This is a genomic window from Pseudomonas sp. ANT_J28, from assembly GCF_008370005.1.
GTDB classification, from domain to species: Bacteria; Pseudomonadota; Gammaproteobacteria; order Pseudomonadales; family Pseudomonadaceae; genus Aquipseudomonas; species Aquipseudomonas frigoris.
In genome coordinates, this window is the sequence record NZ_VOBM01000011.1 from 56,715 (window position 1) to 112,573 (window position 55,859).

Genomic DNA, 55,859 nt, shown 5'->3' on the forward strand with positions numbered 1-55,859 from the left:
TTTGGCAGGCTGGACGGGTCAATCCGACCGTCCGGCGCTGCAAAGGCCACCGGTAGCCAGAGACCGGCAGATTCAAGCGGATCTGATTCCACCGTTGGCCACAGCCCAACCTGTATTCGACCTCGATCATCCAGCGCCGCCGGCTGCCCGGCAGGGCCCAGCACCCGGGCGGGTTGATAACCCGGGATGCTCGGCCTGGTCTGTCTGAGCGCCGGTCTGAAGACCGTTGACCAAGGAATGGCGGTGAACTGATTGCGGTAATGGCGGACAGTGACGGGTTTGTCGGTGGCAAGAATCGAAGGTTGTTGCCCCTGATGGCGGGTTTCGGTGAGCAGCCATTGATCGTTGAAATTCGGCAGTGGATGTTCCGACACTTGCACAATCCGTGCGCTGCGCAGTGCGCTCTGGTTGCTTCGACCGTGAATCTGCAGGTGCTGGCAACGCAGACGTTCCAGTTGTCGTCGGCTCAACTGATCGTGATGGATGTGCTCGGCCGCGACACGTGCCATCACCGGCAATGGTTGGCTGAACGCGTGGTTGGCGGCTCCCTCGTCGGGGTTTTGCGAGCCACGGTTCCGGGCCTCCAGTCGTGAGGGAAAGGGCGGCGAGTCATGGCGCTGGAACAACTCACTGATCACCGGCACGTCACTGTCTTCGGGCGCGTTGCCCTGGAAAGGCGTCAGGAGCGGTTCCTGGGGGAAACTCAGGCTGTCATCGGCCAGGACCAGCACATGCCCGTCGCGCTGATGTTCGAAGTGATAGTGAATGCCTTCTTCTTCACACAGCCGTTGCAGCAATGCCAGATCGGTCTCCTCGTACTGAATGCAAAAAGGCCGGACGGGATAGTGTCCGTTGGATAATTCGAAGCGATAGCTCCCCTCGGGCACATCATGTTCCTCCAGCAATTGGCGCAGGATCATCGGTACGCTGAGGTGATGAAAGACGCGGCGTGAACGCTGCCGGTCGAGCCATTGAAGGTAGGGCACCAGCACCAGTTTGTAGCCTATCCGGTGTGGGCCGCGATGCTCGCGACTGGCACTGTGAAGGACACCATGAATACCCTGGCCCTCCATCAGGCTGAGGAACACCGGCTGTTGCAGCAATCGCTCGAGGTTCATGGCCGGTGCGAGGCCGATGACTTCGATGTCGAATCGATAGGGCTGGTTGAGGGCTTCTCGGCCACTGAACTGCAACACCTGCAAACTCAAATCGCCGTCGAGGAGTGTCAGGGTGAAAGGACTTTCCTTGTCGTTGTGCATCGAACGCGCTTCTGCCATGGAATTCGGGCGCAGAGGGTACGAAACCACAGCCCTTTATGGTCACCGCAAATCGAAGTTTCAGAATCGCCCTACAACCTCAGGTGAAGATGTCGATTCATGTGGGTGAACAGGGTGGAATTTTTGGTCGATTGCCAACTTTAGGGCGTATAAACTTGCGCCATGCGTCGGCCAATAGATGTCTCGGCGCCACAGATCAAGAGAGTGAGTAATGGGCGCACAGTGGAAGGTTAAACACAAAGAAGCGGCATCTAACGCCAAGGGCAAGATCTTCGGCAAACTGGTAAAAGAAATTACCATCGCTGCCCGTAACGGTGCCGATGTCACTACCAACGCACACCTGCGTCTGGTGGTTGAACAGGCTAAAAAAGCTTCGATGCCCAAGGAAACCCTGGATCGCGCGATCAAGAAAGGCGCGGGCCTGTTGGGCGAAACCGTGCAATACCATCGCGTGACCTATGAAGGCTTCGCACCGCATCAGGTGCCGCTGATCGTTGAATGCGTGACCGACAACATCAACCGCACCGTTGCTGAAATCCGCGTCGCGTTCCGCAAGGGCCAATTGGGCGCTTCCGGTTCGGTCGCGTGGGACTTCAACCATGTCGGCATGATCGAGGCGTCCCCGGACAGCCCGGACGCCGATCCGGAAATGGCCGCCATCGAAGCCGGAGCTCAGGATTTCGAGCCGGGTGAAGAAGAGGGCACGACCCTGTTCCTGACCGAGCCTGCGGACCTGGACGCCGTGCAGAAAGCCCTGCCCGAGCAAGGGTTCACCGTGTTGTCGGCCAAGCTGGGCTATCAGCCGAAAAACCCGGTCAGCGGTCTGAGCGATGAACAGATGGCTGAAGTCGAAGCCTTCCTCGAAGGCCTCGATAACCACGATGACGTGCAGGACATGTTTGTCGGGTTGGCGGGTTAAACCGTTACTTCGGTGACCGCAAAGCGGTCACCGATTCTCCAAGGCTCGCACAATCTCGCTGAACCCCGGTCGCGCCAGCACCTGCGACTGACAGCAGCGCTGCTGCAATGCCTCCAGTTGCACACGACTCTCATCGCTCAACCCTGAGTCGATCCGCTCCAACAATTCCCCCAGCAAAATACCAAACGCCCGCACCTCGATCCGTTGCAGCGCACGGCTTTCAAGGCTGTCCGAGGTGGCATGGAAAGACGCCGCGCCAAAATCCCCCAGCAGGCAATCACCGTGCTCGTTCCACAGAATGTTGTGGCCGTAGAGGTCGCCGTGGGTGATGCCATGCTGGTGCAAATGCTCGGCTGCCGAGGCGATGCCACAGGCGATGCGCAAGGCCACGCCAGCGCTGAACCGGGTGTCGTTGGCGTAAACGTCGCGGGTACATGACGCCAGGCTCGGCAGCCCGGCCAGATTGCGATAGCTCGGATCGATCAATTGCATCACCAGCCCGGCCTGGGCTTCCGGATGCCCGACGACTCGCCCTTCAACCCGGATCAGGTTGGGGTGACTACCGGCGGTAATGCAGGCGTTCATTTCGTGCAACGGCGAACCATCGCTGGTCATTTCGCCTTTGTAGAGTTTGACCGCGACCTGTGTGGCCGGTTGGCTCAGCCGATCCCAATTAGCCCGATGAATCACCCCCGACGCGCCTTCGCCCAGTTGCTGCTCCAGGCGCAGTTCAGACCAGGGAATGCGGGGCGTGGCTTCGAGGGCGGCCGCATCGGCTTCGGTCTCCAGCGGGTTGCCGGCGTACGCCAGCCAGGCCAGGCTCGGCAGGGACAGCAGCCACTCGGGCAACTCGCTCAACTGGTTGGCGGCGATGCGAATCAGTTCGAGTCGATGGCAATGACGCAAGCTCTCCGGCAAACGTTGCAAGCGGTTGCCGGCGAGCATGAGTTTTTGCAGGTGCGGGCGTTCACCCAGCTCGGCCGGCAACTCAGTGATGCAGTTATCGGTCAGGATCAGCCAGCGAAGCAACGGTGGCAGGGCCGCGCCTGGCACGCGCTCAATGCGGTTGGCCTTGAAGCCGACCATCGTCAGTGCGGCGCATTGGCCCAGGCAGTCGGGCAGTTCGGTGAACAGATTGTCCGAGCAGAACAACACGCGCAAACGGGTCAGGCGGTGCAAGTCGTCCGGCAGACTGCTCAAGGCATTGCCGCTGAGGTTGAGGACTTCCAGCGAGTCCGCCAGGTTGAAGATTTCTCGCGGAAACTCCGTTAGGCCGCCGGTGAGGTCCAGGCGGGTGATGCCCGACAGTTGGCCGGCGCGTAGTTGGGCAAGGGTATCCATGAACAGATTCACTATTGATCAAAGGGAAGGCGCGGGGCCTGGAAATGGGCGACATGATACTGGCAAAGGTGTGGTGTCTGTCATACCGCTATCGCGACAAGCTCGCTCCCACAGTTGATCGCATTCCAATGTGGGAGCAACTGTCATGTTGGTTTCTATTTTGGAGACTTTTCAAAAGACAGCCGGGTATTCACAGTTTCAACCCGTGTGATTTCCAACAACCGCAGCCTGTTTAGGCTGCGTGTCCCGACGGGCAGTTGAATGGCCGGCGCGTCGCGTTCGGGCAGGTTCAACGACTGACGCTGCGTTGCGGTAGCGGGCCAGACGTACTGTCCCTGGGTAAACGCAGCCTCGCAGGCTCGGCAGCTGCTACATAGATAGCGCTATGCCGGAAGTTAGCGCTCGATACTACGATTCCACCGCGCATTCCATGCCGGGCGCTGTTCGTTGACCTGATCCCAATCGATTGCAATGGCCGTGGTCAGGTACTGCTTCATCGCCTCGACCTGGCCGCGAGTCTTGTCGGTGGTCGGGGTATTGGGGTTGGACGGGATCTGGTCGCCGTCTTCAAGCGCGGCGGCCTGCGCTTCAGGCGTCAGCAAGAAGGCGGCAAGTTTCTGCGCCAGTTCCGGCTGAGTGTTGTTGGCGATGGCACATTCGGCCACGTTGAGCACCACGGCGCCTTCCTTCGGTTGCGCGTACTCCACGGGCATGCCCTTGAGTTTCAGGGCGGTGACCTGGGTCGGCGTCAGCGGGAACAGCGCGGCTTCGTCCGTCTGAAGCATTTCGGAAATCTTCGCCGAACTCGGGATGTACTCCAGCACGTTGCGCCCGACGGTGTTCGGCCACGCCTTGAAGCCAGGCTCGACGTCGGTTTCGCTGCCGCCCTGAATCCGGTTGAACATCAGGAAGCCATGCAGGCCAAAGGTCGAGGAGGCCATCGACTGGAACACCAGTTTGTCCTTGAAGCGCGGGTCGGCCATGTCCATCCACGAGGTCGGCGCGGTCCAGCCTTTCTCCTTGAACAGACGCGTGTTGTACGCCAGCCCGGTCACGCCGAGGCTGACCGCCACCGCTTGATTCTTGATCCGGCCCTTGGCCGGAATTTGCGCCAGCGGTGCGCTGTCTTCGAGTTTGTCGCACAGCCCCATGGCGATGGCGCGGTACATGATGCCGTCGTCGAGGAACATCACGTGCATCTGCGGGTTGCCTTTGCTGGCCTGGACCTTGGCCAGAATATCGGCGGAGGTGCCAGGCACAATCACCACTTTGACGTTATTGGCCTTCTCGAAAACCGGCAGCACCTTATCGGCATAGAGCCGCTCCATGGTCCCGCCGTTCATGCCCAGGTAAAGCGTCGGCTCGGCCTGGGCCTGGGTGACCGGGAGCAGGGCGGTCAGACAGGAGAAACCGAGCAGTGCACTGCGTTTGACGTTATTCATTGGCGCGACCTTCGTCTATCAAGCAACGGAGATGGAGTGAAACCGGGTGATGGAAAACGCATCCAGCGACGTTTTTGAAGCGCCGCTGCAGATGATTTCGGTGAGGGCCTGGCCCACCGCGGGGCCGATCTGAAAGCCCGCACCGGCAAAGCCGAACGCGTGCAACAGACCGGGTTGAGTGCCACTATGGCCAATCAGCGGTTGGCGATCGGGCAGGTAACCTTCGGTGCCGCTCCAGGTGCGAATCGCCTGGGCGCCTTCAAGAAACGGATAAAGCTCGACGGCCTGACGCAGGATCTCGATCACCGCGTGCTGACCGGGCCGGGCGCGGGCGTCGTCGAGGGCAAAACCCTGGCCACCACCCAGCACGCAATTGCCACGCGCGACCTGGCGGGCATAGATGCCGCCGCCCTCGACCCCGGTGCTGGCATTCATCACCAACGGCAAGGGCTCGGTGACCAGCATCGCCGGGTGCCCGGCGTGCATCGGCACGCCCTCACCGAATTGTTCTGCCAGGCTGCCAGCCCAGGCTCCGGCGCAATTCAGCAGCCAGGGCGCCTGTAGCTTCAGACCGGTTTGCGTGCTGACGCGAAAGCGCTGGCCGTCGTGTTCCACCGCCGTCACCGGGCATTGTTCATGGACCTGCGCGCCATGTCTCTGCGCCGCCCGGGCAAACGCCGGGGAGACCAGTCGCGGGTTGGCGTGACCGTCATCGGGGCAAAACGAGGCACCGACCGCCACCTCACCGACCCACGGAAAACGTGCGCGTAATTCACAGCGCTCGAGTACCTGCAAATCGAGGCCAAAGCCCCGACTGCTGGCGGCATAGTCTTGCAAGGCGTGCAGGTCGCTGAGGCTGCGGGCCAGTTTCAAATGGCCGCTGCGCTGATACTCACCGTCGATGCCAATCAGCTGCGGCAGTTGCCCCCAGATGTCGTGGGCCCGTTGCGACAGCGGCAGTTGCGACAGCGGTCGGCCCTGACGACGCACGCCGCCGTAGTTCACGCCGCTGGAATGCGAGCCACAGAAGTCCCGCTCCAGCAGCGCCACGCGACGCCCGGCCTTGCTCAGAAACAGCGCGGCGGAGGCACCGACAATTCCGCCGCCAATGATGACGGCATCGACTTCAATCATGACTCGACCTCCAGACCAAACGGCAGGGGTTTGATGGGGGCCTGAGCCCGAAGCCTGCCGATGTCGGACACGCAGCGCTGACTTTCGCAGGCAATGATTTCCGCGGCGGCGGCGCCACACATCCGGCCCTGGCAGCGACCCATGCCGACCCGGCAATGCGCCTTGACCCGATTGATCTCCCAATGTCCCTCGCGTACCACTTGGCGGATGTCGCCGGCCCGCACTTCTTCGCAGCGGCAGATCATCACGTCATTCGGGGCATCGGCGGCCCAATTCTCAGGAAAGATGAAGGCCCGTTCCAGACCTTGGCGGAAGGTGTCGATCCGTCCCAGCGCCTGCTCCAATTGCGCCCCACGTTGCGGCGGGATCAGGTAACCGATGTCTTCGAGCAACGCCAGGGCCGCGCGTTCGCCGGCCATTTCGGCCGCGTCGGCGCCCATGATGCCGGCACCGTCACCGGCCAGGTAAACCTCGGCGACACTGCTGCGACCGGCGCTGTCACGTTGCGGCAGCCAGGCGCGGTTGAGCGGGTTCCAGGCGAATTCACAGCCAAGCAGGTCGGCGAGTTGGGTTTCACTGCGCAGGCCGTGGGCGAAGGCGACGGCGTCGCACTCCAGATGCTGATTGCCCTTCGCGTTGCGCCAGGTCAGCGATTGCACACGCTGTTCGCCGTTGATGTCTGTGAGGCTGGCACCCTGATGCACCGGGATGCCGTGGGCGGTCAGCCAGCTGCGGTAATAGATGCCTTTGGCCAGGGTGACCGGTTGCGAGAGCAGGCCGGGCAGGGCGCGGGCCTGAGCGCTGAAGGGCGAACTGTCGAGCACCGCGACCACCTTGGCGCCGGCCTTGGCGTATTGATACGCCACCAGGTACAGCAGCGGCCCGCTGCCGGCGAACACCACGCGTTCACCGATGGCGCAGCCTTGAAACTTGAGGGCAATCTGCGCTGCGCCGAGGCTGTAAACCCCAGGAAGGGTCCAACCCGGTACCGGCAGAATCCGGTCGGTGGCGCCCGTGGCGACGATCACGCGGGAGAACGCCAACCGCGCGGCGCGGCCTTCATGCAAGGTGTCTAGCGCACCGTCCTCGGCGTTCCATACCAGGGTTTCAGGACGGTAATCGAGTTGCTCGCGCAGCGCGTCGATCGTCTGATGCAACGCGTTGGCCTTCCCGGCTTCGAAGCCATACAGCTTGACTGGCGAACGCTTGAAGTTTGCCGGTTGGTGACGATAAATCTGCCCGCCACCGCGTGCTGCCTCGTCCAGCAGGACCGGGCGAACGCCATGGGTGACCAGGGTTTGTGCGGCACGAATGCCGGCCGGACCGGCGCCGATGATGACCACCGAGGGTGTGCTCATAAGTGTCGCCCCGGTTCGCGGCTGATCTGCTGCCCGGCTTCGAGCAACGTCGAGCAGGCGCGCACGCGCCGGCCGTCGCCCAGTCGAACCCAGCAGTCCTGGCAGGCACCCATCATGCAAAAACCGGCGCGGGGTTCGGCGCTGAAGTCGCTGCCGCGCAAGTGTTCGCTGCAGGTCAGCACCGCCGTCAGCAAGGTGTCGCCGAGCAGGCCGGTGGCAGGTGTGCCGTCGAGGGTAAAGTCCAAGGCCGGGCGGTCGCCTTCGGCCAGTCGTTTCAGCAGAGCCATGGCGCCCTCATTGTTTGCCCACCAGAACCCGATCGAGGCCGTAGACCCGGTCGAGCAAAATCATTGTCAGCGCGGTCAGCGCAATCACCAGTGCCGACACCGCCGCCATCATCGGATCGATGGATTCGGTGGCGTACACGTACATTCGCACCGGCAGGGTTTGCGTGGCCGGCGAGGTGACGAAAATCGATAGCGTGACCTCATCAAAACTGTTGATGAATGCCAGCAGCCAGCCACCGGCGACCCCCGGCAGAATCATCGGCAAAGTAATTTCCCTGAACAGCGTGAAACGCCCGGCACCGAGCGATTGCGCGGCGTGTTCGGCGCTGCGATCCAGGCCGATGGCCGACGCCAGCACCAGCCGCAGCACGTACGGTGTGATCACCAGCACGTGGGCGAAGATCAGCCAGGCGAAGCTGCCGTTGACGCCCATCAGCGCAAACAAGCGCAGCAACGCAACACCCAGCACCAAGTGCGGAATGATGATCGGCGACAGGAACAGACCGTTGAAAAAGTCCCGTCCGGGGAACTCGAAGCGCGTGATCGCCAGCGCTGCCGGCACCGCTATCAGCGTCGCCAGACTGGCCGCGCAGAACGCGAGGATCAGGCTGTTGTAGAACGCATCGACAAAGTCAGCACGCTCGAACACCGCGCGGAACCAGCGCAGGGAAAACTCGGTGGTCGGCAGGCTCAGGGTGTTTTCCGGGGTAAAGGCCACGAGGCAAACCACCACCAGGGGCGCCAGCATGAACAGCACCACGAAGGTATGGAACAGCAGGGCGAAAGGACCGTTCTTGGACATGACGAGTTATCCCAATGACTTCTTGTAGCGGCCTTCGATCATCCGGTTCCACGACAGCATGATCAGCAGGTTGAGCAACAGCAGGGCCACGGCGATGGCCGCACCCATCGGCCAGTTGAGCTCCGACAGGTACTGGTCGTAGATCAGCGTGGCGACCATTTTCAGTCGGCGTCCGCCGAGGAGGCCGGGGATGGCAAACGAACTGGCGGCGAGACCGAACACGATCAAGGTGCCGGAGAGCACACCGGGCATGATTTGCGGCAGCACCACTTGGCGCATCATGGTGAAGTGGCTGGCACCGAGGGACATCGCGGCCTGCTCGGCGGCCGGGTCGAGTTTTTGCAACGAGGTCCAGACCGGAATGATCATGAACGGCAGCATCACGTGGACCAGCGCGATCACCACCGCGAACGGCGTGTACAGCAGTTTCATTGGCGAGCCACCGAAGGCTTGCAGGGTCTGGTTGACCAAGCCGTCGGCACCCAGCAACAGGCTCCAGCCGAAGGCGCGCACCACCACCGAAATCAGCAACGGGGTGAGGATCAGAATCAGGAAAATCGAGCGCCACGGTGCGCCCATGCGGCTGAGGATGTAGGCCTCGGGCACGCCGATCACCACGCAGAGCAGGGTGGTCAGGGCGCTGATCCACATCGTGCGCAGAAAGATTTCGTAGAAGTACGGGTCACCCAGCAGGCTGCTGTAGTGGTCGAGGGTGTAGGCGTCGCCGTTGATCCCCGAGCTGTAGTCGAAGACGTTGAACGACAGCACCAAGGTCAGCAGCAGCGGAATAACCAGCAGGCCGAGGTATAAGGCCAGGGCCGGTGTCGACAGCCAGTAACCCTGGCGTCCCTGGCGAATGGCGACAAGCGTGCTCATGCCGGCACCTCGTCGACACTCAGCACCCGCAGCAACGTTGCGTCCCAATCGAGCCCGACCGCCGTGCCTTCGGTCAGCGGTGCCGAACCGTCGTTGCGGCGCACCACGCTGAGTTCGCCCAGGGTCGTCGACACGCCGTACAGCCATTGGCTGCCAAGAAAGAAGCGACTGACGATGTTGCCTTGCAGGCGACCCTGACCTTTATCCCGCAGATCGATTTTTTCCGGACGCAGGCTCAAGGTCAGTTCGCCGTCGCCACGGCTGCACACCTGAACAACACCGGCGCTATCACGCTCGCCCGGCAGCAGGTTGGCCTTGCCGACGAACCCGGAAATGAACTCGGTGCGCGGGTGTTCGTAGAGGGTGTAAGGCGCGTCGATCTGGGTAATGCGCCCGGCCTGCATCACCACCACCCGGTCGCTGATGGACAGCGCTTCGGACTGGTCATGGGTGACCATCAACGTGGTGATCCCGACTTCGCGCTGGATGCGGCGGATTTCGAATTGCATCTCTTCGCGCAGGTTGGCGTCGAGGTTGGACAGCGGCTCATCGAGCAGCAGCACCGGCGGCTCGATCACCAGGGCCCGAGCGAGGGCAACGCGTTGACGCTGGCCGCCGGAGAGCTCCCGGGGATAACGCTCGGCATGCTGGTTGAGGCGTACCAGTTTCAGCACCCGGTCCACTCGCTGCTGCAACTCGCCGTTGGCCACTTTGCGCATGCGCAGGCCGAAGGCGACGTTGTCTTTCACGGTCATGTGCGGGAACAGTGCGTAACTCTGGAACACCACGCCCAGACCACGGCTGGCGGGTTTGGCGTGGGTGATGTCGCGACCGTCCAGCAGGATGCGACCGCTCGTGACTTCAACGAAGCCGGCGATCATTTGCAGGGTGGTGGTTTTGCCGCATCCGGAGGGGCCGAGCAGCGAGACGAACTCGCCTTTCTCGACCGAGAGGTTGGTGGCAACGACGGCGTCGATCTCACCGTAACGTTTGCCGAGTCCTTCAAGTTGCACAAAAGCCATAACTGCGCTCCACCTGAGATTGTTATGCGTCGCCCGAAGGCGCGCTTTTTTGTATGGGCAGATACGAAAAGGTCTTGCTGGGTGCGTTGGCGCTCGACTTCAGTCGGCTGCCGCTGTTGTTCGAATCGCCCCTGTCTGGACGCAGAGTAGGACGAAGAATAGGATGGGCTCAATGATCTATTTCACTGAAGCAATGCCTATTTTCAATTTCATTCGGTGAGTAAATTAATACTCGAGAAAATCCATGACAGATTCCATTGAGCGGAATGAAAGCAAAAATGAAGTCGGTGTTGGCGCCGTCTCCAGACTGTTTGCCGTGCTGCGCAGTCTGGGTGACACCGTCGAGGGCGGGGAGCGGGTGACGCAACTGGCTCAGCGCATCGGGTTGTCGCAACCGACCACGCACCGATTGCTGCGCAGTTTGATGGATGAGGGCATGGTCGAGCAGGATGCGCGCAGCAAACGCTATCGCTTGAGTCTGGAATTTTTCGCCCTGGCAGCCCGCGCCGGGAACACCGGAAACCTGCGCGAACTGGTGCGTCCGGCGTTGCTGCGGCTGTCGGCGTCGTTGGGGGATTCGTTGTTCTTGCTGGCGCGCAGTGGTTTTGATGCGATCTGCCTGGATCGCAGTGAAGGGCCGTTTCCGATCCGCACGTTTACCGGAGACATCGGCGGGCGGGTGGCACTGGGTGTGGGGCAGGGTAGCCTGGCGATTCTGGCGTTTTTGCCGGAAGAAGAGCGCGACACGGTGATTCACTACAACTTGCCACGGCTCAAGGATTTTCACCTGTACGACGAGGTATTCCTGCGCTCGGAAGTCGAGAACGTGCGCAAGCTCGGTTATGCCGGACGCAACACCGGCGTGTTGCAGGGCATGGCCGGGGTGGCGGTGCCGATTCTGGATCGTGAAGGGCGGGCCGTGGCGGCGTTGAGTGTGGCCACCGTGAGTGATCGGCTCGGGCCGGATCGCTTGCCGACGGTGGTCGAAATGCTCAAGCGCGAAGCAGCGCTGATCGGGCCGCGGATCAATCCGTTCGACCCGTTACTGCGTAGGCCTTCGCAAGTGTTCGGGCAGGGCTGAAACCTGGACAAATCCAAGCGGGCTTGGTGGTGTGTTCAGAACTGGACGGTCTGCTTGAGCATCTGCGCCGCCGGCGTATCGGTCGGGCTGACCATCGCGTAGTTATACCCGCCCCCCGACCAGTACTCGGCCTGCAATTCGCCATCGCTGCGACTGCCCCTGGGCAACAGGTAGTTTTTCGGACCCGGTGGGCGGACGTAGAAGCTGACCTTATGGCCGCTTTGATCCTCGTAGACCACCATCGCCGCTGGCCCTTGCTCGGTGCTCAGCAAGCGTCCGCTGACCGGTTTGAAACCGGCGCCCGAGAGGTCAGGCAAGCGATTGGCTTGAGTGAAATAGCGGTCAAGCCAACCCTGCATATCACCGTCGTCGCTGACTTTGTAATCGGCCGGCAGGATGCCTTGCTGGGCAATCAGGCGATAGGCCTGCAGGGCATCGGTCATCGGCGGTGTGGCACTGATGAGCGTCATCTCCCGAGCTTGCCAACCGCTGAACCCGCCGACGCTGACCGCGATCAGCAACACGGCAGCGCTGGTCAGGTGACGGCGAGATTGTCGTTTGAGGCGTTGGCGAATCAGCGCCGGGTCGAGGTCTGGATTGGCCGGTTGCTGCAGGGCACCGCTTAATGCCGCGCGCAGTTGCTGGGCGTCCTGCTGCCAGGCACGCACTTTGGCAGCCACTTCAGCGTTGCTGGCCAGAAAAGTCTCCACCAGACGTCGGTCGGCATCGCTGAGTTGCTGGTCGACATAGGCGTGCAGGTCACGCTCGCTTGGGGGCAGGTTGATCATTTGAGTAGTCTGGGAATGATTTCTCTCAGTCGTTCGTCGATATCGTTCATGAAGTTCTGGCTAGTCACTACGCTGTGGACTAGAGAGACGCCCGGCATGCGAGGTTATTCCACGCCTGAAAAAATAAATACCGCGTGACGGAATAAACCGCCGTGGGGTTCGTCTGCTTGATCCTTCTCACTTGTGGCCGATGGCCCTGGAGTCTTTCATGGTAGATCGCTCATCACCGCCAACCCGGCCACCCTTGAGTGCCGCGAGCCTGACGTTACGTCTGGCCGGTATCGCTGTGGTGGTTGCCGCCCTGGCCGGGGCTTTTGCCTACGTCAACGGCACCTTTGACCCACAGCGCCTGACGCCGAAAAAGCTGATCAATGTGCTGGAGACCAACAACGGCGTGCACCCGGGTTTCCGGCGTAACCACTCCAAAGGCGTGTGCGTGATTGGACATTTCGAAAGCAGCGGTGAGGCGCGCAGCTATTCCAGCGCGCAGGTGTTCAATGTTGCGCGGACCCCGGTGGTCGGGCGTTTCGCATTACCGGCCGGTAATCCTTATGCGCCAGACAACAGCGTGCCGATCCGCAGTCTGGCCCTGCGCTTCACCCAGGCCAACGGCCAGCAGTGGCGCACCGGGATGAACAGCATGCCGGTGTTCCCGGTGGGTACGCCTGAAGCGTTCTATCAATTTCAGCAGGCCCAGTCGCCGGACCCGGCCACCGGCAAGCCGAACCCCACCGCGGTGCCGGCGTTCTTCGGCTCGCATCCGGAAGCTGCACCGTTCCTGGCCTGGATCAAAACCGCCAAGCCGTCGGCCAGTTACGTGACGGAAACCTACAACAGCGTCAATGCGTTTTACTTGGTGAATGCTGCGGGACAACGGCAGGCGGTGCGCTGGAGCATGGTGCCCGTCGCTCAGGATGCAGCGGGTGCTACGGCGCCTGAAGGGGGTGAATTCCTGGAGAAAGACCTGGATCAGCGTATTTCCGCAGGGCCGCTGCGTTGGCAGCTGAACATCACCCTGGCCAACCCCGGTGATCCGGTCAATGACGCCAGCAAAGCCTGGCCCGAGGGTCGCAAAGTGTTGAACGCCGGCACTCTGGTGCTCGAAAGCACTCAACCTCAACTCAATGGCGAATGCCGTGACATCAACTACGACCCGCTGGTACTGCCCGCCGGCATAGAAGGTTCCGACGACCCATTGCTCGCCGCTCGTTCAGCGGGGTACGCCACTTCCTACTTGCGTCGTACCAGCGAAGTCAGCCAGTTGCCCGCCGCTAATAAACAGGAGTCTCGTCAATGAGCGCTCAACCGAACCACTTCGCGCCTTTAGCGCGATTGCTGCACTGGCTGATGGCGCTGATGATCATTGCCATGCTGTTTATCGGCGCGGGCATGGCCGCTTCGGTGTCCGAGCGTTATGAGTGGCTGATTCATCTGCACAAACCCTTGGGCGTCGCGATTCTGCTGTTGGTGATCGTGCGCCTGGCCGTGCGCTTTTCCACTCAACAGCCACCGCTGCCGGCGGATCTGCCGGGTTGGCAAGCGCTGGCGGCCAGGGCTTCACATGTTTTGCTGTACGCGTTGATGCTGATTCTGCCGCTACTGGGCTGGGCGATGATTTCGGCGGCGGGGGATCCGGTGATGCTCAGCAGCTCATTGCAGTTGCCATCGATCCTGCCGGCCAATGCGCAGGTGTTTGCTTTCCTGCGCAAGGCTCACGGGTATTTGGCATATTTGTTGTTCCTGACGGTGCTGCTGCATTTGGCGGCGGCGCTGTTTCATGGTTGGGTGCGCCGCGATGACGTGCTGGACAGCATGTTGCGGGGCAAGGATCGCGGCTGATCTGATCTTCCAAAATCTATTGTGGCGAGCGTTCGCCACCAATAGATCAACGCCACAGCATTGATGCCTGCGCCCAGCAGGCATACGCCGAGCCACCCGGCCCACGCGTACATCGCCGTCGAACCGATCGACCCCAAGGCGCTGCCAATTGAATAGAACAGCATGTAGCCGGCGGTGAGTCGGCTTTGGGCTTCGGGCCGCACGCTGTAGATCATGCTCTGGCTGGTGACGTGCACGGCCTGCAAACCCAGATCCAACGTAATCACGCCAAGCAGCAATGCCCACAATGAGGACTGGGTGAAGGCGATCGGCAGCCAGGAAACCAGCATCAGCAAGAGCGACAAACCGCTGGTCCATTGCCCCAAACCGCGATCAGCCAGATGCCCGGCGCGAGCGGCGGCCAATGCACCGGCGGCACCTGCCAGTCCGAATAATCCGATTTGTGTGTGGGACAACGACAGCGGCGGGGCGCCCAGCGGCAGCACCATGGGCGTCCACAACACCATGGCGCTGGCGAAGGTCAGTAGCGCGAGCACCGCCCGCTGGCGCAGCACCGGTTCTTCCTTGAACAGCGTGAATACCGAGCCCAGTAAGGCGCCGTAGGAACTGGCGGGTTGCGCAACTTCATGTTTGGGCAACACACGAAACAGCAGCAACGCCATCACCAGCGTCAAAACCGCCGACAACAGATAAATCGAACGCCAGCCGGCGAGGTCAGCCATGCCGCCGGCCACTGTCCGGGCGAGCAGAATACCGACGACGATGCCGCTGGTGACCTCACCGACCACACGCCCTCGCTGTTCCGGGATGGCCAATGTCGCGGCGTAGGCCACCAACACTTGTGTCACGACAGCCAATAACCCGGTCAATGTCATGCCGACCAGCAGCCAGATGTTGTCAGGCGCCAGTGCGATCGTGAGCAAGGCCAGCGCCGACAGCACAGTTTGCGTAACGATCAGGCGCCGGCGATTGAGCAGATCACCCAGCGGCACCAGCAACACCAAGCCTGCGCCGTAACCGACTTGCGTCAGCGTGACGACGATGCCGATGGTTGCGGGGTCCATGGCGAAGGCCTCGGCCATGGCATCGAGCAGCGGTTGTGCGTAGTAAACATTGCCGACGGCCAGGCCGCAGGCGATGGCAAACAGCAGCACCACGGCGCCGCTCAATGGATGATCAGGTTTCATGACGGGCTTCCTTGTGTGGTTTCAAAGTGAAACCAGTTGTACGGTAAGGAAGCTGGTTTTATATTGCAACTACATTTGGATTGATGTGAGCGCGCTCATGGCTAAACGTACAAGCATGGAAAACGCCGAATGTCCGGTTGCCCGTTCCCTGGATGCCATTGGTGATTGGTGGTCGTTGCTGATCGTGCGCGATGCATTTGACGGCATACGCCGGTTCGGGGAGTTTCAGCGCAATTTGGGCATGGCCAAGAATATTTTGTCTGCGCGGCTGCGCACCTTGGTGGTCCATGGCATTTTCGACCTGGTGCCGGCATCGGACGGCAGTGTGTATCAGGAATATGTGCTGACCGAAAAAGGCAAAGGCCTGTTCCCGTTGATCATCGGATTGCGCCAATGGGGCGAGGCGTTTTTCTATGAGGCAGGGGAGGCGCACTCGCGGGTTGTTGACCGAGAGAACGGCCGACCGGTGCAGACGCTGGAACTACGTGCCGAGGATGGGCGCTTGCTGGGACCTGAGGATTGCGTGCGGATCGCTGCCGAGTGAGGCATGGCTGCATGCCGGACATGCAGCCATCGAGCGTGATCAGCGCAATGTATCGACCATGTCCGCCACAGTCGTCAGCACGTCCTTGCCCAATTGCTTCGAGCGTTTGCCAGACCAGCCGGTCAGCGCATTCGGCGCATCGTTGTTGTCCTTGAAGGGCATTTCGAGGGTTAGCGACAGGCAGTCGAATTTCTCGCCAACGCTGTTGCACGCCAGGGTCATGTTGGCTTTGCCCGGTTCGTCGCGGGTGTAGCCGTGCTTGGTCTGGAAGTCCTTGGTCAGGTGCTTCAGATGACTGCGGAAATGCTCTTCAAGTTTTTCGATTCGTGGCGTGTAGCCCGGGTTACCTTCGCAACCGGCGGTGAACACGTAGGGGATTTCTTCATCGCCATGGATGTCGAGGAACAGGTCCACGCCGTACTTTTCCATCTGCTGCTGAACGAACAGCACTTCCGGGCTGATTTCCTGGTTGGCGCTCTGCCAGGCGCGGTTCAGGTCCTGGCCCATGGCGTTGGTGCGCAGGTGACCGTGGAAAGCGCCGTCCGGGTTCATGTTCGGAACCAAATATAGATCGGCGCTAGTCAGCAGTTTGTTCAATATCGGGTCGTCGTGTTTTTCGAGACGTTCGATCACGCCTTCCATGAACCACTCGGCCATGTGTTCACCGGGATGTTGCTGGGCGATGATCCAGACCTTGCGTTGACCTTCGGCGCCCGTGCCTTTACGCAGCAACTGGATGTCTCGACCTTCGACGCTCTTGCCGGTGGCCAGCAGTTCGGTGCCAGCCTTGGTCAGCGCTTGCTCGATCAGCCAGTCGTGACGGCCACGGCTGTAGGGTTCGAAGTAAGCAAACCAGGCGTGGGTGGCGGTGGCCTCAAGGCTGAAGCGCAGGCAGTCACCTTCGAAAATGGTCGGCACCCGGAACCAGTTGACGTGGTCGTAGGACGCTACCGCCTGATAACCATCCCAGGCCTTGTTGTAGGAGGACTTGCTGGCATTGTTCAGACGAAACCAGTGTTCCTGACCGACGTGCAGGCCGCTGGCCTTGAAGTGGAACCACTGAAAGTGCTGGCTGCGGGTGTCTGGCTTGATGGCCAGCAGGGCTTGCAACGGATTGCTGATGTCCAGCACTTCAATGTTGCCACTGTCGAAGTTGGCACTGATGTCGAAAGAGGATTTAGCCACGGTCATAGTCGATTCCTGAATATGATTTTATGGCTGCTACTTTACACGCTGGGAAGGGAAAAACCGGGGGAAATTCTGCGCTGAAGCGGGGGGCGTCCTCCCTGACGCCGACGCAGCTTAGAGACTGTACGATTGATTCTCAAGCGCTATTTTTTGATTGGTTTTGGCCAATGATGCCGGGCTTCTCTTGCCAACGGATATTCTTTTGATATCATCCGCGCCATCGAATTTGCAGCACCTAAAGACTTCATTAGCCTGAAGGTAAAGCCAGAATAACTGGCAAAAAAAGACCCGGCAAAAGCCGGGTCGAAAACCGTGATTAGCCTGATGAGGAGATAGTCCAGGAGACCGACCTAAGGTCACTTGGACAATCGACTGATCTCGCGACCAGCTGCATGCAATAATAATCATTATCATTTACAAGTCAAATGTTTTTATTTGCGCGATTGGAAAGCTCTTTCCCGTCCTCCTCGACAGTACCCTCGTCTCACCCGTTCTGATCGCCCTCCAGGGATCGATCCACCATCGCCTTGGCCATGTCGATCATGTGTACCGCCGAAAACGCCAGGTCCCGACTTGCGCCCTGCAAATTGCTGGCTGACTCGTACGCGATGGCGGCGGCACAACGCAGCAAATCCGTGGCATGGACCAGCGCCTCTTCGCAGCTGATGTTGCGGTTTACGTCAAAGAAACGTTCTTCGACCACTTCCTCTGAAACAGTTGGTTTCAAGTAATAGTCCAGTGCTCGTTGCGCGGCGGCAGAGCCTTTGGGCGAGGTGAGGGAAGTGTCGATTTGCATGTCGGGCAGGTCGTTGCAGGGGATGGACATGGTGATGGCAAGCTCCGTGATAGGTTCAGATCCGTGAACCAATCCTAGTACTAACTGTATTTATGACGAAAGTTTAAATACTACAATTTGTGTTTTGATGGCCGGAGGCGCCCACGTATCGTGCTGCACATGGATAAATGGATTGAGTTGGTCAAGGCCAAGATGAGTGAGCTCAAAGTCACTCAAGAAGAACTCGCAGATCGCCTCGGGATGTCCCAGGGCGGCGTCGGCCACTGGCTGAATAAACGCCGCGACCCTGGCGTCGTCAACATGAACCGTGTGTTGAAGGCGCTGGGCATGGACTTTCTCGAAGTGGCGCTGGTGATCCGCGAACCACTCATCTTGGAAGAGGAGGAGATGCCTCTGGCGCTGAAGTACAACCCGTACTTCCGCTACCCGGTCAGTGACTGGAAGGAGCCGGCGCAGCTGCGCGATGGTGAGCTGACGGTGTATCGCAAGGAGGAACGCTTCGAGCTGACCGACTACCACGCCCAGGGCCCGGCCTTCTGGCTGAGTGTGGTGGGCGATGCGATGACCGCGCCCACGGGTATCAGCATTGCCGAGGGCATGATGATCCTGGTGGACCCGGCCATCGTGCCGGAACCCGGAAAACTGGTGATCGCCCAGTGGCCGGACAGCGCGGAGGCGACCTTTCGCAAGCTGATCGAAGAGGGCGGGCAGCGTTACCTGGTCCCGCTCAATCCGACCTATCCGAAGGCTATCTTCACCGACGAGTGCCGAATTATCGGCGTAGTGGTTCAGGCAACCGCCAAATTCTAATCAGATCGGTCCTCGCAAGACGTAGGACCGATCTTCATTTCATGCTTCCTCAAACTCGACCAATGCACTGCCTTCACTGACCATCTCGCCTTCCTGGCAATACAGCGCCTTGATCACTCCGGCGTGTGGTGCACGAATGCTGTGCTCCATTTTCATCGCCTCGAGCACCACCAACTGCGCCCCGGCTTCGACTGTCTGCCCGGCTTCCACCAATACCCGCACGATGCTGCCATTCATGGGAGCGCTCAGCCCGCCGTGATGGCTGTGACTGGCCTCGACGGCACTGATCGGGTCGTAGGCCTCGATGCGGCGCAATTCACCTTCCCATTGCAGATACAGAACGTCGCCTCGGCGGATTGCCCGATGCTGGCGGCGCAGGCCGTTGTGCTCGGTCAGCAGTTGCTCGCTCCTGAGTTGAGCTGTGTGGGCATCAGCGTCGCCCAACGTCAGCGCGCGATCCTGGCCTTCACAACTCAAATGCAGGGTGATTTCTGTCGGCAGTCCGGCGCGGAAACCATTGCTGTTGGCCCAAGGCGAAACCGGGTCATCGGCACGGGTCGTCCTCGGCTGGCTTTGGGCAAACGCCTGGGCGGCGGCTTGCCAGAATTCGTCACTGAGGTCCGAGGCAACTGGCAGCAGTTCTTCCTGATAACGCGGAATAAACCCGGTATCCAGCTCTGCCGCAGCAAATGCCGGATGAGCGACGATCCGGCGCAGGAAGTTGATGTTGGTCTTGAGCCCGCCAATGGCAAATTCATCGAGCATGCTCAGCAGCCGCAGTCGCGCCTGTTCACGATCCTCGCCCCAGGCAATCAGTTTGCCGAGCATCGGGTCGTAGAACGGTGAAATCTCATCGCCTTCTTCGACGCCACTGTCCACCCGCCGTCCCGGACCTTGCGCGGATTCACGATACAGCTCCAGTCGACCGGTCGCCGGCAGGAAATCATTGCCCGGATCTTCGGCATACAACCGTACTTCGATGGCATGGCCGATCAGCGGAACCTCGGCTTGAGTCATCGGCAGCGCTTCGCCGCGAGCCACACGAATCTGCCAGGCCACCAGATCGAGGCCGGTGATGGCTTCGGTGACCGGGTGTTCGACTTGCAGACGGGTGTTCATCTCCATGAAGAAGAACTCACCGCGAGAATCCAGCAGAAACTCCACGGTGCCGGCGCCGACGTAACCGATGGCCTGTGCCGAACGCACTGCGGCTTCACCCATGGCGCGACGCAGTTCCGGGCTCAAGCCTGGAGCGGGTGCTTCTTCAACGACTTTTTGGTGCCGACGCTGGATCGAGCAATCACGTTCGTTGAGGTACAGGCAGTTGCCATGCTGGTCGGCGAAGACCTGGATTTCCACGTGGCGCGGTTTGAGCAGGTACTTCTCCACCAGCATCCGCGAATCGCCGAACGAGGATTTCGCTTCACGTTGGGCCGAGGCCAGGGCTTCGGCCAACTGGCTGACGTCCTCGACCACTTTCATGCCTTTGCCGCCACCGCCCGCGGTGGCCTTGAGCAACACCGGATAACCGATGCGTTCGCAGGCGTCGCGGAAGGTGTCGAGGTCCTGAGCCTCACCGTGATAGCCAGGCACCAGCGGCACGCCGGCGGTTTCCATCAAGGCTTTGGCCGCGGATTTGCTGCCCATCGCATCGATGGCCGAGGCGGGCGGGCCGAGGAAAATCAGGCCGGCTTCTTCGATCGCGCGGGCGAACCCGGCGTTCTCGGAAAGAAAGCCATAACCCGGATGAATCGCCTGAGCGCCACTAGCCTTGGCCGCGGCGATCAGTTTGTCGATTTGCAGGTAACTGTCGGCGGCTTTGCTGCCACCGAGGTCGACGCGGATATCCGCTTCGCGGCTGTGCCGGGCTTCACGGTCGGTGGCGCTGTGCACGGCCACGGTGGTCAGGCCCAGGGCCTTGGCGGTGCGCATCACCCGGCAAGCGATTTCGCCGCGGTTGGCCACCAGCAGGGTGGTGAGAACAGGTGCGCTCATCAACGCGGCTCCTTGGTGGTGGTTTCGGCTTGCCAGCTCGGCGGACGCTTTTGCAGAAAGGCCCGCAGGCCTTCCTGACCTTCGGGGCTGACGCGGATGCGGGCGATGGCGTTTTCGGTGTAGCGGCGTAGTGCCGGGGTCAGCGCGCCGTGGCCGACTTCGCGCAGCAATTCCTTGCTGGCGCGCATGGCGGCCGGGCTGTTGAGCAACAGGTTGTCGATCCATTGCTCGACTTTCTGTTCAAGTTCAGCGATCGGATAACTCTCCGATAACAAGCCGATTTCCCGCGCTCGTTGTCCGCCGAAACGCTCGGCAGTCAGCGCATAGCGACGTGCCGCGCGTTCGCCGATGGCTTGAACCACGAACGGACTGATCACCGCCGGGGCCAGGCCGATGCGCACTTCCGACAGGCAGAACTGCGCGTCGTCGGCGCCAATCGCCATGTCGCAGCAACTGATCAGGCCCAGCGCACCACCGAATGCAGCGCCTTGCACCACCGCCAGCGTCGGGACTTTCAGCTTGGCGAGGTTGTACATCAACTCCGCCAGTTCCCGGGCGTCGTCGAGGTTGGTGTGGTAATCGAGTTCGGCCGATTGCTGCATCCAGGCCAAGTCTGCGCCGGCGCTGAAATGCTTGCCGCGTCCGCGCACCAGCAGAAACCGCAGGCTGGTGTCGCTCGACACTTTGTCCAGTGCGAGGATCAGTTCGCGGATCATTTCGGCGTTGAAGGCGTTGTTCTTTTCTTCACGGCTGAGCCACAGGGTCGCGAAACCACGCGGGTCGGTCAGCAGTTCGAGGGTGTTGAAGTCGCTCATGATTTTCTCCCGATCACATCCGGAACACGCCGAAGCGGCTCTGTTCGACAGGCGCATTCAGCGACGCCGACAAGGCCAGGGCCAATACATCGCGGGTTTGCGCCGGGTCGATGACGCCGTCGTCCCACAACCGGGCGCTGGAGTAGTAGGGATGACCCTGTTCTTCATACTGGTCGAGGATCGGTTGCTTGATCTCGGCTTCCTGCTCGGCGCTGAAACCGTGACCACTGCGCTCGGCCTGCTCGCGTTTAACCTGCACCAAAACACCCGCAGCCTGCTCGGCGCCCATCACGCCGATCCGCGCATTCGGCCACATCCACAGGAAGCGTGGATCGTAAGCCCGGCCGCACATGCCGTAGTTACCGGCACCGAAACTGCCCCCGATGATCACGGTGAATTTCGGCACCTTGGCGCACGCCACGGCGGTCACCAGTTTTGCGCCATGCTTGGCGATGCCGCCGGCCTCGTATTTCTGGCCGACCATGAAACCGGTGATGTTTTGCAGGAACAACAATGGAATGCCGCGCTGACAGGCCAGCTCGATGAAGTGCGCTCCTTTCTGCGCGGCTTCGGCGAACAGAATGCCGTTGTTGGCGAGGATGGCGATCGGGTAACCGTGCAAGTGGGCAAAGCCGCACACCAGGGTCGTCCCGAACAGCGCTTTGAATTCGTCGAACACCGAACCGTCCACCAACCGCGCGATCACTTCGCGCACGTCGAACGGCTGCTTGGCATCCGCCGACACCACGCCGTACAACTCGTCGCTGTTGTAGAGCGGGGCGATGGGCGTGCGTTGTTGCACTTCACCGAGTTTGCGCCAGTTGAGGTTGGCGATGCTGCGTCGCGCAATGGCCAAGGCGTGTTCGTCGCTCTCGGCGTAATGGTCGGCCACCCCGGAAATCTTGCAGTGCACATCGGCCCCACCGAGGTCTTCGGCGCTGACCACTTCACCGGTCGCGGCTTTTACCAGTGGCGGGCCGGCGAGGAAAATCGTCGCTTGCTCGCGCACCATGATCGCTTCGTCGGCCATGGCCGGTACGTACGCGCCACCGGCGGTGCAGGAACCCATGACCACCGCGATTTGCGGGATGCCCATGGCGCTCATGTTGGCCTGATTGAAGAAGATCCGTCCGAAGTGCTCACGGTCCGGGAACACTTCATCCTGACGTGGCAGGTTGGCGCCGCCAGAGTCCACCAGGTAAATGCACGGCAAGCGGTTTTGCTGGGCGATGGTTTGGGCGCGCAGGTGTTTTTTCACGGTCAGCGGGTAATACGAGCCACCTTTTACGGTGGCGTCGTTGGCGACGATCATGCATTCGACGCCTTCCACACGGCCGATCCCGGCAATCACGCCAGCGGCCGGAACATCTTCGCCATAAACCTCGTAGGCCGCCAATTGGCTGATCTCGAGAAACGGCGAACCCGGATCGAGTAGACGATTGATCCGTTCACGAGGCAGCAGTTTGCCCCGCGAGGTATGGCGCTCTTGCGCCTTCGGGCCGCCACCTTGCTGCACTTTAGCGAGCAGGGTGTGCAGGTCGTCGACCTGTTTGAGCATCGCCGCGCTGTTGGCCGCGAACTCCGCCGAACGGGGGTTGAGCTGGGTATGCAGGATAGCCATGGACAGCTCCGTTTAGCGGGTTTCGTTGAACAGTTCGCGACCGATCAGCATGCGACGGATCTCACTGGTGCCGGCACCGATTTCGTACAGCTTGGCGTCACGCAGCAGACGACCGGCCGGGAATTCGTTGATGTAGCCATTGCCACCGAGAATCTGGATCGCGTCGAGGGCCATTCGGGTCGCGCATTCGGCGCTGTAGAGGATTACTCCGGCGGCGTCCTTGCGCGCGGTTTCGCCGCGTTCGCACGCTTGCGCTACCGCATAGAGGTAGGCGCGGCTGGCGTTGAGTTGGGTGTACATGTCGGCGACCTTGCCCTGGATCAGCTGGAATTCGCCGATGCTTTGGCCGAACTGTTTGCGGTCGTGGATGTACGGCACGATCAAGTCCATGCAGGCTTGCATGATCCCGGTCGGGCCGCCGGACAGGACAACGCGTTCGTAATCGAGGCCGCTCATCAGCACTTTCACGCCACCGTTGAGCACGCCGAGGATGTTTTCTTCCGGCACTTCGACGTCGTCGAAGAACAGCTCGCAGGTGTTGGAACCGCGCATGCCGAGTTTGTCGAATTTGTTGCTGCGGCTGAAGCCTTTGGAATCACGTTCTACGATGAACGCGGTGATGCCGTGGGGGCCTTTTTCCAGGTCGGTCTTGGCGTAGATCACATAGGTGTTGGCGTCCGGGCCGTTGGTGATCCAGGTCTTGCTGCCGTTGAGGACGTAGTGATCGCCGCGTTTATCGGCACGCAATTTCATCGATACCACGTCAGAACCGGCATTCGGCTCGCTCATGGCCAGGGCGCCAATGTGCTCGCCGCTGATCAGTTTCGGCAGGTATTTGGTTTTCTGTTCGTGATTGCCGTTGCGGTTGATCTGGTTGACGCAGAGGTTGGAGTGCGCGCCGTAGGACAGGGCGACCGAGGCCGAACCGCGGCTGATTTCTTCCATGATTACCACGTGAGCCAGGTAACCCAGGCCAGCGCCGCCGTACTCTTCCGGGACGGTCACGCCCAGCAGGCCCATGTCGCCGAATTTGCGCCACAAGTCGGCGGGGAACAGGTTGTCAATGTCGATCTGAGCGGCGCGTGGTGCGATCTCTTTGGCGACGAAGGACTGAACCTGATCGCGCAGCATGTCGATGGTTTCACCGAGGGCAAAGTTCAGGGATGGGTAGCTCATGGGTCACCTTTTGGCTTTTTTGTAGGGTAGGGAGGGCAGTGATGTGGCTCTCACCTTTACGTTAACGTAAGCCTGTGACGAATGGCTGTCAATCACCCTTTACGTTAACGTCAACTTGAGCGAGAGTAGAGCCAGTTCTGAATGATCGGGGCTAGCCATATGCCTCGTTCCAACAACCCACTAATAAAGACAATAGGGGTCGTCATGGATCAACCCAGTGCAAGCCCGCAGCGCAGTTACACCCGTGGTTCCCAGGACAAAGCTTTGCTGGCGATGACCATCGGCCAGGCGTTCGATAACACCGTCGCGCAGTACCCGACCGGGGAGGCGCTGGTCGTGCGCCATCAACAGTTGCGTTACACCTGGCAGCAACTGGCCGAAGCCGTGGATCTACATGCCAAGGCGCTGTTGGCGCTGGGCTTGCAGGTCGGTGACCGTCTCGGCATTTGGGCACCGAACTGCGCCCAATGGTGTATCAGTCAGTTCGCCAGCGCGAAAATCGGCGTGATTCTGGTCAACATCAACCCGGCCTACCGCAGCTCCGAACTCGAATATGTGTTGAAGCAATCCGGTTGCCAATGGCTGGTCTGCGCAGGTGCCTTCAAGACCTCCGACTATCACGGAATGCTGCAAGGCCTCGTTCCCGAACTGGTTGAGCACTCCATCGGAAAGTTGCAGAGCGAACGACTGCCGGAGCTGCGCGGTGTCATCAGCCTTGATGCTCAGCCGCCATCGGGCTTCCTGCCTTGGTCGCAATTGACCGATCTCGCGGGGAGCGTGTCGGCCGAGCTGTTGAGTGAACGTCAACACAGCCTGCATTTCGACCAGGCAGTAAACATCCAGTACACCTCCGGCACCACCGGTTTCCCGAAAGGCGCGACCCTCAGTCACTACAACATTCTGAACAACGGTTACATGGTCGGCGAAAGCCTTGGCCTGACCGCGAGTGATCGTCTGGTCATCCCGGTGCCGCTGTATCACTGCTTCGGCATGGTCATGGGCAATCTCGGCTGCGTCACCCACGCCAGCACCATGATTTACCCCAACGACGCCTTCGATCCATTGCAGACTCTGAGCACCGTCGCCGAAGAAAAAGCCACCGCGCTTTACGGCGTGCCGACCATGTTCATCGCCATGCTCGATCAGCCCAAGCGCGCCGAGTTTGATCTGTCCAGCCTGCGCACCGGGATCATGGCCGGGGCAACCTGTCCGATTGAGGTCATGCGTCGGGTCATCAGTGAGATGCACATGAGCGAAGTGCAGATCGCCTACGGCATGACGGAAACAAGCCCGGTGTCGTTGCAGACCGGTCCGTCAGACGAACTGGAACTGCGCGTCACAACCGTCGGCCGCACCCAGCCGCAACTGGAAAGCAAAATCATCGACGAGGCGGGCAATCTGGTACCGCGCGGCACCATCGGTGAGCTGTGTACTCGAGGCTACAGCGTGATGCTCGGCTACTGGAATAACCCGCAAGGCACCGCCGAGGCCATCGATCAGGCCGGCTGGATGCACACCGGTGATCTGGCGAGCATGAACGACGAAGGCTACGTATGCATTGCCGGACGTAACAAGGACATGATCATCCGTGGCGGTGAGAATATTTACCCGCGGGAGCTGGAAGAGTTCTTCTTTACCCATCCGGCGGTGGCGGATGTGCAAGTGATCGGGATTCCGTGCTCGCGGTATGGCGAAGAGATTGTCGCCTGGATCAAGTTCCACCCTGGCCACAGCGCTACCGAAGAAGAGCTCAAAGGCTGGTGCAAGACGCGCATCGCGCACTTCAAGACCCCGCGATACTTTAAGTTTGTCGAAGAGTTTCCGATGACGGTGACGGGTAAGGTCCAGAAATTTCGCATGCGTGAAATCAGCATTGAGGAATTGGCCATCGCTTAATATTGATGAGCAAAAAAATGCCGCTGGAAACGTCATTGGGCCGGCATGCTAATGACGTTTCGGTCCTCCTGTTTGCGAGTTTGAGGTGGGTGGTAAATATATATATTTCACATTCGATTAATAGGGTTTGTGCTTCGTTATTTTCTCGATTGCTTGCAATTTTTTAGTCTGTTTTACCGCGGGTGAGGCGCGTAGTTTGTCTGTCTTGATATTTACTCAAGGCAGCTTAATGATGACTCAGACAATAGCGGAACTCCGCAATGCGCGACAAAATTCTGAAATATCCGGCGACAAGAGTATTCATAAGGACTTTATAGAAAAAAGTATTCCGCAGTGGTTGACTCGCAGCCCTCTTAAAAGAATCGGTGCCTTGAAAAGCACCAGATTCGATATTCCGGACTGGTATAGAGCGGCGTCAGAAACCCTGCATGAAGCGGCCGGTAGCGCTCTAAAAGAGACCTGGAACTCGCAAAATGCGATCGATCAAATGCTGGAAGGGCTGCCGGATGTTTATGCCTTTGCCAAGCGATTGCTCCAGGCCAGATTGAAAGTCAAGTACGGTGTAGAAGATGATGTGGAGAAAACGTTTGTAAGGCTGTATTGGCAAACCGGGCTTGTTTCTCGTGGGTTTAAAACCCGAACAGTTTCATTGTTGGATGCTGCGTTACATAATTTTTCAAATTCCGAAGTGTTTCATTCTGATTCGATGTTTATCAGTCAGCCGGATGCGCGTGGACATTTCGATGTAAAGGGCTTGACTCTTGGCAAAATGGACATCAAGCAGTTTGTGGAACTTTGTCGAGTTCTGGATATCGGCGCCAGGTACAGTCGCTATCTAAGAAGGAATTTGCTTCCTGTCGATGGCTTGGCTCAGGTGGTTCTGCAGCGCAAAGTCGTCAAAAGCCAAAAAGATGCATTGAGAACGGCTGCGCAACTGGCGCTGATGAAAGAAGACATTGATGAGAGCGCCCACGGGGTCGTCATGAGCATCATCAATGAACAGAAAGTTCTGCATTGGGCTGGCAAGAGAGTGTCGTGCTACAGCCTGGAGATGCTCGGTGTGGCACTGAGCGGAGTTTTCGTCATTACAGCGAATGAACAATCCAGTCGTGATTTCGATCCTGTGATTGCTTACGTTCCCCATGATCCTGAACATCCCCTGAAGGTGTACGCGTCGGGAGCCGACTTTACCAACGAATTGATTCGTCAGTTACGCGAAAATGCCCGCTCTGGAGCGGAAGCAGCCTTGGTCATGGTTACTCTGGGGGGGTCGCAACCTACCCGGGCAGAAAGTTACCAGCATTTTTTCACGCAGTTTGTTGCGCACAAGGAGCGAGGACATTTTCTGGCGAAGCTCAATGAGCGTCTGCGCGAGGTTAAATGGCATGAAACGCCACCAGGTGAGGGCCAGCCTGCCTGGCGTGAAGAGGACATTCAAAAGCCCAACCTGGAGTTCAAGTACCAAAGTTTTGAAGTCGATCTCGAAAACCGCTTTGACGGTGATATCTGGCAATACCTGTATCGGCTGACAATAAACAAGATTCTCAACGATGCGCGTGAAGTCGCGATATCCACGGCCTACGCTGATCGGATGGCCCGATGGGCCTGGTGGGACAATCTGGAAAAAATAGCGGCACAAGCGCTCAATGTGGCACTGCTGGTTGTGACCCCTTTTGTACCTTTTCTCGGGGAGTTGATGATGGCCTACACCGCCTATCAACTGACCAGCGATATTGTCGAGGGCGTTATGGACCTGGCCGTGGGCCATGGTGCCGAAGCGGCCGAGCATTTGATCGGGGTGGTGGAGAGCATCGTTCAACTGGGTCTGTTTGCAGCGGGGGCACAGATTGGCAAGTTGGTCCTCCCCATGCTTTCGCCTGTTCTTGAGCAGGCCATTGCTGTCGAGTCGCCCAAGGGTAAGCGCTTGTGGTATCCGGACCTGGAGCCCTACGCGCAGCGCAACCCGATTTTGCCAGCAGACTCAACCCCGGATGCACTTGGAGTGCATCAACACGAAGGCAAAAAAATCCTGCCTCTCGATGGTAAGTACTATGAACTCAAGGAGGAACCACAAACGGGACAGTACCGACTTCAGCACCCTGAACGGAGTGATGCCTATCAACCCGGCGTTAGGCACAACGGTGTGGGCGCGCTGGTCATTGAGGGCGAACAGCCAAGGTCCTGGGATGAGCAGACCCTGATGCGCCGGTTGGGGCCTTCGGTGAACTCGTTCAATGACACCGAGTTGTTGCAGATCCGTGCTATCAGCGGCACTGATGAGGCTGAATTACGGGGGGTGTATGTCGAGAACGAACCGCCGCCGCCCTTGTTGGCGGACACTATCAATCGCTACAACGTTCTTGAGGCCGTTGGTCTGGTGAAGGACCAGATTCGCTCGGGGCAGCCTATGGATCCGTCGTCCTATTGGTTTGAACAGATGGTGACCGATTTCGAGGGTTGGCCGAGCGACAGGGCATTGGAGGTCTTTCAACAGTCTGACCTGAGCGGACCTTCACGCAAATACGGGAAGGCGGATGCCGACACACAGAGCACTCTCAGGATCAGCCTCGGGGATGTCATGAGCGGAAAGTTGCCGGAGCGGGTGGTGAGCTTCCTGGATGAGGGCGAGTTGAGGGCACTGCTGGGACGGGACGTCCCCAGGGATCAGCAGGTGCGGCAGCTACGAGCCCAACTGGCCGATTACATCGAGGGGCGAAAAAGTGATGTTTTCAACAATATCTATCGCTTTCGTGAGCGTTCCGACATTGCACACCTGAGGATCTTGCAGCGTGAGTTTCCAGGCCTTCCGCGCAGTGTTGCCGAGAAAGTACTGGCGCGTGCCGAAGTTGCCGAACAGGCGGTGATGACTGACGAAGGCCGCATTCCGTTGAGGCTGAAGAATCTGGCGCGTGAACTCCAGTTTGAAGCCAGGGCCGCCCGTGCTTATGAGGGTTTTTATCAAAACACGTTGTTCACGCCCGAAACCGAAAGGCTGAGCCTGAGGGCGCTTGCTGTCTACAGCGATGCATTGACTGACCTACGCATCGATGTTCGCTCCGGAACCTCCGATGGTCCTTTGCGGAGCAGCGTGGGTGCCCAAAAGGCGTCCACGGTCAGGCATTTGGTTCGCGATGAAAACGGACTGTACGAACTCTTTGATGCGCAGGATAAAAAGCTGCGGGACGCTGATGATTTCTTTGAGGCCATCCTGTATTCGCTGCCTGCACAAAAGAGGGCTGAACTGGGATTTCGGCCTGGCCAGGGCCCGCAGCTCAAGGAATGGTTGATGGAAAAAGTACTGGCGCCGGGGGATCGCCGGGTTGCTCTGGCTCAACCCCCTGTGCGTCTCACGCCTGATATACAGAACAGCGTGTTGGTCAAGGGGCCGGTGATCAGCCGGATCAGTAAATGGCGACAAGACCGGATTCAGGATCGACGGCTTCGGGCTCTGTATCCGCGTCACACCGACGAGGAATTGAGCGCAGTAGTGCAGGCGTTGAACACCGATGCGTCGATCACACTGGAAACACTCGAACAGGAGAAAATGCAGTTAAAGGGCCAGTTGAGCGAGTGGGAAGCTTCATTCCAGGACAGTGGTTTTTGGACGGATACGCGTAGTCGGTTTTCCAAGGCACTACTCGATGCCTGGGAGGCGCCGTCCAGAGCATTCAGGGACGAGACCGGTGATCGGCGATTTGGTGTCAGGCTGCAGGTGCCGAATGTCGAAATGGATTTGCTGTTGCTGGAGTTTCCACGGTTGACGGCAAACTTCCGTAAGGTGACCAGTCTGAATCTCTCGGGTCGTCATTTCAATGAAAGCCACAACGCTTTTCTGGAGTTGTTCCCCAAGCTGGAGGCTCTCGGTTTGGCAGGGAATCAGCTTGAAAGGGTTCCCGGTGCAATCGGAAAAATGCGTAACCTCCAAAGTCTCGATCTTTCCTCAAACAAGATTTCACTGATTCCGGAAGAGGTTGCTCAGCTCAGAGAGTTGCGACGGCTTCGGGAACTGTGGTTGAACAATAACCCTGATTTGAATGCCGTGCCGGACATCAGTCAGATGCCTGATCTGCGTGAACTCGACTTGAGCGGCACGAGTGTGCAGGAGTGGCCGGTCGGGCTCTTTGCCAGTCCCCGTGATCAGTCATTCCGGTTGGAGTTGAATAACACTTCAATCAAACAAATACCTGAAGTCGCACCGGGCTCCACGAAAGCAGAAACCATCGCCCGTGCCAGGCTGGATCGGAAAAAGCTCGATCTCGACCACGAGACTCGATTTGCGCAATATCGCGAATCAGTCGGGCTGGATCCTGAGCGCACTTATGAACCAAGGGGTGACAGTGTTTTCTGGCTGGAAGAGATGCCTTTCGAAGAAAGGAGCGACCTTGAGGCGCTGTGGGATAGCGTTGAACAGGAACACGGCTCCCAAGGGTTCTTTGAAGTGATCAAACAGTTGGAAATGCCTGATCGTTTTGAAACGGTCGAAGACGAAATGGCCTATGAGTACAACCAGGAAGATCTCAGCAAGCGTGTCTGGCGAATGCTCAAAGCTGTTGCCGACGATGATGAGCTGCGCGATCGGCTCTTCAAGAACGCAAGCTTTCCTGGGCGCTGTGCGGATGGGGGCGCGGGTATTTTTAATGATATGGGCATCGACGTGCTTGCGTCGGAGCATCGTCGATACTACTTGCCCGAGCAACAGGAGATTAAGCAGGCGGCGTTGGCCAAAGGGGCGGCGCGTCGCAAACATCTCGACGAAGTTGTCAAGGCAGATATTGCCCACCGCATCAAACCTGTTGCAGAAGGAGGGCTCGGGCAGCACTTCAGAGGACAGCTCGTTGACGGTGTTCCTGAGAGAAAGGGCTTGCTTGAGGTGGAAATGTACCTGGCCTATCACACTCGACTCGCGCAGCGTCTGGACTTGCCTTGGTTATCCGACCACATGGTGTATCGCAGGCAGGCGCTGGTAACGGATGCGCAGATTGAAGCGGCCCATGATTCGGTGCTGGCATTGGGTGAGGGGGACGGATTGATCAACAAGATGCTGCTTGAGCCCTACTGGGAGAACTGTTTGAAAGAGAGGTACGGTCCTGAATTGCAGGCCTACCAGGAGCGTAACGACGGCTTGTATGAGTCACTTGATGATTTGCAGTCGGCTCACAAGGATTGGATAAACCCGCAACGCCAGTCCCCTGAAAGCAAAGCGCAACTCAAGAACCGCCTGGAGGCACTGACCAGTGAATTGAGTGAGATCGGGGTAACAAAAGCCGAGGTCTTGAGTGACATCCCCATCTCGGAAGAGCGTTCCAGCCAACTTATCAATGAACTGGGTTACAAACGTAATGAAATGTTCCGCAAGTTGACGCGAGACGCATTGGAGCGAGGGAAAGAGGTTCGCAATCGTGATGATGCCGTAGCGCTCAATTGACTTCAAAGTGATTGAGGGTGATCAAGGATACCGGGAAATGTCTTTCCCGGTGTTCCTGATGAATTAATGCTGTGGCGGAAAGCACAAAGGGGAGCCGAAGCTCCCCTTTAATTTTGTCGTTGCGCGTGCTCTTTTTTTATTATTGAGGGGCGGTCTGTTGTTGTTTTTGGAAACCGTGACCCTTTGCCGCTGTTTTTGTCGATCCCCATCCGGGATCAAGAGCAAACGTATTTTTTTGAGCGCTGATCTACTTTTTCGCTAAGCGATCCAACCAGTTCGGGAGCTACCTGAAGGTAGTTTTATTGTTCTCTGCCCGGTTGCGGGTTACTCCGAAAAGCACCCTGAAAAGCACATCCTCTCCAAAAAAATCTGTTAGCTGCGTCTCTGCCGTGTTGTTTTTGTTATGTCAGAGTCGTTACGTCTTATTTTTATTAGGTTTGCCGCTTTTTTTGTTCTTGTTATGCAATAGAGATAGCAGAAGCCGTGCCAACTTTTTAAAAGCCTTTAAAATCAATTTGTTGCGATTTTGTAGGATTTTTCGTGCAGTCAAATCCCGACAATTTGTTTCCGTGTTACTCGCTTGCTCCCCACGTTTCAGACGCAGCGGTAACACCTGGACGCCTCACTGTGCACTACGAGCCTTGGCCACGCGCGAACCGGTCGCTCGCCCCAGCACCGTGCAAATCTGCTGGCCGGCCAGAATCAAGGCGTCCAGGTCGATACCGGTTTCGATACCCAGACCGTTAAGCAGGTAAACCACGTCTTCGGTCGCGACGTTACCGCTGGCGCCCTTGGCGTACGGGCAGCCGCCGAGGCCGGCGATGGAGCTGTCAAACACCGAGATGCCTTCCAGCAGACTGGCGTAGATGTTGGCCATGGCCTGGCCGTAGGTGTCGTGGAAGTGCCCGGCCAGTTTTTCACGGGGTACGTCGGCCGACACCACCTCGAACATCTTGCGGGTCGCGCCGGCGGTGCCGGTGCCAATGGTGTCGCCGAGGGAAACTTCATAGCAGCCCATCGCGTAGAGCTCGCGGGCGACCCGAGCGACTTGTTCCGGGGCGACGTTACCTTCGTAAGGGCAGCCCAGCACACAGGACACGTATCCGCGCACGCTGACGCCATGCTGTTTGGCCGCGTCCATGATCGGCACGAAACGCTCGAGGCTTTCGCTGATCGAGCAATTGATGTTGCGCTGGGAAAACGATTCCGACGCGGCGGCGAACACCGCGACTTCCTTGACCCCGGCCGCCATGGCGTCTTCAAACCCGCGCAGGTTGGGGGCGAGTGCACCATATGTCACGCCAGGTTTGCGCCGGATTTGCGCGAAGACGTCGGCGGAACCGGCCATTTGCGGTACCCATTTGGGCGACACAAAACTGCCGACTTCTATATAGCCGAGACCGGCGGCGGTCAGCGCGTCGACCAGTTGCACCTTGTCCGCAACGCTGATGGGTTGGGCTTCGTTTTGCAGACCGTCGCGTGGACCGACTTCGACCAGGCGTACGTGGGCGGGAAGGGACATAACAATTCACCTGTTGGTTAAGGACTACTGAACGGTCTGCTGGCTCTTAATGGTCTGTTCCAGCGCCTGGGTGCAACGCTCCTGCGCGGTGTCCAGTTCCAGCTTCATCTGTTCGATGTCGAGCATTTGCTGCTCGAGCTGTTCACGACGTTCGGCGATTTTGGTCAGCATGGTTTGCAGCTGTTTCTGATTGCCGCCGGTAGGGTCGTAGAGTTCGATCAACTCACGGCATTCGGCCAGGGAGAAACCAATGCGCTTGCCCCGCAGGATCAGCTTCAGGCTGACCTTGTCACGGGGCGAGTAGATGCGCTCCTGACCGCGTCGCTCGGGGCTGAGCAGGCCTTGCTCTTCATAAAAGCGAATGGCCCGGGTGGTGATGTCGAGCTCGCGGGCGAGGTCGGAAATGCTATAGGTCTGGCTGCTCATGGAAGCGCTCGAAAAAGGTCATGGCGCTAAGCTAATGGCAGGTTGACGTTTACGTCAAGCGTCGCGCCCTGATCCTTCGTCTATCAGGTGTTTCCTACACCTTGTCGAGCTTCTTCTCATGTGCCGTCACTTGCTGGCACAACTCGATCATCTGCTCGCGCATCCAGCGGTTGGCCGGGTCCTGATCGGTGCTTTCGTGCCAGTAGAGGTGGGTTTCTACCGGCGGCACATCGTTGACCGGCAGGTTTACCGAGTACAAATCATGGCGACGGGCAAAGCGTTCCGGCACGGTCATCACCATGTCGGTCTGCTGCAATACCTGGGAAGCCATCAAGTAATGCTGGGATCGCAGGGCGATCTTGCGCTGGATGCCCATTTTGCCCAAGGCCAGGTCGACATGGCCCAGGCCGCTGCGGCGGCTGGAAATATGGATATGGGTCAGCGACAGGTAATCGTCGAGGGTGAATTTCTCTTTGCCCGCCAGCGGATGGCCCTTGCGCATGGCGCACACGTAACGGTCTTCCATCAACTTGACGTGGCGCACTTGCGGGTCAGTGTTGAGCGGCGCATCTACGGCGAAATCAAGACGCCCGGCCGCCAGTTCCTTGGTGGTTTCGCGGCGCTTGGACAGAAAGCTTTCGATGATCACCGTCGGCGCCAGGCGCCGCAGGCGCTGAAACAGTGCCGGCAGGATCACTGCTTCGGTGAGGTCGGTCATGCTGATGCGGTAGGTCTTGACCGCCTGCAACGGGTTGAAAATACGGCTTTCCTGGACCGACACCCGCAGCAAGGAGAGGGCGTTGCGCACCGGCCCGATAATGTTCTGCGCCATGGGCGTCGGGACCATGCCCTGAGCGGTACGCACGAACAACGGATCATTGAAGGTCTCGCGCAGACGGGCCAGAGCGTTCGAGACCGCCGGTTGAGTAATGCCGACAATCTGCCCGGCGCGGGTCAGGTTGGCTTCGGTGTAGATCGCGTCGAAGACGATGAAAAGGTTGAGGTCGACCTTGCTCAGATTCATTGCGCTGCACTCTTATTGTTGGGCTCTCGATCAGCCGATCATATATCGGTGATGAATGTTAATACACGCCGAGAATAGGCTAGGTAAATTTTCGTAGCTGTTCTAGCATCGATTGCATGACCTGAACAACTCCTCTAAACCCTCCGTTAAAAGGTAGAGCTGCCCATGGATTTCGCTTATTCGCCCAAGGTGCAAGAACTGCGTGAGCGCGTGACCGCGTTCATGGACACCTACGTTTATCCCGCCGAAGCGGTGTTCGAGCGCCAAGTCGCCGAGGGCGATCGCTGGCAGCCGACCGCAATCATGGAGGAGCTCAAACTCAAGGCCAAGGCTGAAGGTTTGTGGAATTTGTTTCTGCCTGAGTCCGAACTCGGCGCCGGCCTGACCAATCTCGAATACGCGCCATTGGCCGAGATCATGGGCCGTTCGCTGCTGGGGCCTGAACCGTTCAACTGCTCCGCGCCCGACACCGGCAACATGGAAGTGCTGGTGCGCTACGCCAATGAAGAACAGAAGCAACGCTGGCTCGAACCGTTGCTGCGCGGCGAGATCCGCTCGGCGTTCGCCATGACTGAACCGGACGTGGCTTCCTCCGACGCCACCAACATGGCCGCCCGTGCCGTGCGTGATGGCGACGAATGGGTGATCAACGGCAAAAAATGGTGGACCTCAGGCGCCTGTGATCCACGCTGCAAGATTCTGATCTTCATGGGTCTGAGCGATCCTGACGCGCCGCGTCATGCGCAGCACTCGATGATTCTGGTGCCGGTGGATGCCCCAGGTGTGAAGATCGTTCGTCCGCTGTCCGTGTTCGGTTACGACGACGCACCTCACGGCCACGCCGAAGTGCTGTTTGAAAACGTCCGTGTGCCATACGAAAACGTCCTGTTGGGCGAAGGACGCGGCTTCGAAATCGCTCAGGGTCGCCTTGGCCCGGGTCGGATTCACCACTGCATGCGTTCAATCGGCATGGCTGAACGTGCATTGGAACTCATGTGCAAACGGGCGGTAACCCGTACTGCGTTCGGTAAACCTTTGGCACGTCTGGGCGGCAACATCGACAAGATTGCCGACTCGCGGATGGAAATCGACATGGCACGCCTGCTGACATTGAAAGCGGCGTACATGATGGACACCGTCGGCAACAAGATAGCGAAGAGCGAAATCGCTCAGATCAAGGTTGTCGCACCGAACGTGGCCTTGCGGGTGATCGACCGGGCGATCCAGATTCATGGCGGGGCAGGGGTGTCCAACGATTTCCCACTGGCCTACATGTATGCGATGCAACGCACCCTGCGCCTGGCCGACGGCCCGGACGAAGTGCACCGCGCGGCGATCGGCAAATTCGAGATTGGCAAGTACGTGCCCAAAGAAATGATGCGCAGCAGCCACTGATAATGTGGGAGCGAGCTTGCTCGCTCCCACAGGTTCGGTTCGTCAGTCGACCATTGGCAACCCGTAGAAAGCTCGCGCACACGCCGTGCTGTGAGCCGCCAGATCTTCCTCGCTCTCCCCACGATGCAACGCCACTTCCCGCAACACTTCGGTCAGATACGCCGGTTCGTTGCGACCATTCTTCGGCTTGGGTCGCAGACTGCGCGGCAACAGATACGGCGCATCGCTCTCCAGCATTAACCGTCCCCGTTTGATCTCTTTCACCAGCGGATGCAGGTGCGTGCCCCGGCGCTCGTCACAAATCCAGCCAGTGATGCCAATGTGCAAATCCAGATCGAGATAGCTGAACAACGCCTTCTTTTCGCCCGTGAAGCAATGCACCACGGCGGCCGGCAACTGATCACGGTAATCGCGAAGGATCTCCAGCAAGCGCTGACTGGCATCGCGTTCGTGGAGAAACACCGGCAATTGCAGCTCGACCGCCATCGCCAGATGCTCTTCAAGGACTTTTTCCTGCTGCGGGCGCGGCGAGAAATCACGATTGAAATCCAGTCCGCATTCACCCACCGCCACGACGTTTGGCTCCTTGAGCAAACTGCGCAGACACTGGGCGCTGTCGGCGTTCCAGTCGCTGGCGCAGTGGGGATGAATGCCGGCGGTGGCGAACAGCCGTTGAGCCGTTTCGTCCAATTGCCGGCACAGTTCCAGCGCCTGCTCGCTGCCCTCGACACTGGTGCCGGTGAGCACCAGTTGGCAGACCCCGGCAGCGTAGGCGCGGTCGAGTACAGCCTGGTGTTTGTCGGCAAAACTGGGGTTGGTCAGGTTGACGCCGATATCGATGAGTTGCATGGTGCTACCTCGGACCAAAGGCCGGAAAGCATATCAGAGCTGTAGATTTATAAGAAAAGCCAAGAACTACAACGAGTTATAGCTGTCTCTTGATGCCGCGAGACAGGTCAGGGTGGCTAAGGTGCCATCATTGTGCCAGTCTTTCGCACTTTGCCAGCGCTCAAGGCGCTCTGTTTCTGTCGTTCGATTTCATGAAAATTCTTGAGATCGGCCCAGTATTCTTTCTGGAGAGTGGATGACACGTCCCTCGGTTTTGCTACTGCTGTGTTGTACGTTGCTGCTGCCGATGCCGGCGGTTGCACGTCTGGCCGGGCCGCTGCAAGCCGTGCCGTCGACCAAGGTGCGGGACTTGGCGGAAATCCGCAGCAGTCGTGTGTTGCGGGTGTTGGTCAACCAGAGCCGCAACAGCTCCGGCGAAGTTCAGGGCCAGGCCATCGGTGTCGAATACCACCGCTTGCGTGCCTTCGAGCAGTACCTCAACGGTCACGCCCGTGACGGTCAGGAAATTACCCTCAAGATCATTCCCAAGGGCAAGGATCAACTGATCGGCGCTTTACAGCGCGGCGAGGGTGATCTGGTCGCGCCAGGGGAACTGCTGGACCTGCAACCGGGCCACGCGGTCAGCACCAGTGAACCGATTGCCAGCAACATCCCGTTGATATTGGTCGGGATCAAAGGCGAGCGACGTTACACCCGTTTCGAACAACTCTCTGGCAAATCCCTGGCGTTGCCCACCGGTAGTGCCGCCGGGGACGCGGTCAGCCAGATCAATCAAAAGCTCGCGCTGCTTAAACTGCCACCGGTGACCATCGAGTGGGTCGATCCCAGTCTGGCGATCGAGGATGTGCTGGAGATGGTCCAGGGCGGAATCTTTCACCTGACTATCGTCGAGCAACCCATTGCCGAGCGCTGGGGCAAGATTCTGCCCAAGTTGCGTTTCGATCGGCAGGTGCTCATCAGTGAACCAGGCGAAGAGTTCTGGTTCGTGCGCCGCGACGCCTCAATGTTGCGGGCGAGCATTGATCGCTTCCTGACCGGTTACAAAAAACCATCGGATCAGGATGCCGCGTTCCTGCGGATCTATCGACGTCTGTATCAAGTGCACTATCCATTGGCCAAGGCTGATCGGCAGCGCCTCGAGAAACTTCGGCCTGTGCTGCAGAAGCACGCTGAAGCCCAAGGCATGGACTGGTTGAATCTGGCGGCCCTGGCGTTCAAGGAATCAGCCCTGCAACCCAACGCCCTCGGTGGCAGCGGCCCTACCGGCCTGATGCAGATCACCCCGTCCGCCGCCCAGCGGGTGGGGGTCAACAACATTCAGAATCTCGACGCCAATGTGCAGGCCGGGGCGAAGTATCTGGCGATGATTCGTCGCAAGTTCTTTGCCAGCCCCAAACTCAACGAGCGCGAGCGCATGGCGTTCGTGCTGGCGGCCTACAACATGGGGCCGGAGCGGGTTCAGGGCATGCGTGCCGAGGCTCGTCGGCGCGGTTTGAATCCCAATCAGTGGTTCTTCCAGGTCGAGCGCATCGCCATGGAGCAGGTGGGAATGGGCGCCGTCAGCTATGTTAATAGCGTGAACAAGTATTACCTGGCGTTCGATCGGGAGCGGGAATCGTTGGAGCCCCAGGGGCAGAAAGTTGCCTCACGAAAATAATCGAATAAACTGATTGTTATGGCGAGTTTATTGCGCTTTTAACATGAGATTTACTGATTAATATAGCGGCCAACCAACACACTCTGACAACGGATGACATAGCATGAGCACACTGATCAACAAGGTACTGTTTACCCGCGCTGGCTACGGCCTGACTGTCTTGCGGATCTTCGTCGGCATCATCTTCGCTGCCCACGGCTCGCAAAAACTTTTCGGGGCGTTCGGTGGTTACGGTCTGGCGGGCACCGCGCAGTACATGGAAAGCATCGGCCTGGCGCCGGGTTACCTGATGGCGACGCTGGCGGGCGGTACCGAGTTTTTCGCCGGTCTGGCCTTGATCATCGGCTTGCTGGTTCGCCCGGCAGCCCTCGGCCTGACCATCCTCTCACTGGTGGCGATCTTCTCGGTGCATCTCCCTCATGGTCTGTTCATGGTCAACAACGGTTATGAATTCGCCCTGGCCCTGCTCGGCGGCAGCATCGCGGTGCTGATCGAAGGCGCCGGCAAGCTCTCGGCTGACCGCGCTATCGCTGGCTGACCGCTCTGGCTCAATGAAAAGGCTCGCATTGCGCGGGCCTTTTTGTTGCTCGTCATTCTTGACACTGTCCGGTCAGCTTCTCTAGGATGCTGCCTATGCGCCGATTTAAACAGCTACTTGCGGGGCGCCAGGTAACTCATTCAGTTGCCGATAGAGGCTTTAAACAGGCTTCGAAATACCGCTAAAGCGCTGGTTCGGTGTTGCCTCTCACCTGCCATGCAGACTTTTGAGGCTGAGACACGACACAATGAATGCACTAAGCCCTGTTATACGCCCCGCGCCGATCACGGCACACCTCACCCAGCGCAATCCAAAAATCCTGCTTGGCGGCAAACATCAGCCGACACTCTTGCGTTATCTCGATGGCTGGCCACGTCGCACCGGTGGGCCTGCGGCCTTCCTGATCCAGTTTGTCGAAGAGGGTGAATCGCTGGCTCGATTTGCCAGCGACATTTTCGATCTGGCGGTGATTCAATCGCCCAGCTTCGAGGACGCCCCCGAAGTGATCAAGCAATTGACTCGCGTTGCCCGACAGGGGCTGATTACCCGCCGTTGAGGTTTAGAGCGCTGCGGCTCAAAGATAGTCGATCGCCACGATATACACGCACTGCTCACCGGTCGGTGTCTGGACTCGAACTTCGGCGTCCAGCGCCTTGCCGATCAGGGCGCGGGCCAGCGGTGAGTCGATGCTGATCAGACCCTGTTTCAGGTCCAGCTCATCCGGCCCGACGATGCGATAGCGCGACTCTTTGCCGTCCTCGTCTTCAATCGTGACCCAGGCGCCAAAATAAACCTTGTTCGGATCGCTCGGTTTTTCGCTGACGACTTTGAGCGCTTCCAGCCGCTTGGTGAGAAAGCGCACTCGACTGTCGATCTCGCGCAGCATCTTTTTGCCGTAGGTGTATTCGGCGTTTTCCGAGCGATCGCCCTGTGCCGCGGCCTCGCTGACTGACTGTGTCACCTGCGGCCGCCGAACATGCCAGAGCTCATGAAACTCGGCCCGCATCCGCGCTTCACCTTCGGGGGTGATCAGCGCGGTGCCGGCGGTGCGGGGAGGGCGATAGCGGCTCATGGCAACTTCTTGTGGTAGAGAGAGCTTGAGTCTATCAACCCTCGCGCAAGACTGTCAGGGGGCTGGCGTTCAGCGCGCGACGTGTGCCGAACACGCCGGCACCCCCGATCAGCACCGCACCGATCAGTGGCAGCACCAACAACCACGGATGCGGGTGCCACGGCAGGTCGAAGGCGTAGCGGTAGAGCACCAGACTCACCAGTTCAGAACCCAGCGCCGCCAACAATCCGCTGACAGCCCCAAGCAAACCGAACTCGATCCGCCGGGCCTTGACCAACAATTGCCGCTCGGCCCCCAGCGCTCGCAACAAGGCGCCTTGGCGAATGCGTTCATCGAGCGTCGCCTGCAAGCCAGAAAACAACACCGCCATCCCCGCCGCCAACACGAACAACAGCACGTATTCCACCGCCAGGGTGACTTGGGCGAGGATGCTGCGCAGCTGTTCGAGCAAGGCTTCGACTTGCAAGATGGTCACCGCCGGAAACGCCCGGGACAGATCCACGATCTGCTGATCATGGCCGGCCGCCAGATAAAAACTGGTCAGGTAGGTCGCCGGCAGATCCTTCAGCGTGCCGGGCTGGAAGATCATGAAGAAGTTAGGCTGGAAGTTGTCCCAGTTGATCTCTCGCAGGCTGGTGACTTTCGCTTCGCGATTGACGCCGCCCACGGTAAACACCATGTGATCGCCGAGCTTGAGCTTCAGGCTTTCGGCGACTTTACCTTCTACCGATACGCCGGGAATTTCGTCCGGCGTCTGTTCGGCCCACCAGTTACCCGCAGTGAGTTTGTTGCCCGCCGGCAAATCCGCCGCCCAGGTCAGGCTCAGGTCGCGCTGTATCGCTCGGTCACCGGCCGAATCCTTGCTGACGATTTCTTGTACCGGCTCGCCGTTGACGCTGATCAGCCGTCCAGGTACCACCGGGTAAAGGGGCGCCGATTGCGCTGACAATTTGATCAGATGATCGATGAACGCCTGTTTGTCCGCCGGCAGGATGTTCAGCGCGAAATAGTTGGGCGCGTTTTTCGGTAGCTGGTTCTGCCAGGTGTCCAGCAACTCGCCGCGCAGCAAAGCGATCAGCGCCATGGACAGCAGAATCAAACCAAAGGCCAGGGATTGCCCCGCGGCCGCCAGTGGATGACGCAGCAATTGGCCTAGCCCGAGGCGCCACGGCAAAGAGGCGCGCGCCAGCATTCGGCGCAGACTCTTCAGAAGCAGCAACAGCAAACCGCCAAGCACCAATGCTGCGATCACACCGCCACCGAGCAGGGCGAAGGTCAATACCAGGTCCAGGCTCAGACGCCACATGATCAGCCCGAGGGCGCCCAATGCCGCGCCGTAGACCATCCAGGTGCTGGAAGGAATCGGCAGCATGTCCCGACGCAATACCCGCAATGGCGGAACCCGGCCCAGTGCCGCCAGTGGCGGCAAGGCAAAACCGGCCAGCGCAACCAGCCCGGTGCCGATCCCGGCGATGGCTGGAAACAGACCGCCCGGTGGAACGTCGGTCGGCAATAAATCATGCAGCAGCGCGAACAGACCCAACTGCGCGATCCAGCCGATCAGTGCGCCGCTGATACTGGCGAGCAGTCCGAGCACCGTCAGCTGCAAACTGAACAGCACCATGGTTTCCCGTCGGGACAGCCCCAGGCAACGCAGCAATGCACTGGCATCGAATCGGCGGGTGGCGAAGCGCGTCGCCGACAGCGCTACCGCCACACCGGACAGCAGAACCGCCACCAGACTGGCCATGTTCAAGTAACGCTCGGCCTTGCCCAAGGCACCGCCGATCTGTCGGTTGCCATCGCGGGCATCCTGCAAACGCTGGTTGGCGGCCAGATCGGGTTTGATCAATTGACGATAGGTTTCCAGCGCCTCGGCTTTACCGCGCCAAAGTTCGCGGTAACTGACCCGGCTGCCGGGTTGCACCACGCCGGTCGCGGCGAGGTCGCTGAGGTTGATCAGCACCCTCGGCGTCAGGCTGTAGAAATTGCCGGCGCGGTCCGGTTCGTAGGTCAGCACGCGCGCCAGTTTGAGGGTTCGCATGCCGACGTCGATGCTGTCGCCGATCTTCAGGTTTAGCGCGGTCAGCAGTCGTGCTTCGACCCAGGCTTCACCGGGTTTCGGTCCGCCACCGGGTTCTTCCGGGGCGAAGGGCGCCGGTGCACTTTTCAGTTCGCCGCGCAGTGGGTAGACGTCGTCGGCAGCTTTGATGCTGGACAACTGAATGTCAGTGTCAGTGGCGATGACGCTGGAGAATTCCACCACCTGAGCGTGTTCGAGGCCCAGCTCTAGGCCGCTTTTAATCTGTTCGGGCCGCGCCGGTGAACTGCCTTCAAGCAACAGGTCGGCACCGAGAAACTCGGTGGCGCGCAGCATCATGGCACCGTTCAAGCGGGCGCCGAAGTAACCGATGGCGGTACTCGCCGCCACGGCCACCAGCAAGGCGAAAAACAACACGCGCAACTCACCGGCGCGGGCGTCGCGCAGCAGTTGGCGGATGGCAAGACTGAACAGGCGCAACAGCGGCAGGCGTGCCATCAAGGCTCCAGAGGGGCGACCAGCAGGCCGGCTTCAAGGCGGATCAGACGCCGGCAGCGATGTGCCAGGCGTTCGTCGTGGGTCACCAGCACCAGGGTTGTACCGCGTTCCTGGTTGAGTTCGAACAGCAGATCGCTGATGCGCTCGCCGGTGTGGCTGTCGAGGTTGCCGGTGGGTTCGTCGGCAAACAGCACATCAGGTTCGGCGGCAAACGCACGGGCAATCGCCACGCGTTGCTGTTCGCCACCCGAAAGCTGGCGTGGCGAATGGGTCAGCCGCTGGCCCAGGCCGACCCTTCGCAGCAGCTCGGTGGCGCGTTCCCGGGCGTCTTTGCGGCCATCGAGTTCCAGCGGCAGCATGACGTTTTCCAGGGCGTTGAGGCTGTCGAGGAGCTGAAAGGACTGAAACACAAACCCAACATGCTCGGCCCGGATACGGGCGCGCTGGTCTTCATCGAGATTGCTCAGGGCTTGCCCGGCGAGGGTGACGTCGCCGCTGCTCGGCAGGTCGAGACCAGCGAGCAAGCCGAGGAGGGTGGACTTGCCAGACCCGGAGGCGCCGACAATGGCCAGGCTGTCGCCCTTGTTCAGTTCCAGGCTGAGTTCGTGCAGGATAGTCAGTTCACCTTCCGCGCTGGGAACCACTTTGCTGAGGTTCCTCGCGGTGAGAATGCTTGCGCCCATGGAGAATCCGATGCGTGTGTGGTTTTTGAGTGCTGGCCTGGCCTTGATGTGCATGGCCCAGAACGCAGCGGCGGGTACAGTCCTGATCGTTGGCGATAGTATCAGCGCGGGTTTCGGGCTGGATACCCGGTTGGGGTGGGTGTCATTGCTCGAGCAGCGGCTCAGGCGCGAAGGTTTCGACGATAAGGTGGTCAATGCGTCCATCAGCGGCGACACCAGCGCCGGAGGCCAGGCGCGCCTGCCCGCGCTGCTTGCAGAGCATAAACCTGAGTTGGTCATCCTCGAGTTGGGCGGCAACGATGGCCTGCGCGGATTGCTGCCAACGCAATTGCAACAAAACCTTGCAGCAATGATCGACAGGTCCCGCGCCAGTGGCGCCAAGGTGCTGCTGCTCGGCATGCAACTGCCACCCAACTATGGCGTTCGTTATACCGAGGCCTTCGCGAAGGTCTACAGCACGCTGGCCGAGGAGAAAAAGATCCCGCTGGTGCCGTTTTTTCTCGACGGCGTGGGCGGTCATCCGGACTTGATGCAAGCCGACGGACTGCACCCGGCTGCCGGGGCTCAGGACAAGTTGCTGGAAAATGTCTGGCCTACACTGAAACCGCTGCTTTGACGCTTTTCTAGCGGCGGTGTTTCGGCTAAGGTGGCGCCCCCGATTTGGAGCCCCCGATGCCGCGTCCTGCCTGGTCACTTTTTGCCTACCAACTGATCGAGCCTGACGAACAGCTGGATCTGTTCGCCTGCCAGGAAGTGCGGGTACATCTGGTGACCCGTCAACTGGAGTTGGGCGGCTCGGCGGACCGGACCTTGTGCGGCAGCCTGCTGCCGGCGCAACCGCGCTGGTCGAGCGTCGATCGCCGTGTGTTCCAGGATCAGCGCCTGTGCTCGCTGTGCCGGGCCATTCTTGAATCGCAAAAACGCGGCACATCGCCGATCTGGCCAGAGCTGCGTTTCGAGCTTTAGAGCCCTATAGATTGCTTGCTATCGGTCAACTCCCCGATTTTCCAGATGCCGGTGTACAATCCCGTTTTTATACCCTTGTCGATCATGCGAAGGATTTTCCGGATGTTGCCGCGCTTTCCTGCCGTCACCCGCTACCTGTCTCTCGCCGCCCTCTGTGTGGCGGGTCCCGTAGCAGCATTGGAGCTGCCCCTGCCACCGCCCGGTGAAGACATCGTCGGTCAGGTCCAGGTGATCAAGGCCAAGTACGAAGATACCTTCGCCGACCTTGGCACCACCTACGATCTGGGCTATTCGGAAATGGTCTCGGCCAACCCTGGCGTCGATCCATGGCTGCCGGGCGCTGGCACCGAAGTGGTGCTGCCGACGCGCTTCATCTTGCCACCAGGCCCGCGTGAAGGCATCGTCATCAACCTGGCCGAGTACCGCCTCTATTACTTCCCGAAAGGCCGGAACGTGGTGTACACCTTCCCGCTGGGTATCGGCCGTGAAGGCTGGGGCTCGCCGATTGCCCATACCAGCATCACCGCCAAGACGCCGAACCCGACCTGGACCCCTCCAGCGTCGATCAAGGCCGAGCACGCCGCCGATGGCGATCCACTGCCGAACGTGGTGCCGGCCGGCCCGGACAACCCGCTGGGGCCGTTCAAGTTCACGTTGGGCACGCCGGGCTACCTGATCCACGGTTCGAACAAGAAGTTCGGCATCGGCATGCGCACCAGCCACGGTTGCTTCCGCATGTTCAACAACAACGTGCTGGAAATGGCGAGCATGGTGCCGGTAGGCACGTCGGTGCGCATTATCAGCGACCCGTACAAGTTCGGTGTCAGTGGCGGCAAGGTGTATCTGGAAGCGCACACGCCGCTGGACGACAAGGGCAACCCTTCTGTGGTCGACAAACACACCGCGGTGATCAACGCGATGCTCAAGCGTGAGGACATCACCAACAACCTGCGCATGAACTGGGATGTGGTCCGCGACGTGGTTGCCGCCGAAGACGGTCTGCCGGTGGAAATCGGAGTGCCGAATTCCTCGGCGCCGATGGTGACGAGTGCACCGATCGACCCGCTGCAGTAATGCTTGAACAGAACCCGCCGACGCTGACAGCGTCGGCGGATTTTTTATGGCCTGCACAAAACGCCTGGCAATAAAAAAGCCGACCCAAAAAATGGGTCGGCTTGATAACAATCCCGAAGGATTATTACTTGCGGCTAGCTTTGTCCAGCATGCGCAGAGCACGCTCGTTAGCTTCGTCAGCAGTCTGTTGTGCTTTTTGAGCAGCAGCCAGAGCTTCATCAGCTTTACGGTAAGCTTCGTCTGCACGAGCCTGGGAGCGAGCAGCTGCGTCTTCAGTAGCTGTCAGACGTGCTTCGGTTTCTTTCGATACGCTGCTGCAACCGGTAGCCAGAACTGCGGCCAGAGCCAGAGCAGAGAATTTCAGAACGTTGTTCATCGTGTTCCCCTTCAAGGACTTTCTATTAAGTAGCTGTCTCCTCAGAGTGAGGAAATAGCCGGCGTACATACTACCCATTACTTGTCGTAAGTAAACTGACGTATGGCAAGAAGCAAAAAAAATTGTAGGCGTTGATTCTTTTTCGAGCAACTTTTAACTGCATTGTTTAAAAAATATCCAGCTGGGAGGCCCGAGCTGAGCGAGCCGCCAAAAAAAAGTTCCGCGAGCGCAGGGCTCTTTTCTCCGTCTTGGCTAAAGTCTGTCTAGATGGATTCGTCTACACTTTTGTTCGGATTTTGCGTGGTGCCTCTCATATCTTTCTCCATGTTCAGGTGACTTTAACAAAGGGCGCTCGTCTTAAGTCTCAACATCCGGCAATGTTCAGGCTGTCGACCTTGAGAGATCTTGGTCGAGCCGTCTCTGCGTAACCCGGAGCAGCACCCCCGCCCCCAGCGTGATGACGAGCGTACCTTGAGCATTTCTGCCAATGGTGCCTACTATTTGATACGTGCTCGGTTGCGCGAGATTGGTGCAGTTCTTCTCGGTGTCCATTCAGGCACGGGGTGGCGTAGATGTTCCTTCGCCGGAAAAACATCGGTAAGGTAGGGGTCAGAATTCCAGACCCGCGAGGAGTAGTGATGAGCGAGGCGTTGTCCATCCACCATGACCAGGCTGGTCATCAGTTCGAGACCAATGTGGACGGTCATCGTGCCTACCTGACCTATATGGATCTGGGGAAACAGACCCTGGATATCTATCGCACCTTTGTGCCCAACGCGCTGCGTGGTCGCGGCATTGCGGCAGCCTTGACCGAGAAGGCGTTGGAGTACGCTGAAGAAATGGGTTACACCGTCATTCCATCGTGTTCCTACGTGGAACGCTACATGGAGCGCCACCAGCGGCATGCAGCCAAGCTGAGCCAGTAACCTTTCAAAGAATCGAACGCATAAAAAACGCCGGGTTAAGCCCGGCGTTTTTTTATGCGGCGAAAATTGATCAGCTGCGATCGCGTTTCGGCAGCACGTCCTTGAGCTTGGCATGCATGCTGCGCAAGGTGTTTTCGGTGGCGGACCAGTCGATGCAGGCATCGGTGATCGACACGCCGTATTGCAGGTCGGCGAGATCTTTCGGGATCGCCTGGCAGCCCCAGTTCAGGTGACTTTCGACCATCAGGCCGATGATCGACTGGTTGCCTTCGAGGATCTGGTTGGCGACGTTCTCCATCACCAGCGGTTGCAGGGCCGGGTCCTTGTTGGAGTTGGCGTGGCTGCAATCGACCATGATGTTCGGCTTGATCTTCGCTTTGTTCAGCGCTTGCTCGCAGAGCGCGACGCTGACCGAATCGTAGTTCGGCTTGCCGTTGCCACCGCGCAGTACCACGTGACCGTAGGCATTGCCCTTGGTGGTGACGATCGACACGCCACCTTCCTGGTTGATGCCCAGGAAGCGGTGAGGGCTGGAAACCGATTGCAGGGCGTTGATAGCGACCGTCAAGCCGCCGTCGGTGCCGTTCTTGAAGCCGACTGCCGAGGACAGGCCGGAGGCCATTTCACGGTGAGTCTGGGATTCGGTGGTGCGCGCACCGATGGCCGACCAGCTGATCAGGTCCTGCAAGTACTGCGGGGAGATCGGGTCGAGGGCTTCAGTCGCGGTCGGCAGGCCCATCTCGGCCAGGTCCAGCAGCAATTTACGACCGATGTGCAGGCCGTCCTGAATCTTGAAGGAGTCGTCCAGGTACGGATCGTTGATCAAGCCTTTCCAGCCGACGGTGGTGCGTGGCTTCTCGAAATACACGCGCATGACCAGATACAGGGTATCGGACACTTCTGCCGCCAGCGCCTTCAGGCGCTCGGCGTATTCGTGGGCTGCCTTGATGTCGTGGATCGAGCAAGGCCCGATGACAACAAACAGGCGGTGGTCGGTGCCATCAAGAATGTTGCGAATGACTTCGCGGCCCTTGGTGACAGTGCGCAGGGCAGCGTCACTCAGAGGGATATCACGCTTGAGCTGATCGGGAGTGATCAGCGTCTCGTTGGAGGCGACGTTTAGGTCGTTGATCGGTAAATCAGCCATCGTTTACTCGTCAGGTCACGGGTGCCGGCCGCCAGCGAACCCGCGCGGCGGAGCACAGCAAATTAAGCGCGTCGGGGAGCAGAACCTTAGCGCGTTACGCGCCTGCTCGACAATGGGCAGACACCGGTTTAATCCAGTATTGCCTGCGCAAATGCCCTGTGAACCGTGTCGTGAGAGAACTCGTCGGCATGCTCCTGGACCCATTCGAGAGCCAGGGCCTGAATATCCTTCAGCTCGTCATGTGCGTCATGCAGGCGGCAGTAACGTTCGATCTGGCACACTTGCTCGCCCATCCGGGCACTGAACATCATCTGTTCGTCTACAAAGGCAATGCCTACCAGATAGCCGCGCTTGCGTCGCAGGCACCAGGCTACATAGCCCAGAAAACGCAGGTCGGGGTTCAAGGTCGGCATGCGAACTTCCAGCGCCGTACCGTGGCGCCACGCCCGGTGATAATTGCAAGCCATGCCCCCGAGGCTGATAGTGTGCAGCTGTTGCCGTGAAATACACTCAGGTTTGAGCAACGTCAATTCGACGGGCACATCGTCAGGGTGAGGAATAAAACGTCCCATGAACACGGACTCCATGTGTCGGCCATCTGACATTGTTCCACCCAGTATAGTGGTCGAATTGGAACTGACTGATTTCGACGCCGACCAACGGCTGCTGGCGATGAGAGGTGTGTCGCTGGTCATTTTCGCCAGCGTCGGCTGCGCCAGTTGCCGTTTTGCCCGTGAGCAATTGCCACGACTCGATCTGGACGTCGATCGGTTGTGCTGGATTGATGCCGGGAACAATGGCGGGGTGGTCGAGCGTTATCAGGTTTTTTATTTGCCGGCGCTGTTTGTGGTGCGCGACGGTGAATTCTTCGGGGCACTAAAATCGCGCCTGACCCGCACTGAGCTCAATGAAGCCGTGGTTCAGGCGTTGAGTCGAATTGCAGAGGAGTTGCCATGATGGGGGGAGTGACCAAACCGACAATCGGTATTATCGGAACCGGCGCGATCGGCGGTTTCTACGGGTTGATGCTGGCGCGTGCCGGTTTCGATGTGCATTTTCTGTTGCGCAGTGAGTTTTCGGCGGTGGCCGAGCGAGGGTTGAAGCTCGACAGTGCGGTGCACGGCGCGCTGACGTTGAATCCAGTTCAGGCCTATTCGAGTGCCGAAGACATGCCGCCCTGTGACTGGTTGCTGGTGGGCGCGAAAACCACCAGTAACGCGCAGCTGGCACCGACGATCATTCAAGCCGCCGCCCCCGGTGCGAAAGTGCTGCTGATGCAAAATGGCCTGGACGTTGAAGACAGTCTGCGAGCGTTGCTCCCCGATTCGCTGCATGTGCTCGGTGGGCTCTGCTATATCTGCGTCCATCGCGACGGACCAGGCGTTATCACTCATCAGGCGCTCGGCGCGGTGAATGTTGGCTATCACAGCGGCCCCGCAGCCGATGATCAGGCGCGCATGGCGATTGTCGAGGAAGGCGCCGGGCTATTCCGCGCCGCCGGCATCGATTCCCAGGCCATGGCGAACCTGCATCAGGCGCGCTGGCAAAAACTGGTCTGGAATATCCCCTACAACGGTCTGTCGGTTCTGCTCGGGGCAAGCACCACGCCGTTGATGGCCGATGCCGACAGTCGGGAACTGATCAAGGCTCTGATGGCTGAAGTGGTTCAGGGCGCAATCGCTTGCGGTCACGACGTACCGGCCGGTTATGCCGATCATCTGTTCATGGTGACCGAGAAAATGCCGGACTATTGGCCGAGCATGTACCACGATTTTCTGCACAAACGACCACTTGAGCTGGATGCGATTTACGCCCGGCCACTGGCGGCAGCCAAGGCCGCAGGGTGCGAGTTGCCGCGAATCGAAGCCTTGTATCGCAGTTTGAGTTTTATCGATCGACGTAATACTTGAGTCGATCATCCTGAGGGGGAAGGGCATGGCAAAAACTATCGACGACAAACTGGTGCTGGCGATTTCTTCGCGTGCGCTGTTCGACTTGAGCGAAAGCCACAAGGTTTATCTGTCGAGCGGTGTCGAGGCCTATCGGCAATATCAGATCGAACACGAAGACGAAATCCTCGAGCCCGGTGATGCATTCCCGCTGGTACAAAAACTCCTCAACTTGAACACCAGCCTCGGCCGTGCCCGGGTCGAGGTGATCCTGGTGTCGCGCAACAGTGCCGACACCGGCTTGCGGGTGTTCAATTCGATCCACCACTATGGCCTGGCGATTTCCCGCGCGGCGTTTGTCGGCGGACGCAGTCCTTATCCGTACCTCAAGGCGTTTGGCTGCGACCTGTTTCTTTCGACGCATGCCGAAGACGTGCGCAGTGCGCTGGATGCCGGGTTCGCCGCGGCGACCATTCTGTCGGGTGGCGCCAGCCGTGCGGCCAGTGATGAATTGCGCATTGCCTTCGATGGTGACGCGGTGCTGTTTTCCGACGAATCGGAGCGCGTCTATCAGTCCGGTGGTCTGGAAGCGTTTCAGGCCAGCGAGCGTGAAGCCGCCCGCGAGCCGTTGCGCGGTGGGCCGTTCAAGGGCTTCCTCGCAGCCCTCAATCTGTTGCAGCGCGAGTTCCCCGAAGACGCCTGTCCGATCCGCACCGCGCTGGTGACCGCGCGATCGGCGCCGGCCCATGAACGAGTGATCCGTACCTTGCGCGAATGGGACATTCGTCTGGACGAGTCGCTGTTTCTCGGCGGCCTGACCAAGTCGGCGTTTCTCGAAGCCTTTGCCGCCGACGTGTTTTTCGACGATCAGGCCGGTCATTGCGAGTTGGCCCGCGAGGTGGTCGCCACCGGCCACGTGCCGCACGGCATAAGCAACGAGCAAAAGGTTTAAGCCCACGGTTCAACGCGTTACGCGAAACGTCGTACTCGCCAAGGCACTGCTAAGCTGAATCAATCTCCGCCATGTTGGCACTCAAGGAGGTCATATGATTCATTCGATGCTGTACGCCACTGACCTCGGCCTGTACGCACCTTTGGTGATGCAGCATGCCTTGGCGCTGGCGCGAACATTCAATGCCGATCTCTACGTGGTGCATGCCGTTGAACCGATGGGGCTGTTTGCCGAGTCGGTGCTTCAGAGTTACCTCGATGAGCAGGCGCTGAATGAGTTTCACAGCCAAGGACTGAACACGGTGATTGCCAACATCGAGCAGCGGGTGCTCGACAGCTTTCGTGAAGAATTGGGGGATGAAGGGTCGCAGGACCTGGAACGGATCAAAGCAGTGCGGGTGCTTCAGGGCGATCCGTCGCAGGTGATTCTCGACCAGGCGCAGAAACTCTCCGTGGATTTGTTGATCGTAGGTAGTCATAGCCATGGTGCTGGCGCGGAAACGCCTTTGGGCCGCACTGCAGCGCGGGTGTTGCAACTGTCTCGGGTGCCGGTCTATCTGGTGCCACTGGTGGAACGTCGCCGCCAAGGGGATCGCTAGAGCACCAATAGTGGCAGTTTGATAAAAAAGTTCTAGATTTATTCGTCAAACCATTAATATAGTTATATACCGTCGCTGATGCCCGTGGCGTCTACCTGCTTTGAGGGATTCATATGAAGCTTCAACAACTGCGCTACATCTGGGAAGTGGCGCACCACGACCTCAACGTTTCCGCTACAGCCCAAAGCCTTTACACGTCGCAACCGGGCATCAGTAAGCAGATCCGTCTGCTGGAAGACGAATTGGGGGTCGAGGTTTTCGCTCGCAGCGGCAAGCACCTGACCCGCGTCACCCCGGCCGGCGAGCGAATTATCACCACCGCCGGCGAGATCCTGCGCAAGGTTGAAAGCATCAAGCAGATTGCCCAGGAATTCTCCAACGAGAAGAAGGGCACCCTGTCGATCGCCACCACGCACACCCAGGCGCGTTATGCGTTGCCACCGGTGATCAGCAATTTTATCAAGCAGTACCCGGACGTTGCCCTGCACATGCACCAGGGTTCGCCGATGCAGATCGCTGAAATGGCCGCTGACGGCACCGTGGATTTCGCCATCGCCACCGAAGCGCTGGAGCTGTTCGGTGATCTGGTGATGATGCCGTGCTATCGCTGGAACCGCTGCGTGGTCGTGCCTCAGGGCCACCCGCTGACCAAACTGTCGAAGTTGACCCTCGAAGCCCTGGCCGAATACCCGATCGTGACGTACGTGTTCGGTTTCACCGGTCGCTCGAAACTCGACGAAGCGTTCAGCCATCGCGGCCTGACGCCGAAAGTGGTGTTCACCGCCGCCGACGCCGATGTGATCAAGACTTACGTTCGCCTGGGCCTGGGCGTGGGCATCGTGGCGAAAATGGCGGTCGATGCCAAACTCGATAGCGACTTGGTCATGCTTGATGCCAGCGATTTGTTCGAATCCAGCATTACTAAAATCGGTTTCCGTCGCGGCACGTTCCTGCGTGGCTTCATGTGCGACTTCATCGAGAAGTTCGCCCCGCACCTGACCCGCGAAGTCATGGCCAAGGCCATCCAGTGCCACAACAAACAGGAACTGGAAGAGCTGTTCGACGGCGTCGAACTGCCGGTGCATTAATCTCCCTTTCTATGCCACCTCGGTGACAGAAAACTGTTGCCGAGCGCCCGCCACCAGAATCTCCACCTCGTCCCCTTCGAACTTGCCCAGCAGGCTTTTGCCCAGCGGTGAGCGGGGGGTGATGACGGTAATCATCTGCCCCACCAGATCGACCTTCAAACCCGCGCCGTCGGGGGCCAGAAACAGCCATTGCTCACGACCCTTTTCGTCTTCCAGACCGAGCAGGGCACCGACTTCGATGCCGCGCTGATCGTCGTAAGGCCGCAGCGTCAGGTTCTGGCAAAGCGTCAGTGACTGCCGGATTTCCTCCACCCGTTTGGCCTGCCCGGCTGCCAGATAAGACGCCTCCAGACCCAGCGTGTCGTACTTGTTCTCGGCGATGTTTTCTTCGTGGGTCGCGGTTTCGTAAGCGGTTTGCGCGGCGCGTTCGGCGATGTCGAGGTCGATCCGCAGCTTGTCAAGAATCAGTTGGTGGACGGTCGGCTTGTGCATAGAGAGCTTCATGATTAATCGCAGAATTGCAGGACGTTGGCGCGGCTTTTTTCGCTCGGCGCAGTCTGGTCCTGTTGCAGCCAGAACTGGCATTTCGGGTTGGACAGATTGCGGCCGGTGCTGCGAGCCTGATCCATTCGTTGCTGTTGCTCGTTCTTGCGCAGGTTTTCTTCGTACTGTTCGAACAACGGGCTCTGCGGTGGAATATCCGGTGCCGGTTGTGCCACCACCGGCGGCTTGGCCAGTTGCTGCACGGCTTCAGCCACGGGCGCCAGCTGCTCGCTGAACAACAGTCGAGAGGCGAGCCAGCACGTCAGCGCGATCGCGATAAACCCCAGCCACACACCCAGGGCAATGCTGCCGGTCAGTTGCAAGGCGTTGATTTGGATCGGCAACGGGCGGCGCGGGTTGGGGCGATAGGGCATGGCTGCCTCCTGGCGGGTGGTCGCGGGCAAGTGGCGATTGTCGCATGAAGATTAATCGCCGTCGGCTCTTCTGCACGGGGTAATTTATGAGGACAATCGGCGCCTTTGCCAACGGGAGCCTGGAATGCCTGAAATGCCTCAAGTAAAAAACTGCTGGCGCTGGGATATTTTCTGCACGGTAGTCGACAACTTTGGCGACATCGGCGTGACCTGGCGTCTGGCCCGACAACTGGTGGCCGAACATTCGGTGGCTGTGCGTTTGTGGGTCGATGATCTGCGCGCCTTCGAGCGCTTGTGTCCGGAAATCGACATCAACGCCTCACAGCAATGGCGGCAGGGCGTCGAAGTGCGTCAGTGGACGGCCGACTGGCAGCCGACTGAAGCCGCTGATGTGGTGATCGCCGCGTTCGCCTGCCAATTGCCGAGTGCTTACATGGACGCCATGGCCGCGCGGGAAAAACCGCCGCTGTGGATGAATCTCGACTATCTGAGTGCCGAGGACTGGATCGTCGGCTGCCACGGTTTGCCGTCGGTGAAGTACAAGAACGTACAAAAAATCTTTTTCTTCCCAGGGTTTCAGAAGGGCACGGGTGGCTTGCTGCGTGAAAGTGGATTGCTTGAGCGTCGTCAGCAGTTTCAGCAAAGCCCCGAGGCCCAGCGAGAATTCCTGCAAGGTTTAGGGATTGATCGCGCGCAAGGTGCGCGGTTGATCTCGCTATTTGCCTACGAAAATAATGGGCTGGCCAGCTGGCTCGACGCAATGGCTGCCGACTCGACGCCCACTCATCTGCTGGTGCCCGAAGGTCGGATTCTTGGGGATGTCGAACGTTGGCTTGGTGTGGACGGTTTGGTGGCCGGCGCGGTGCATGTGCGCGATGCCTTGACCGTGCAAGTGCTGCCGTTCGTCCGACAGGATCAATATGACCTGTTGCTGTGGTGCTGCGATTTCAACGCCGTGCGCGGTGAAGATTCCTTTGTCCGCGCCCAATGGGCTGGCCGGCCGCTGCTCTGGCACATCTATCAGCAAGACGAAGACATCCACCTGGACAAGCTCGACGCCTTCCTCGCTCTGTACACCAAAGGCCTGTCCGAGCCTGCCGGCGAGGCGATCAGCGGTCTTTGGCGGGCATGGAATGCGGGTGAGAATATGACCGGGCACTGGCAATCGACCCGAAAACACTGGCCAGAACTGCAAAAACACGCCGAAGCGTGGTGTCTGGAACAGGCTTTGCAGGCGGATCTTGCCGCAGCGCTGGTACAGTTTTATGTAAATTGGATATGATACGCGGCCTAGATTTTTGTAAATCCCATCCAAATTCGGATATTCGCAATGAAAACTGGTAAAGAACTGAAACCCGGTACCGTGATCCGTCTCGAAAACGATCCTTGGCTGGTTCAGAAAGCTGAATTCACCAAGTCTGGTCGTAACAGCGCGATCATGAAGACCAAGCTGAAAAACCTGCTGACCGGTTACAAGACCGAGATCGTTTACAGCGCCGACGACAAGCTGGACGACGTAATCCTCGACCGCAAAGAAGCGACCCTGTCCTTCATCAGCGGCGACACCTACACGTTCATGGACACCACCGACTACACCATGTACGAGCTGAACGCTGAAGACATCGAAGCCGTTCTGCCTTTCGTTGAAGAAGGCATGACCGATGTTTGCGAAGCGATCTTCTTCGAAGAGCGTCTGGTTTCCGTAGAACTGCCGACCACCATCGTGCGCGTAGTTGACTACACCGAAGGTTCGGCTCGCGGCGACACTTCCGGCAAGGTGATGAAGCCTGCCAAGCTGAGCAACGGTACTGAGCTGCAAGTTGCTGACTTCATCGAAATCGGTGACAAGATCGAGATCGATACCCGCGAAGGCGGTTCCTACAAAGGCCGTGCTAAATAAGCACTGCTTCAGGAATGAAAAAGCCCGACCATCGAGTCGGGCTTTTTTGTACCTGAAGATCAAGATCTTTTGCTTTATTTCAGGTGTTGCTTCAGTTCTTCAGAGGCTTGCAACATCGCCGAACGCACCGCAGGCACCTTGCTCACCACGTTAAGCAAACCATAGTCGTGGATCATGCCGTTATAGCGCACCGCCGTGACCGGCACCCCAGCTTCGTCAAGTTTGCGGGCGTAGGCTTCACCTTCATCGCGCAACACGTCGGCGCCGGCGGTCTGCACCAGGGCGGGTGGCAGACCCTTGAGTTGCGCGGTAGTCGCCCGCAGCGGCGAGGCGTAGATCTCGTTACGTTGTTTGGCGTCGGTGGTGTAGTTGTCCCAGAACCACTTCATCATGTTTTTGGTGAGGAAGTGTCCTTCGGCAAACTGGTTGTAGGACGCCGTTTCGAAGCTGGCGTCAGTCACCGGCCACAGCAGCACCTGGAACCTGATCGCCGGTGTGCCCTTGTCTTTGGCGATCAGCGCAACCACTGCCGCCATGTTGCCACCGACGCTGTTACCGGCCACGGCCAGACGTTTGCCGTCGACGTTGATCTCTTTACCGTGCTCGGCCACCCATTGGGTTGCGGCGTAAGCCTGGTTGATCGCCACCGGGTAATGCGCTTCCGGTGACGGGGTGTAATTGACGAACACCGCTGTCGCCCCC

General features: G+C 59.1%; 53 protein-coding genes and 1 pseudogene (2 of these 54 cut by a window edge). 23 read left to right on the top strand and 31 right to left on the bottom strand.

Annotation, left to right across the window (positions count from 1 at the left end; translation table 11 throughout):
- Positions 1 to 1,259: the 5' portion of a type VI secretion system Vgr family protein gene (locus FQ187_RS10105; RefSeq protein WP_149629351.1), read on the bottom strand. 166 nt of this gene lie to the left of the window's left edge; 1,259 of the gene's 1,425 nt are visible here — the first part of the coding sequence; the start codon lies at positions 1,257 to 1,259; its stop codon lies off the left edge, out of view.
- Between the two features lie 229 nt (positions 1,260 to 1,488).
- On the opposite strand from FQ187_RS10105, the gene FQ187_RS10110 reads away from it, so the two are divergent.
- Positions 1,489 to 2,196 carry a YebC/PmpR family DNA-binding transcriptional regulator gene (locus FQ187_RS10110; RefSeq protein ID WP_149629352.1) on the top strand — a complete coding sequence of 236 codons (708 nt, stop codon included), beginning with the start codon at positions 1,489 to 1,491 and terminating at the stop codon, positions 2,194 to 2,196.
- A 27-nt stretch (positions 2,197 to 2,223) separates the two neighbouring features.
- Here FQ187_RS10110 and FQ187_RS10115 read toward each other — a convergent pair whose 3' ends face one another.
- The 9 genes and pseudogenes from FQ187_RS10115 to FQ187_RS10155 all read right to left on the bottom strand — a co-directional run bounded on the left by FQ187_RS10115 (position 2,224) and on the right by FQ187_RS10155 (position 10,458).
- On the bottom strand, positions 2,224 to 3,537 hold the full coding sequence (locus FQ187_RS10115; RefSeq protein WP_149629353.1) for a leucine-rich repeat-containing protein kinase family protein: 1,314 nt from the start codon (positions 3,535 to 3,537) through the stop codon (positions 2,224 to 2,226).
- A gap of 233 nt (positions 3,538 to 3,770) precedes the next feature.
- Positions 3,771 to 3,881 (bottom strand): annotated as a pseudogene (locus FQ187_RS30305) (cell division protein ZapE); the annotation flags it as partial.
- A 51-nt stretch (positions 3,882 to 3,932) separates the two neighbouring features.
- Positions 3,933 to 4,979: an ABC transporter substrate-binding protein gene (locus FQ187_RS10125; RefSeq protein ID WP_149629354.1), complete on the bottom strand. Its 1,047-nt coding sequence runs from the start codon at positions 4,977 to 4,979 to the stop codon at positions 3,933 to 3,935.
- 18 nt (positions 4,980 to 4,997) lie between these two features.
- Entirely contained in the window at positions 4,998 to 6,113 is a 1,116-nt protein-coding gene (locus FQ187_RS10130) for an FAD-binding oxidoreductase (RefSeq protein WP_149629355.1), read from the bottom strand.
- Positions 6,110 to 7,471, bottom strand: a complete 1,362-nt coding sequence (locus FQ187_RS10135; RefSeq protein ID WP_149629356.1) for an NAD(P)/FAD-dependent oxidoreductase — start codon at positions 7,469 to 7,471, stop codon at positions 6,110 to 6,112. The genes FQ187_RS10130 and FQ187_RS10135 overlap by 4 nt, the downstream gene beginning before the upstream one ends.
- The gene (locus tag FQ187_RS10140) at positions 7,468 to 7,758 is read right to left on the bottom strand and encodes a (2Fe-2S)-binding protein (protein ID WP_123366184.1); all 291 of its coding nucleotides are present in this window, start codon (positions 7,756 to 7,758) and stop codon (positions 7,468 to 7,470) included. Before FQ187_RS10140 ends, FQ187_RS10135 begins: the two co-directional genes overlap by 4 nt.
- A gap of 7 nt (positions 7,759 to 7,765) precedes the next feature.
- A complete protein-coding gene (locus FQ187_RS10145) occupies positions 7,766 to 8,560 on the bottom strand; it encodes an ABC transporter permease (protein ID WP_149629357.1) in 795 nt (264 codons plus the stop codon).
- Positions 8,561 to 8,566: 6 nt separating this feature from the next.
- Positions 8,567 to 9,436: an ABC transporter permease gene (locus tag FQ187_RS10150; RefSeq protein WP_149629358.1), complete on the bottom strand. Its 870-nt coding sequence runs from the start codon at positions 9,434 to 9,436 to the stop codon at positions 8,567 to 8,569.
- Complete coding sequence (locus FQ187_RS10155; RefSeq protein ID WP_149629359.1) at positions 9,433 to 10,458, bottom strand: ABC transporter ATP-binding protein; 1,026 nt, start codon at positions 10,456 to 10,458, stop codon at positions 9,433 to 9,435. Before FQ187_RS10155 ends, FQ187_RS10150 begins: the two co-directional genes overlap by 4 nt.
- Positions 10,459 to 10,702: 244 nt before the next feature.
- On the opposite strand from FQ187_RS10155, the gene FQ187_RS10160 reads away from it, so the two are divergent.
- Positions 10,703 to 11,539: an IclR family transcriptional regulator gene (locus tag FQ187_RS10160; RefSeq protein WP_149629360.1), complete on the top strand. Its 837-nt coding sequence runs from the start codon at positions 10,703 to 10,705 to the stop codon at positions 11,537 to 11,539.
- Positions 11,540 to 11,574: 35 nt separating this feature from the next.
- Here FQ187_RS10160 and FQ187_RS10165 read toward each other — a convergent pair whose 3' ends face one another.
- Entirely contained in the window at positions 11,575 to 12,327 is a 753-nt protein-coding gene (locus tag FQ187_RS10165; RefSeq protein WP_149629361.1) for an anti-sigma factor, read from the bottom strand.
- A 208-nt stretch (positions 12,328 to 12,535) separates the two neighbouring features.
- Between FQ187_RS10165 and FQ187_RS10175 the strand changes: the two genes are divergently transcribed.
- Positions 12,536 to 13,624 carry a catalase family peroxidase gene (locus FQ187_RS10175; RefSeq protein WP_149629362.1) on the top strand — a complete coding sequence of 363 codons (1,089 nt, stop codon included), beginning with the start codon at positions 12,536 to 12,538 and terminating at the stop codon, positions 13,622 to 13,624.
- Positions 13,621 to 14,166 carry a cytochrome b gene (locus FQ187_RS10180; protein WP_149629363.1) on the top strand — a complete coding sequence of 182 codons (546 nt, stop codon included), beginning with the start codon at positions 13,621 to 13,623 and terminating at the stop codon, positions 14,164 to 14,166. The genes FQ187_RS10175 and FQ187_RS10180 overlap by 4 nt, the downstream gene beginning before the upstream one ends.
- On the opposite strand, the gene FQ187_RS10185 is transcribed toward FQ187_RS10180, so the two are convergent.
- Positions 14,103 to 15,353, bottom strand: a complete 1,251-nt coding sequence (locus tag FQ187_RS10185; protein WP_256667291.1) for an MFS transporter — start codon at positions 15,351 to 15,353, stop codon at positions 14,103 to 14,105. The two genes, FQ187_RS10180 and FQ187_RS10185, sit on opposite strands and share 64 nt — an antisense overlap.
- 97 nt (positions 15,354 to 15,450) lie before the next feature.
- Here FQ187_RS10185 and FQ187_RS10190 point away from each other — a divergent pair, with 97 nt between their 5' ends.
- Positions 15,451 to 15,897 (top strand): helix-turn-helix domain-containing protein, encoded by a 447-nt coding sequence (locus tag FQ187_RS10190; protein ID WP_149629364.1) that lies wholly within the window; start codon positions 15,451 to 15,453, stop codon positions 15,895 to 15,897.
- Between the two features lie 39 nt (positions 15,898 to 15,936).
- On the opposite strand, the gene FQ187_RS10195 is transcribed toward FQ187_RS10190, so the two are convergent.
- Together FQ187_RS10195 and FQ187_RS10200 are read right to left on the bottom strand one after the other, a co-directional pair.
- Positions 15,937 to 17,088, bottom strand: a complete 1,152-nt coding sequence (locus tag FQ187_RS10195) for a carboxypeptidase family protein (protein WP_149629365.1) — start codon at positions 17,086 to 17,088, stop codon at positions 15,937 to 15,939.
- 481 nt (positions 17,089 to 17,569) lie between these two features.
- Positions 17,570 to 17,911 (bottom strand): DUF6124 family protein, encoded by a 342-nt coding sequence (locus FQ187_RS10200; RefSeq protein ID WP_149629366.1) that lies wholly within the window; start codon positions 17,909 to 17,911, stop codon positions 17,570 to 17,572.
- 129 nt (positions 17,912 to 18,040) lie between these two features.
- On the opposite strand from FQ187_RS10200, the gene FQ187_RS10205 reads away from it, so the two are divergent.
- Entirely contained in the window at positions 18,041 to 18,691 is a 651-nt protein-coding gene (locus FQ187_RS10205; RefSeq protein ID WP_149629367.1) for a LexA family transcriptional regulator, read from the top strand.
- Between the two features lie 39 nt (positions 18,692 to 18,730).
- Here the strand turns inward: FQ187_RS10205 and FQ187_RS10210 are convergent, their stop codons facing one another.
- The 4 genes from FQ187_RS10210 to FQ187_RS10225 are packed head-to-tail and all read right to left on the bottom strand — an operon-like array spanning position 18,731 to position 24,298.
- A complete protein-coding gene (locus FQ187_RS10210; RefSeq protein ID WP_149629368.1) occupies positions 18,731 to 20,686 on the bottom strand; it encodes an acetyl/propionyl/methylcrotonyl-CoA carboxylase subunit alpha in 1,956 nt (651 codons plus the stop codon).
- Entirely contained in the window at positions 20,686 to 21,501 is an 816-nt protein-coding gene (locus FQ187_RS10215; RefSeq protein ID WP_149629369.1) for a gamma-carboxygeranoyl-CoA hydratase, read from the bottom strand. Before FQ187_RS10215 ends, FQ187_RS10210 begins: the two co-directional genes overlap by 1 nt.
- A 13-nt stretch (positions 21,502 to 21,514) precedes the next feature.
- Complete coding sequence (locus FQ187_RS10220) at positions 21,515 to 23,122, bottom strand: carboxyl transferase domain-containing protein (RefSeq protein WP_149629370.1); 1,608 nt, start codon at positions 23,120 to 23,122, stop codon at positions 21,515 to 21,517.
- A 12-nt stretch (positions 23,123 to 23,134) separates the two neighbouring features.
- On the bottom strand, positions 23,135 to 24,298 hold the full coding sequence (locus FQ187_RS10225; RefSeq protein ID WP_046047545.1) for an isovaleryl-CoA dehydrogenase: 1,164 nt from the start codon (positions 24,296 to 24,298) through the stop codon (positions 23,135 to 23,137).
- 204 nt (positions 24,299 to 24,502) lie between these two features.
- Here FQ187_RS10225 and FQ187_RS10230 point away from each other — a divergent pair, with 204 nt between their 5' ends.
- The gene (locus FQ187_RS10230) at positions 24,503 to 26,194 is read left to right on the top strand and encodes an AMP-binding protein (protein WP_149629371.1); all 1,692 of its coding nucleotides are present in this window, start codon (positions 24,503 to 24,505) and stop codon (positions 26,192 to 26,194) included.
- 229 nt (positions 26,195 to 26,423) lie between these two features.
- A complete protein-coding gene (locus FQ187_RS10235) occupies positions 26,424 to 31,619 on the top strand; it encodes a dermonecrotic toxin domain-containing protein (protein WP_149629372.1) in 5,196 nt (1,731 codons plus the stop codon).
- 622 nt (positions 31,620 to 32,241) lie between these two features.
- Here FQ187_RS10235 and FQ187_RS10240 read toward each other — a convergent pair.
- The 3 genes from FQ187_RS10240 to FQ187_RS10250 form a co-directional block, all read right to left on the bottom strand.
- On the bottom strand, positions 32,242 to 33,141 hold the full coding sequence (locus tag FQ187_RS10240; RefSeq protein ID WP_149629373.1) for a hydroxymethylglutaryl-CoA lyase: 900 nt from the start codon (positions 33,139 to 33,141) through the stop codon (positions 32,242 to 32,244).
- Positions 33,142 to 33,165: 24 nt separating this feature from the next.
- Positions 33,166 to 33,567 carry a MerR family DNA-binding transcriptional regulator gene (locus FQ187_RS10245; protein WP_046047542.1) on the bottom strand — a complete coding sequence of 134 codons (402 nt, stop codon included), beginning with the start codon at positions 33,565 to 33,567 and terminating at the stop codon, positions 33,166 to 33,168.
- A 94-nt stretch (positions 33,568 to 33,661) separates the two neighbouring features.
- Positions 33,662 to 34,591: a LysR family transcriptional regulator gene (locus FQ187_RS10250; RefSeq protein ID WP_046047541.1), complete on the bottom strand. Its 930-nt coding sequence runs from the start codon at positions 34,589 to 34,591 to the stop codon at positions 33,662 to 33,664.
- Positions 34,592 to 34,756: 165 nt separating this feature from the next.
- Here FQ187_RS10250 and FQ187_RS10255 point away from each other — a divergent pair, with 165 nt between their 5' ends.
- Positions 34,757 to 35,986 carry an acyl-CoA dehydrogenase gene (locus tag FQ187_RS10255; RefSeq protein ID WP_149629374.1) on the top strand — a complete coding sequence of 410 codons (1,230 nt, stop codon included), beginning with the start codon at positions 34,757 to 34,759 and terminating at the stop codon, positions 35,984 to 35,986.
- 42 nt (positions 35,987 to 36,028) lie between these two features.
- On the opposite strand, the gene FQ187_RS10260 is transcribed toward FQ187_RS10255, so the two are convergent.
- Positions 36,029 to 36,835, bottom strand: a complete 807-nt coding sequence (locus FQ187_RS10260) for a TatD family hydrolase (RefSeq protein WP_149629375.1) — start codon at positions 36,833 to 36,835, stop codon at positions 36,029 to 36,031.
- Positions 36,836 to 37,070: 235 nt separating this feature from the next.
- Here FQ187_RS10260 and FQ187_RS10265 point away from each other — a divergent pair, with 235 nt between their 5' ends.
- The 3 genes from FQ187_RS10265 (at position 37,071) to FQ187_RS10275 (ending at position 39,586) form a co-directional block, all read left to right on the top strand.
- Positions 37,071 to 38,492, top strand: coding sequence for a transglycosylase SLT domain-containing protein (locus FQ187_RS10265; protein WP_149629376.1), 1,422 nt, complete (start codon positions 37,071 to 37,073; stop codon positions 38,490 to 38,492).
- Positions 38,493 to 38,595: 103 nt separating this feature from the next.
- A complete protein-coding gene (locus FQ187_RS10270) occupies positions 38,596 to 39,030 on the top strand; it encodes a DoxX family protein (protein WP_129436989.1) in 435 nt (144 codons plus the stop codon).
- A gap of 247 nt (positions 39,031 to 39,277) precedes the next feature.
- On the top strand, positions 39,278 to 39,586 hold the full coding sequence (locus FQ187_RS10275; RefSeq protein ID WP_149629377.1) for a class I SAM-dependent methyltransferase: 309 nt from the start codon (positions 39,278 to 39,280) through the stop codon (positions 39,584 to 39,586).
- Positions 39,587 to 39,604: 18 nt separating this feature from the next.
- On the opposite strand, the gene greB is transcribed toward FQ187_RS10275, so the two are convergent.
- The 3 genes from greB to FQ187_RS10290 are packed head-to-tail and all read right to left on the bottom strand — an operon-like array spanning position 39,605 to position 43,324.
- Positions 39,605 to 40,102, bottom strand: a complete 498-nt coding sequence (gene greB, locus FQ187_RS10280) for a transcription elongation factor GreB (RefSeq protein WP_008148506.1) — start codon at positions 40,100 to 40,102, stop codon at positions 39,605 to 39,607.
- Positions 40,103 to 40,136: 34 nt separating this feature from the next.
- Positions 40,137 to 42,641, bottom strand: a complete 2,505-nt coding sequence (locus FQ187_RS10285; protein ID WP_149629378.1) for an ABC transporter permease — start codon at positions 42,639 to 42,641, stop codon at positions 40,137 to 40,139.
- Complete coding sequence (locus FQ187_RS10290; RefSeq protein WP_149629379.1) at positions 42,641 to 43,324, bottom strand: ABC transporter ATP-binding protein; 684 nt, start codon at positions 43,322 to 43,324, stop codon at positions 42,641 to 42,643. The genes FQ187_RS10285 and FQ187_RS10290 overlap by 1 nt, the downstream gene beginning before the upstream one ends.
- Before the next feature lie 10 nt (positions 43,325 to 43,334).
- Between FQ187_RS10290 and FQ187_RS10295 the strand changes: the two genes are divergently transcribed.
- From FQ187_RS10295 to FQ187_RS10305, 3 genes are all read left to right on the top strand, one after another.
- A complete protein-coding gene (locus tag FQ187_RS10295; protein WP_149629380.1) occupies positions 43,335 to 43,940 on the top strand; it encodes an arylesterase in 606 nt (201 codons plus the stop codon).
- 56 nt (positions 43,941 to 43,996) lie between these two features.
- A complete protein-coding gene (locus FQ187_RS10300) occupies positions 43,997 to 44,290 on the top strand; it encodes a hypothetical protein (RefSeq protein ID WP_003226812.1) in 294 nt (97 codons plus the stop codon).
- Between the two features lie 102 nt (positions 44,291 to 44,392).
- Positions 44,393 to 45,364 carry a L,D-transpeptidase family protein gene (locus FQ187_RS10305; protein WP_149629381.1) on the top strand — a complete coding sequence of 324 codons (972 nt, stop codon included), beginning with the start codon at positions 44,393 to 44,395 and terminating at the stop codon, positions 45,362 to 45,364.
- A 124-nt stretch (positions 45,365 to 45,488) separates the two neighbouring features.
- Here FQ187_RS10305 and oprI read toward each other — a convergent pair whose 3' ends face one another.
- Complete coding sequence (gene oprI, locus FQ187_RS10310) at positions 45,489 to 45,740, bottom strand: outer membrane lipoprotei OprI (RefSeq protein WP_002553018.1); 252 nt, start codon at positions 45,738 to 45,740, stop codon at positions 45,489 to 45,491.
- A 638-nt stretch (positions 45,741 to 46,378) separates the two neighbouring features.
- On the opposite strand from oprI, the gene FQ187_RS10315 reads away from it, so the two are divergent.
- The gene (locus FQ187_RS10315) at positions 46,379 to 46,666 is read left to right on the top strand and encodes a GNAT family N-acetyltransferase (RefSeq protein ID WP_008057026.1); all 288 of its coding nucleotides are present in this window, start codon (positions 46,379 to 46,381) and stop codon (positions 46,664 to 46,666) included.
- Positions 46,667 to 46,736: 70 nt separating this feature from the next.
- On the opposite strand, the gene FQ187_RS10320 is transcribed toward FQ187_RS10315, so the two are convergent.
- Together FQ187_RS10320 and FQ187_RS10325 are read right to left on the bottom strand one after the other, a co-directional pair.
- A complete protein-coding gene (locus FQ187_RS10320; protein ID WP_149629382.1) occupies positions 46,737 to 47,813 on the bottom strand; it encodes a 3-deoxy-7-phosphoheptulonate synthase in 1,077 nt (358 codons plus the stop codon).
- 128 nt (positions 47,814 to 47,941) lie between these two features.
- Positions 47,942 to 48,385, bottom strand: coding sequence for a PilZ domain-containing protein (locus FQ187_RS10325; RefSeq protein WP_149629383.1), 444 nt, complete (start codon positions 48,383 to 48,385; stop codon positions 47,942 to 47,944).
- Here FQ187_RS10325 and FQ187_RS10330 point away from each other — a divergent pair.
- The 5 genes from FQ187_RS10330 to cysB all read left to right on the top strand — a co-directional run bounded on the left by FQ187_RS10330 (position 48,384) and on the right by cysB (position 52,340).
- Positions 48,384 to 48,770: a thioredoxin gene (locus FQ187_RS10330; protein ID WP_149629384.1), complete on the top strand. Its 387-nt coding sequence runs from the start codon at positions 48,384 to 48,386 to the stop codon at positions 48,768 to 48,770. The two genes, FQ187_RS10325 and FQ187_RS10330, sit on opposite strands and share 2 nt — an antisense overlap.
- On the top strand, positions 48,767 to 49,723 hold the full coding sequence (locus tag FQ187_RS10335; RefSeq protein WP_149629385.1) for a putative 2-dehydropantoate 2-reductase: 957 nt from the start codon (positions 48,767 to 48,769) through the stop codon (positions 49,721 to 49,723). Before FQ187_RS10330 ends, FQ187_RS10335 begins: the two co-directional genes overlap by 4 nt.
- Before the next feature lie 25 nt (positions 49,724 to 49,748).
- Complete coding sequence (locus FQ187_RS10340; protein WP_008148545.1) at positions 49,749 to 50,654, top strand: 5'-nucleotidase; 906 nt, start codon at positions 49,749 to 49,751, stop codon at positions 50,652 to 50,654.
- A gap of 94 nt (positions 50,655 to 50,748) precedes the next feature.
- The gene (locus FQ187_RS10345) at positions 50,749 to 51,252 is read left to right on the top strand and encodes a universal stress protein (RefSeq protein WP_129436980.1); all 504 of its coding nucleotides are present in this window, start codon (positions 50,749 to 50,751) and stop codon (positions 51,250 to 51,252) included.
- Between the two features lie 113 nt (positions 51,253 to 51,365).
- A complete protein-coding gene (gene cysB, locus FQ187_RS10350) occupies positions 51,366 to 52,340 on the top strand; it encodes an HTH-type transcriptional regulator CysB (RefSeq protein WP_008148549.1) in 975 nt (324 codons plus the stop codon).
- Positions 52,341 to 52,349: 9 nt separating this feature from the next.
- On the opposite strand, the gene FQ187_RS10355 is transcribed toward cysB, so the two are convergent.
- Positions 52,350 to 52,832: a GreA/GreB family elongation factor gene (locus FQ187_RS10355; RefSeq protein ID WP_149629386.1), complete on the bottom strand. Its 483-nt coding sequence runs from the start codon at positions 52,830 to 52,832 to the stop codon at positions 52,350 to 52,352.
- A 14-nt stretch (positions 52,833 to 52,846) separates the two neighbouring features.
- Positions 52,847 to 53,257, bottom strand: a complete 411-nt coding sequence (locus tag FQ187_RS10360) for a hypothetical protein (protein ID WP_149629387.1) — start codon at positions 53,255 to 53,257, stop codon at positions 52,847 to 52,849.
- A gap of 124 nt (positions 53,258 to 53,381) precedes the next feature.
- Here FQ187_RS10360 and earP point away from each other — a divergent pair, with 124 nt between their 5' ends.
- Together earP and FQ187_RS10370 are read left to right on the top strand one after the other, a co-directional pair.
- Positions 53,382 to 54,539, top strand: a complete 1,158-nt coding sequence (gene earP / locus FQ187_RS10365) for an elongation factor P maturation arginine rhamnosyltransferase EarP (protein ID WP_149629388.1) — start codon at positions 53,382 to 53,384, stop codon at positions 54,537 to 54,539.
- 48 nt (positions 54,540 to 54,587) lie between these two features.
- Positions 54,588 to 55,157 carry an elongation factor P gene (locus FQ187_RS10370; RefSeq protein WP_028619992.1) on the top strand — a complete coding sequence of 190 codons (570 nt, stop codon included), beginning with the start codon at positions 54,588 to 54,590 and terminating at the stop codon, positions 55,155 to 55,157.
- A 74-nt stretch (positions 55,158 to 55,231) separates the two neighbouring features.
- Here the strand turns inward: FQ187_RS10370 and FQ187_RS10375 are convergent, their stop codons facing one another.
- On the bottom strand, positions 55,232 to 55,859 hold the 3' portion of the coding sequence (locus FQ187_RS10375; protein WP_149629389.1) for an alpha/beta hydrolase. It continues 386 nt past the right edge of the window; only the last 628 of its 1,014 coding nucleotides appear in the window; the start codon falls outside the window, past its right edge — the gene reads right to left on this strand; it ends in the stop codon at positions 55,232 to 55,234.

Coding starts and splice junctions, on each gene's coding strand:
- FQ187_RS10110 (WP_149629352.1), top strand. CDS start 1,489: ATGGGCGCACAGTGGAAGGTTAAACACAAAGAAGCGGCATCTAACGCC.
- FQ187_RS10115 (WP_149629353.1), bottom strand. CDS start 3,537: ATGGATACCCTTGCCCAACTACGCGCCGGCCAACTGTCGGGCATCACC.
- FQ187_RS10125 (WP_149629354.1), bottom strand. CDS start 4,979: ATGAATAACGTCAAACGCAGTGCACTGCTCGGTTTCTCCTGTCTGACC.
- FQ187_RS10130 (WP_149629355.1), bottom strand. CDS start 6,113: ATGATTGAAGTCGATGCCGTCATCATTGGCGGCGGAATTGTCGGTGCC.
- FQ187_RS10135 (WP_149629356.1), bottom strand. CDS start 7,471: ATGAGCACACCCTCGGTGGTCATCATCGGCGCCGGTCCGGCCGGCATT.
- FQ187_RS10140 (WP_123366184.1), bottom strand. CDS start 7,758: ATGGCTCTGCTGAAACGACTGGCCGAAGGCGACCGCCCGGCCTTGGAC.
- FQ187_RS10145 (WP_149629357.1), bottom strand. CDS start 8,560: ATGTCCAAGAACGGTCCTTTCGCCCTGCTGTTCCATACCTTCGTGGTG.
- FQ187_RS10150 (WP_149629358.1), bottom strand. CDS start 9,436: ATGAGCACGCTTGTCGCCATTCGCCAGGGACGCCAGGGTTACTGGCTG.
- FQ187_RS10155 (WP_149629359.1), bottom strand. CDS start 10,458: ATGGCTTTTGTGCAACTTGAAGGACTCGGCAAACGTTACGGTGAGATC.
- FQ187_RS10160 (WP_149629360.1), top strand. CDS start 10,703: ATGACAGATTCCATTGAGCGGAATGAAAGCAAAAATGAAGTCGGTGTT.
- FQ187_RS10165 (WP_149629361.1), bottom strand. CDS start 12,327: ATGATCAACCTGCCCCCAAGCGAGCGTGACCTGCACGCCTATGTCGAC.
- FQ187_RS10175 (WP_149629362.1), top strand. CDS start 12,536: ATGGTAGATCGCTCATCACCGCCAACCCGGCCACCCTTGAGTGCCGCG.
- FQ187_RS10180 (WP_149629363.1), top strand. CDS start 13,621: ATGAGCGCTCAACCGAACCACTTCGCGCCTTTAGCGCGATTGCTGCAC.
- FQ187_RS10185 (WP_256667291.1), bottom strand. CDS start 15,353: ATGAAACCTGATCATCCATTGAGCGGCGCCGTGGTGCTGCTGTTTGCC.
- FQ187_RS10190 (WP_149629364.1), top strand. CDS start 15,451: ATGGCTAAACGTACAAGCATGGAAAACGCCGAATGTCCGGTTGCCCGT.
- FQ187_RS10195 (WP_149629365.1), bottom strand. CDS start 17,088: ATGACCGTGGCTAAATCCTCTTTCGACATCAGTGCCAACTTCGACAGT.
- FQ187_RS10200 (WP_149629366.1), bottom strand. CDS start 17,911: ATGTCCATCCCCTGCAACGACCTGCCCGACATGCAAATCGACACTTCC.
- FQ187_RS10205 (WP_149629367.1), top strand. CDS start 18,041: ATGGATAAATGGATTGAGTTGGTCAAGGCCAAGATGAGTGAGCTCAAA.
- FQ187_RS10210 (WP_149629368.1), bottom strand. CDS start 20,686: ATGAGCGCACCTGTTCTCACCACCCTGCTGGTGGCCAACCGCGGCGAA.
- FQ187_RS10215 (WP_149629369.1), bottom strand. CDS start 21,501: ATGAGCGACTTCAACACCCTCGAACTGCTGACCGACCCGCGTGGTTTC.
- FQ187_RS10220 (WP_149629370.1), bottom strand. CDS start 23,122: ATGGCTATCCTGCATACCCAGCTCAACCCCCGTTCGGCGGAGTTCGCG.
- FQ187_RS10225 (WP_046047545.1), bottom strand. CDS start 24,298: ATGAGCTACCCATCCCTGAACTTTGCCCTCGGTGAAACCATCGACATG.
- FQ187_RS10230 (WP_149629371.1), top strand. CDS start 24,503: ATGGATCAACCCAGTGCAAGCCCGCAGCGCAGTTACACCCGTGGTTCC.
- FQ187_RS10235 (WP_149629372.1), top strand. CDS start 26,424: ATGATGACTCAGACAATAGCGGAACTCCGCAATGCGCGACAAAATTCT.
- FQ187_RS10240 (WP_149629373.1), bottom strand. CDS start 33,141: ATGTCCCTTCCCGCCCACGTACGCCTGGTCGAAGTCGGTCCACGCGAC.
- FQ187_RS10245 (WP_046047542.1), bottom strand. CDS start 33,567: ATGAGCAGCCAGACCTATAGCATTTCCGACCTCGCCCGCGAGCTCGAC.
- FQ187_RS10250 (WP_046047541.1), bottom strand. CDS start 34,591: ATGAATCTGAGCAAGGTCGACCTCAACCTTTTCATCGTCTTCGACGCG.
- FQ187_RS10255 (WP_149629374.1), top strand. CDS start 34,757: ATGGATTTCGCTTATTCGCCCAAGGTGCAAGAACTGCGTGAGCGCGTG.
- FQ187_RS10260 (WP_149629375.1), bottom strand. CDS start 36,835: ATGCAACTCATCGATATCGGCGTCAACCTGACCAACCCCAGTTTTGCC.
- FQ187_RS10265 (WP_149629376.1), top strand. CDS start 37,071: ATGACACGTCCCTCGGTTTTGCTACTGCTGTGTTGTACGTTGCTGCTG.
- FQ187_RS10270 (WP_129436989.1), top strand. CDS start 38,596: ATGAGCACACTGATCAACAAGGTACTGTTTACCCGCGCTGGCTACGGC.
- FQ187_RS10275 (WP_149629377.1), top strand. CDS start 39,278: ATGAATGCACTAAGCCCTGTTATACGCCCCGCGCCGATCACGGCACAC.
- greB (WP_008148506.1), bottom strand. CDS start 40,102: ATGAGCCGCTATCGCCCTCCCCGCACCGCCGGCACCGCGCTGATCACC.
- FQ187_RS10285 (WP_149629378.1), bottom strand. CDS start 42,641: ATGGCACGCCTGCCGCTGTTGCGCCTGTTCAGTCTTGCCATCCGCCAA.
- FQ187_RS10290 (WP_149629379.1), bottom strand. CDS start 43,324: ATGGGCGCAAGCATTCTCACCGCGAGGAACCTCAGCAAAGTGGTTCCC.
- FQ187_RS10295 (WP_149629380.1), top strand. CDS start 43,335: ATGCGTGTGTGGTTTTTGAGTGCTGGCCTGGCCTTGATGTGCATGGCC.
- FQ187_RS10300 (WP_003226812.1), top strand. CDS start 43,997: ATGCCGCGTCCTGCCTGGTCACTTTTTGCCTACCAACTGATCGAGCCT.
- FQ187_RS10305 (WP_149629381.1), top strand. CDS start 44,393: ATGTTGCCGCGCTTTCCTGCCGTCACCCGCTACCTGTCTCTCGCCGCC.
- oprI (WP_002553018.1), bottom strand. CDS start 45,740: ATGAACAACGTTCTGAAATTCTCTGCTCTGGCTCTGGCCGCAGTTCTG.
- FQ187_RS10315 (WP_008057026.1), top strand. CDS start 46,379: ATGAGCGAGGCGTTGTCCATCCACCATGACCAGGCTGGTCATCAGTTC.
- FQ187_RS10320 (WP_149629382.1), bottom strand. CDS start 47,813: ATGGCTGATTTACCGATCAACGACCTAAACGTCGCCTCCAACGAGACG.
- FQ187_RS10330 (WP_149629384.1), top strand. CDS start 48,384: ATGAACACGGACTCCATGTGTCGGCCATCTGACATTGTTCCACCCAGT.
- FQ187_RS10325 (WP_149629383.1), bottom strand. CDS start 48,385: ATGGGACGTTTTATTCCTCACCCTGACGATGTGCCCGTCGAATTGACG.
- FQ187_RS10335 (WP_149629385.1), top strand. CDS start 48,767: ATGATGGGGGGAGTGACCAAACCGACAATCGGTATTATCGGAACCGGC.
- FQ187_RS10340 (WP_008148545.1), top strand. CDS start 49,749: ATGGCAAAAACTATCGACGACAAACTGGTGCTGGCGATTTCTTCGCGT.
- FQ187_RS10345 (WP_129436980.1), top strand. CDS start 50,749: ATGATTCATTCGATGCTGTACGCCACTGACCTCGGCCTGTACGCACCT.
- cysB (WP_008148549.1), top strand. CDS start 51,366: ATGAAGCTTCAACAACTGCGCTACATCTGGGAAGTGGCGCACCACGAC.
- FQ187_RS10355 (WP_149629386.1), bottom strand. CDS start 52,832: ATGCACAAGCCGACCGTCCACCAACTGATTCTTGACAAGCTGCGGATC.
- FQ187_RS10360 (WP_149629387.1), bottom strand. CDS start 53,257: ATGCCCTATCGCCCCAACCCGCGCCGCCCGTTGCCGATCCAAATCAAC.
- earP (WP_149629388.1), top strand. CDS start 53,382: ATGCCTGAAATGCCTCAAGTAAAAAACTGCTGGCGCTGGGATATTTTC.
- FQ187_RS10370 (WP_028619992.1), top strand. CDS start 54,588: ATGAAAACTGGTAAAGAACTGAAACCCGGTACCGTGATCCGTCTCGAA.